This window comes from Nocardioides sp. CCNWLW239, from assembly GCF_037137035.1.
GTDB lineage: Bacteria > Actinomycetota > Actinomycetes > Propionibacteriales > Nocardioidaceae > Nocardioides.
In genome coordinates, this window is record NZ_JBBBNW010000006.1 from 10,673 (window position 1) to 66,897 (window position 56,225).

At 68.8% G+C, this 56,225-nt stretch carries 54 protein-coding genes (1 of these 54 cut by a window edge); 19 read left to right on the top strand and 35 right to left on the bottom strand.

The annotated features are described in order from the left end of the window. Positions 1–101: 101 nt before the first annotated feature. A complete protein-coding gene (locus WBG06_RS20820; RefSeq protein WP_336738883.1) occupies positions 102–1,862 on the bottom strand; it encodes a proline--tRNA ligase in 1,761 nt (586 codons plus the stop codon). Positions 1,863–1,952: 90 nt separating this feature from the next. On the opposite strand from WBG06_RS20820, the gene WBG06_RS20825 reads away from it, so the two are divergent. Together WBG06_RS20825 and WBG06_RS20830 are read left to right on the top strand one after the other, a co-directional pair. Then, a complete protein-coding gene (locus tag WBG06_RS20825) occupies positions 1,953–2,969 on the top strand; it encodes a hypothetical protein (protein ID WP_336738884.1) in 1,017 nt (338 codons plus the stop codon). 5 nt (positions 2,970–2,974) lie between these two features. Next, positions 2,975–3,970 carry a hypothetical protein gene (locus WBG06_RS20830; RefSeq protein WP_336738885.1) on the top strand — a complete coding sequence of 332 codons (996 nt, stop codon included), beginning with the start codon at positions 2,975–2,977 and terminating at the stop codon, positions 3,968–3,970. Between the two features lie 17 nt (positions 3,971–3,987). Here WBG06_RS20830 and WBG06_RS20835 read toward each other — a convergent pair whose 3' ends face one another. From WBG06_RS20835 to WBG06_RS20850, 4 genes are all read right to left on the bottom strand, one after another. Next, positions 3,988–4,833 (bottom strand): GNAT family N-acetyltransferase, encoded by an 846-nt coding sequence (locus tag WBG06_RS20835; RefSeq protein WP_336738886.1) that lies wholly within the window; start codon positions 4,831–4,833, stop codon positions 3,988–3,990. Positions 4,834–4,893: 60 nt separating this feature from the next. After that, positions 4,894–5,550, bottom strand: a complete 657-nt coding sequence (locus tag WBG06_RS20840; protein WP_336738887.1) for a hypothetical protein — start codon at positions 5,548–5,550, stop codon at positions 4,894–4,896. A gap of 139 nt (positions 5,551–5,689) precedes the next feature. Beyond that, a complete protein-coding gene (locus WBG06_RS20845; protein WP_336738888.1) occupies positions 5,690–6,472 on the bottom strand; it encodes an SDR family NAD(P)-dependent oxidoreductase in 783 nt (260 codons plus the stop codon). After that, positions 6,456–8,468 (bottom strand): hypothetical protein, encoded by a 2,013-nt coding sequence (locus tag WBG06_RS20850; RefSeq protein WP_336738889.1) that lies wholly within the window; start codon positions 8,466–8,468, stop codon positions 6,456–6,458. Before WBG06_RS20850 ends, WBG06_RS20845 begins: the two co-directional genes overlap by 17 nt. A gap of 220 nt (positions 8,469–8,688) precedes the next feature. On the opposite strand from WBG06_RS20850, the gene WBG06_RS20855 reads away from it, so the two are divergent. From WBG06_RS20855 to WBG06_RS20870, 4 genes are all read left to right on the top strand, one after another. Further along, positions 8,689–8,844 (top strand): hypothetical protein, encoded by a 156-nt coding sequence (locus WBG06_RS20855; RefSeq protein WP_336738890.1) that lies wholly within the window; start codon positions 8,689–8,691, stop codon positions 8,842–8,844. Next, the gene (locus WBG06_RS20860; RefSeq protein ID WP_336738891.1) at positions 8,841–9,251 is read left to right on the top strand and encodes a hypothetical protein; all 411 of its coding nucleotides are present in this window, start codon (positions 8,841–8,843) and stop codon (positions 9,249–9,251) included. The genes WBG06_RS20855 and WBG06_RS20860 overlap by 4 nt, the downstream gene beginning before the upstream one ends. 236 nt (positions 9,252–9,487) lie before the next feature. After that, positions 9,488–10,489 (top strand): hypothetical protein, encoded by a 1,002-nt coding sequence (locus WBG06_RS20865; protein ID WP_336738892.1) that lies wholly within the window; start codon positions 9,488–9,490, stop codon positions 10,487–10,489. Between the two features lie 129 nt (positions 10,490–10,618). Beyond that, on the top strand, positions 10,619–11,656 hold the full coding sequence (locus WBG06_RS20870; RefSeq protein WP_336738893.1) for a viperin family antiviral radical SAM protein: 1,038 nt from the start codon (positions 10,619–10,621) through the stop codon (positions 11,654–11,656). Between the two features lie 352 nt (positions 11,657–12,008). Here the strand turns inward: WBG06_RS20870 and ispG are convergent, their stop codons facing one another. The 6 genes from ispG to WBG06_RS20900 form a co-directional block, all read right to left on the bottom strand. Further along, positions 12,009–13,175: a flavodoxin-dependent (E)-4-hydroxy-3-methylbut-2-enyl-diphosphate synthase gene (gene ispG / locus WBG06_RS20875; RefSeq protein ID WP_336738894.1), complete on the bottom strand. Its 1,167-nt coding sequence runs from the start codon at positions 13,173–13,175 to the stop codon at positions 12,009–12,011. Positions 13,176–13,197: 22 nt separating this feature from the next. After that, positions 13,198–14,556, bottom strand: coding sequence for a M50 family metallopeptidase (locus tag WBG06_RS20880; protein WP_336738895.1), 1,359 nt, complete (start codon positions 14,554–14,556; stop codon positions 13,198–13,200). Next, positions 14,553–15,662, bottom strand: a complete 1,110-nt coding sequence (dxr, locus tag WBG06_RS20885; protein WP_336738896.1) for a 1-deoxy-D-xylulose-5-phosphate reductoisomerase — start codon at positions 15,660–15,662, stop codon at positions 14,553–14,555. The genes WBG06_RS20880 and dxr overlap by 4 nt, the downstream gene beginning before the upstream one ends. 51 nt (positions 15,663–15,713) lie before the next feature. Beyond that, complete coding sequence (locus WBG06_RS20890; protein WP_336738897.1) at positions 15,714–18,341, bottom strand: substrate-binding and vWA domain-containing protein; 2,628 nt, start codon at positions 18,339–18,341, stop codon at positions 15,714–15,716. Between the two features lie 248 nt (positions 18,342–18,589). Further along, positions 18,590–20,626 (bottom strand): acyltransferase family protein, encoded by a 2,037-nt coding sequence (locus tag WBG06_RS20895; protein WP_336738899.1) that lies wholly within the window; start codon positions 20,624–20,626, stop codon positions 18,590–18,592. Positions 20,627–20,769: 143 nt separating this feature from the next. Continuing rightward, positions 20,770–22,212 carry a gamma-aminobutyraldehyde dehydrogenase gene (locus WBG06_RS20900; RefSeq protein WP_336738901.1) on the bottom strand — a complete coding sequence of 481 codons (1,443 nt, stop codon included), beginning with the start codon at positions 22,210–22,212 and terminating at the stop codon, positions 20,770–20,772. A gap of 117 nt (positions 22,213–22,329) precedes the next feature. Between WBG06_RS20900 and WBG06_RS20905 the strand changes: the two genes are divergently transcribed. After that, positions 22,330–23,718, top strand: a complete 1,389-nt coding sequence (locus WBG06_RS20905; RefSeq protein WP_336738903.1) for an aspartate aminotransferase family protein — start codon at positions 22,330–22,332, stop codon at positions 23,716–23,718. Between the two features lie 17 nt (positions 23,719–23,735). Here the strand turns inward: WBG06_RS20905 and WBG06_RS20910 are convergent, their stop codons facing one another. Beyond that, the gene (locus WBG06_RS20910; RefSeq protein WP_336738905.1) at positions 23,736–25,148 is read right to left on the bottom strand and encodes an amidase; all 1,413 of its coding nucleotides are present in this window, start codon (positions 25,146–25,148) and stop codon (positions 23,736–23,738) included. An 83-nt stretch (positions 25,149–25,231) separates the two neighbouring features. Between WBG06_RS20910 and WBG06_RS20915 the strand changes: the two genes are divergently transcribed. Then, complete coding sequence (locus WBG06_RS20915; RefSeq protein ID WP_336738907.1) at positions 25,232–25,876, top strand: TetR/AcrR family transcriptional regulator; 645 nt, start codon at positions 25,232–25,234, stop codon at positions 25,874–25,876. Here WBG06_RS20915 and WBG06_RS20920 read toward each other — a convergent pair. Next, entirely contained in the window at positions 25,847–26,461 is a 615-nt protein-coding gene (locus tag WBG06_RS20920) for a hypothetical protein (RefSeq protein ID WP_336738908.1), read from the bottom strand. The two genes, WBG06_RS20915 and WBG06_RS20920, sit on opposite strands and share 30 nt — an antisense overlap. Before the next feature lie 18 nt (positions 26,462–26,479). Between WBG06_RS20920 and WBG06_RS20925 the strand changes: the two genes are divergently transcribed. Then, positions 26,480–26,659, top strand: a complete 180-nt coding sequence (locus WBG06_RS20925; RefSeq protein WP_336738910.1) for a hypothetical protein — start codon at positions 26,480–26,482, stop codon at positions 26,657–26,659. Between the two features lie 331 nt (positions 26,660–26,990). Continuing rightward, a complete protein-coding gene (locus WBG06_RS20930; RefSeq protein WP_336738911.1) occupies positions 26,991–28,253 on the top strand; it encodes an HNH endonuclease signature motif containing protein in 1,263 nt (420 codons plus the stop codon). A 299-nt stretch (positions 28,254–28,552) separates the two neighbouring features. Here the strand turns inward: WBG06_RS20930 and WBG06_RS20935 are convergent, their stop codons facing one another. Further along, a complete protein-coding gene (locus WBG06_RS20935; RefSeq protein ID WP_336738912.1) occupies positions 28,553–29,941 on the bottom strand; it encodes an NAD(P)/FAD-dependent oxidoreductase in 1,389 nt (462 codons plus the stop codon). A 123-nt stretch (positions 29,942–30,064) separates the two neighbouring features. Here WBG06_RS20935 and WBG06_RS20940 point away from each other — a divergent pair, with 123 nt between their 5' ends. From WBG06_RS20940 to WBG06_RS20955, 4 genes are all read left to right on the top strand, one after another. Beyond that, entirely contained in the window at positions 30,065–30,535 is a 471-nt protein-coding gene (locus tag WBG06_RS20940; RefSeq protein ID WP_336738914.1) for an Lrp/AsnC family transcriptional regulator, read from the top strand. After that, on the top strand, positions 30,532–31,911 hold the full coding sequence (locus WBG06_RS20945) for an NAD(P)/FAD-dependent oxidoreductase (protein ID WP_336738916.1): 1,380 nt from the start codon (positions 30,532–30,534) through the stop codon (positions 31,909–31,911). The genes WBG06_RS20940 and WBG06_RS20945 overlap by 4 nt, the downstream gene beginning before the upstream one ends. Before the next feature lie 7 nt (positions 31,912–31,918). Then, complete coding sequence (locus tag WBG06_RS20950) at positions 31,919–33,223, top strand: hypothetical protein (protein WP_336738917.1); 1,305 nt, start codon at positions 31,919–31,921, stop codon at positions 33,221–33,223. Between the two features lie 163 nt (positions 33,224–33,386). Continuing rightward, a complete protein-coding gene (locus WBG06_RS20955) occupies positions 33,387–34,277 on the top strand; it encodes a serine protein kinase RIO (protein ID WP_336738919.1) in 891 nt (296 codons plus the stop codon). A gap of 28 nt (positions 34,278–34,305) precedes the next feature. Here WBG06_RS20955 and WBG06_RS20960 read toward each other — a convergent pair whose 3' ends face one another. Both WBG06_RS20960 and WBG06_RS20965 read right to left on the bottom strand, forming a co-directional pair. After that, positions 34,306–34,926: a PulJ/GspJ family protein gene (locus WBG06_RS20960; protein WP_336738921.1), complete on the bottom strand. Its 621-nt coding sequence runs from the start codon at positions 34,924–34,926 to the stop codon at positions 34,306–34,308. After that, positions 34,927–35,520: a TetR/AcrR family transcriptional regulator gene (locus WBG06_RS20965; RefSeq protein WP_336738922.1), complete on the bottom strand. Its 594-nt coding sequence runs from the start codon at positions 35,518–35,520 to the stop codon at positions 34,927–34,929. It abuts the gene before it with no gap. A 71-nt stretch (positions 35,521–35,591) separates the two neighbouring features. Between WBG06_RS20965 and WBG06_RS20970 the strand changes: the two genes are divergently transcribed. Next, the gene (locus WBG06_RS20970; protein WP_336738923.1) at positions 35,592–36,470 is read left to right on the top strand and encodes an oxidoreductase; all 879 of its coding nucleotides are present in this window, start codon (positions 35,592–35,594) and stop codon (positions 36,468–36,470) included. A gap of 18 nt (positions 36,471–36,488) precedes the next feature. Beyond that, on the top strand, positions 36,489–37,601 hold the full coding sequence (locus tag WBG06_RS20975; RefSeq protein ID WP_336738925.1) for an LOG family protein: 1,113 nt from the start codon (positions 36,489–36,491) through the stop codon (positions 37,599–37,601). On the opposite strand, the gene WBG06_RS20980 is transcribed toward WBG06_RS20975, so the two are convergent. Then, positions 37,576–38,736, bottom strand: coding sequence for a glycosyltransferase family 4 protein (locus WBG06_RS20980; RefSeq protein WP_336738926.1), 1,161 nt, complete (start codon positions 38,734–38,736; stop codon positions 37,576–37,578). The two genes, WBG06_RS20975 and WBG06_RS20980, sit on opposite strands and share 26 nt — an antisense overlap. Positions 38,737–38,946: 210 nt before the next feature. Between WBG06_RS20980 and WBG06_RS20985 the strand changes: the two genes are divergently transcribed. Then, positions 38,947–39,381, top strand: coding sequence for a hypothetical protein (locus tag WBG06_RS20985; protein ID WP_336738928.1), 435 nt, complete (start codon positions 38,947–38,949; stop codon positions 39,379–39,381). A 23-nt stretch (positions 39,382–39,404) separates the two neighbouring features. Here WBG06_RS20985 and rlmN read toward each other — a convergent pair whose 3' ends face one another. The 8 genes from rlmN to rpsB all read right to left on the bottom strand — a co-directional run bounded on the left by rlmN (position 39,405) and on the right by rpsB (position 46,017). Then, complete coding sequence (rlmN, locus tag WBG06_RS20990) at positions 39,405–40,523, bottom strand: 23S rRNA (adenine(2503)-C(2))-methyltransferase RlmN (RefSeq protein WP_336739348.1); 1,119 nt, start codon at positions 40,521–40,523, stop codon at positions 39,405–39,407. Between the two features lie 118 nt (positions 40,524–40,641). Then, positions 40,642–41,040 (bottom strand): hypothetical protein, encoded by a 399-nt coding sequence (locus tag WBG06_RS20995; protein ID WP_336738930.1) that lies wholly within the window; start codon positions 41,038–41,040, stop codon positions 40,642–40,644. A 130-nt stretch (positions 41,041–41,170) separates the two neighbouring features. Next, positions 41,171–41,668 carry a histidine phosphatase family protein gene (locus WBG06_RS21000; RefSeq protein WP_336738932.1) on the bottom strand — a complete coding sequence of 166 codons (498 nt, stop codon included), beginning with the start codon at positions 41,666–41,668 and terminating at the stop codon, positions 41,171–41,173. Between the two features lie 14 nt (positions 41,669–41,682). Next, a complete protein-coding gene (locus tag WBG06_RS21005; protein WP_336738934.1) occupies positions 41,683–42,591 on the bottom strand; it encodes a phosphatidate cytidylyltransferase in 909 nt (302 codons plus the stop codon). Between the two features lie 158 nt (positions 42,592–42,749). Next, on the bottom strand, positions 42,750–43,304 hold the full coding sequence (gene frr / locus WBG06_RS21010) for a ribosome recycling factor (protein WP_201451342.1): 555 nt from the start codon (positions 43,302–43,304) through the stop codon (positions 42,750–42,752). 63 nt (positions 43,305–43,367) lie between these two features. Next, positions 43,368–44,081 (bottom strand): UMP kinase, encoded by a 714-nt coding sequence (gene pyrH / locus WBG06_RS21015; protein WP_336738936.1) that lies wholly within the window; start codon positions 44,079–44,081, stop codon positions 43,368–43,370. A gap of 168 nt (positions 44,082–44,249) precedes the next feature. Beyond that, positions 44,250–45,059, bottom strand: coding sequence for a translation elongation factor Ts (gene tsf / locus WBG06_RS21020; protein WP_336738938.1), 810 nt, complete (start codon positions 45,057–45,059; stop codon positions 44,250–44,252). Positions 45,060–45,108: 49 nt separating this feature from the next. Further along, positions 45,109–46,017, bottom strand: a complete 909-nt coding sequence (gene rpsB, locus WBG06_RS21025) for a 30S ribosomal protein S2 (protein WP_336738940.1) — start codon at positions 46,015–46,017, stop codon at positions 45,109–45,111. A gap of 421 nt (positions 46,018–46,438) precedes the next feature. On the opposite strand from rpsB, the gene WBG06_RS21030 reads away from it, so the two are divergent. Next, complete coding sequence (locus tag WBG06_RS21030; protein WP_336738942.1) at positions 46,439–47,062, top strand: peptidoglycan DD-metalloendopeptidase family protein; 624 nt, start codon at positions 46,439–46,441, stop codon at positions 47,060–47,062. Here WBG06_RS21030 and WBG06_RS21035 read toward each other — a convergent pair. The 9 genes from WBG06_RS21035 to rplS all read right to left on the bottom strand — a co-directional run bounded on the left by WBG06_RS21035 (position 46,981) and on the right by rplS (position 54,389). Beyond that, positions 46,981–47,586, bottom strand: coding sequence for a hypothetical protein (locus WBG06_RS21035; RefSeq protein ID WP_336738944.1), 606 nt, complete (start codon positions 47,584–47,586; stop codon positions 46,981–46,983). The genes WBG06_RS21030 and WBG06_RS21035 overlap by 82 nt on opposite strands. Positions 47,587–47,743: 157 nt before the next feature. Further along, positions 47,744–48,706: a tyrosine recombinase XerC gene (locus WBG06_RS21040; RefSeq protein WP_336738946.1), complete on the bottom strand. Its 963-nt coding sequence runs from the start codon at positions 48,704–48,706 to the stop codon at positions 47,744–47,746. A gap of 29 nt (positions 48,707–48,735) precedes the next feature. Next, positions 48,736–49,908: a DNA-processing protein DprA gene (gene dprA / locus WBG06_RS21045; RefSeq protein ID WP_336738948.1), complete on the bottom strand. Its 1,173-nt coding sequence runs from the start codon at positions 49,906–49,908 to the stop codon at positions 48,736–48,738. Beyond that, on the bottom strand, positions 49,905–51,488 hold the full coding sequence (locus tag WBG06_RS21050; protein ID WP_336738950.1) for a YifB family Mg chelatase-like AAA ATPase: 1,584 nt from the start codon (positions 51,486–51,488) through the stop codon (positions 49,905–49,907). Before WBG06_RS21050 ends, dprA begins: the two co-directional genes overlap by 4 nt. After that, positions 51,488–51,853 carry a YraN family protein gene (locus tag WBG06_RS21055; protein WP_336738952.1) on the bottom strand — a complete coding sequence of 122 codons (366 nt, stop codon included), beginning with the start codon at positions 51,851–51,853 and terminating at the stop codon, positions 51,488–51,490. The genes WBG06_RS21050 and WBG06_RS21055 overlap by 1 nt, the downstream gene beginning before the upstream one ends. Before the next feature lie 141 nt (positions 51,854–51,994). Further along, positions 51,995–52,303, bottom strand: coding sequence for a DUF2469 domain-containing protein (locus tag WBG06_RS21060; protein ID WP_045550889.1), 309 nt, complete (start codon positions 52,301–52,303; stop codon positions 51,995–51,997). Between the two features lie 81 nt (positions 52,304–52,384). Beyond that, positions 52,385–53,077 carry a ribonuclease HII gene (locus WBG06_RS21065; protein ID WP_336738957.1) on the bottom strand — a complete coding sequence of 231 codons (693 nt, stop codon included), beginning with the start codon at positions 53,075–53,077 and terminating at the stop codon, positions 52,385–52,387. Next, positions 53,074–53,976, bottom strand: coding sequence for a signal peptidase I (gene lepB, locus WBG06_RS21070; RefSeq protein ID WP_336738959.1), 903 nt, complete (start codon positions 53,974–53,976; stop codon positions 53,074–53,076). The genes WBG06_RS21065 and lepB overlap by 4 nt, the downstream gene beginning before the upstream one ends. A 62-nt stretch (positions 53,977–54,038) precedes the next feature. Next, positions 54,039–54,389 carry a 50S ribosomal protein L19 gene (gene rplS, locus WBG06_RS21075; RefSeq protein ID WP_336738960.1) on the bottom strand — a complete coding sequence of 117 codons (351 nt, stop codon included), beginning with the start codon at positions 54,387–54,389 and terminating at the stop codon, positions 54,039–54,041. Positions 54,390–54,642: 253 nt separating this feature from the next. On the opposite strand from rplS, the gene WBG06_RS21080 reads away from it, so the two are divergent. After that, positions 54,643–55,854, top strand: a complete 1,212-nt coding sequence (locus WBG06_RS21080; RefSeq protein WP_336738961.1) for a Fic family protein — start codon at positions 54,643–54,645, stop codon at positions 55,852–55,854. Between the two features lie 161 nt (positions 55,855–56,015). Here the strand turns inward: WBG06_RS21080 and WBG06_RS21085 are convergent, their stop codons facing one another. Beyond that, positions 56,016–56,225, bottom strand: the 3' end of a protein-coding gene (locus WBG06_RS21085; protein ID WP_336738963.1) for an ammonium transporter. It continues 1,047 nt past the right edge of the window; 210 of the gene's 1,257 nt are visible here — the last part of the coding sequence; its start codon lies beyond the right edge, outside the window; it ends in the stop codon at positions 56,016–56,018.

Sequence of the window (56,225 nt, forward strand, 5' to 3'; positions counted from 1 at the left end):
ACCCCCCCCCGTCCCCGGGGGGGCACCCGCGGGGGTGGTGGGCGGGGGGGGCGCCCAAACCTGGTTTGCCGCCCCCCCCGACCCGCAGCTCGGCGGGTGGGTCAGCCGCGGACGACCTCGGTCAGGTGGGCGACGGCGTCGGTCAGGGCGACCTCGGTCTTCTCGCCGCTCGTGCGGTCCTTGACCTCGATCTTGCCCTCGACCAGGCCCTTGCCGACGGTGACGATGGTCGGGACGCCGATGAGCTCGGCGTCCTTGAACTTCACGCCGGGCGAGACCTTGGGACGGTCGTCGTAGAGCACGTCGATGCCGGCAGCCTCGAGCTCTTCGGCGAGCTTCGCAGCCGCCTCGAAGACGGCGGCGTCCTTGCCGGTGGCGACGAGGTGGATGTCGTACGGAGCGACGTTGCGCGGCCAGGCGAGACCGATGTCGTCGAGGGTGCCCTCGGCGATGGCGGCCACGGCGCGGGTGACGCCGATGCCGTAGGAGCCCATGGTGACGGTGACGAGCTTGCCGTTCTCGTCGAGCACCTGCAGGCCGAGCGCGTCGGCGTACTTGCGACCGAGCTGGAAGACGTGACCCATCTCGATGCCACGGGCCAGCGTCAGCGGGCCGGAGCCGTCGGGAGCCGGGTCGCCCTCACGGACCTCGGCAGCCTCGATGGTGCCGTCGGGGGTGAAGTCGCGGCCGGCGACCAGGTCGATGACGTGCTTGCCGTCGACGTTGGCGCCGGTGACCCAGCGGGTGCCGGTGACCACGCGCGGGTCGACCAGGTAACGGATGCCCGAGGCGGACTCCTCCCCGAGCACCTCGGGGCCGATGTAGCCCTTGACCAGCTCGGGGTGCTTCTTGAGCTCCACGTCGTCCATGGGCTCGACCTCGATCGGCTCCAGCTGGCCCTCGAGGCGCTTGATGTCGACGTCGCGGTCGCCAGGCAGGCCGACCGCGAGCGGCTCGACGGTGCCGTCGGGGTGGCGCAGCGTCAGCAGCACGTTCTTCAGCGTGTCGCCGGCCTCCCAGGGGCGGTCGTCCCGCGGGAACGCCATGTTGAGGTGGTCGACGAGCGTCTGGATCGTCGGGGTCTCGGGGGTGTCTTCCGCGTGAGCAGCGGGGACCCCCTCGTAGGAGATCGGCTCGGGGGCCAGCGTCGTGACCGCCTCGACGTTGGCGGCGTAGCCGCCGGGCGAGCGTACGAAGGTGTCCTCGCCGGCCTCGGAGACGGCCAGGAACTCCTCGGAGGCCGAACCACCCATCGCACCGGAGGTCGCCTTGACGATGACGTACTCGAACCCGAGGCGGTCGAAGACCCGGACGTAGGCCTCGCGGTGGGCCTGGTAGGCGGCCTCGAGACCCTCATCGGTGTAGTCGAAGGAGTAGGAGTCCTTCATGATGAACTCGCGGCCGCGCAGCAGGCCCGCGCGGGGACGAGCCTCGTCGCGGTATTTCGTCTGGATCTGGTAGATCGACAGCGGCAGGTCCTTGTAGGAGCCGTAGAGATCCTTGACCAGGAGCGTGAACATCTCCTCGTGCGTGGGCCCGAGCAGGTAGTCGGCCTCCTTGCGGTCCTTGAGCCGGAAGATGCCGTCCCCGTATTCCGTCCAGCGGCCGGTCGCCTCGTAGGGCTCGCGCGGCAGCAGCGCCGGGAAGTGCACCTCCTGGGAGCCGATCGCGGCCATCTCCTCGCGGATGATCCCCTCCACCTTGCCGAGCACGCGCAGGCCCAACGGCAGCCAGGAGTAGATCCCCGGAGCGGCGCGGCGGATGTAGCCGGCACGGACAAGCAGCTTGTGGCTCGCGACCTCGGCGTCGGCGGGATCCTCACGCAGAGTCCGCACGAACAGGGTCGACATACGGGCGATCATGCGGGCAAGCGTACGGCTCGCAGGACCGCTGCCGCGAACCGGTTGGAATTGGCGTTGCAACCCTCATGAGGGCAGGCGCATCTTCCTTGCATGAGAGGTATCCGAATCCCGGCACTGGCCACGGCCATCCTTGCTGCTCTCATGCTCCCGGTGACGCTCCTGTCACCGGCTTCTGCGGCGGCACCCACCGTCGACGTACGCCCCCTTACCTTGCCGATCGGCGAGCCCCCGACCATCCCTTACCTCCACCGGCCCACGGACACGTCGGTCACGGTGGTCGACCCGAGGACTGGCAAGCAGACGCCGGTCGAGGTGGACCCGGCCGGCGACTACCTGGACTTCTTCGAGCTTCTGGGCCGCTCCGGGAGCGGGTTCGTGCTGCGGATCCGCAACGACGTCGACGACCGGATCGTCCGGGTTCAACCCGATGTCCCACAGCGGACCCTCACGAAGATGACCAATGCGGACGTGGCCAGGCTCTCGGCCGACGGCCGCTACCTGCTCAGGACGGCTGCCCTGAGCAGCGGCGGGATCCAGGTCCAGGTGCGCAACACCACCACGGGCGCAGTCGTCGCCCGACGCACCTTCAAGGCATCCACCAGACCCGATCCGATCGACGTCAGCGGCACCCGCGTGCTCGTCGGTGGCTACAGCACCCCGCGCACGATGATCTGGGACTGGAAGGCCGGCACGATCAAGACGATCGCGTCCCGGGCAGCGTACGCAGGCACCTTCGCCACCAACAGGCTGGCGACCTACACCAAGAACCCGTACGCTCCCGACGCCTGCTCCGTGGTCTCCACCATCACCGCCCCGGGCACCACGCTGTGGCGCGGTTGCCTCGAAGCAGTGGCGTCCTTCTCACCCGACGGTGCCCGCTTCGCGACCGATGCGATCGCCCACGAGAGCGCGGTCGTCGTCCGGCGCCGCAGCATCCGCGGAACGCTGCTGAGCACCTACCGGAACCCCAACAAGGTGTGGATGCACGCCTGGGAGACCAACACCCGGATCCTGATGGATTCCTACCCGGCTGACGGCAGCGACGCGTGGCTGGTGCGCTGCGAGGTGGCTGACTGCGAGCGCGCCACCAAGTTCAGGAACGGCTGATCCAGATGAAGACGACACTCATCCGCGTGCTGGCAGGGATGGCCCTGGCCGCCACCGCGCTCTCGCTCCCCGGGGCCCTCAGCCCGGCTTCCGCCGCCACCGACGTCGACGTACGTCCCGGGTCGCTGGCGAAGGGCAACCCGCCGGCGGTCCCCTATCTGCACCATCCTTCCGACGGCTCGTGGTCCGTCGTGGACCCGAAGACGGGCATGAAGACCCCGTTCGACATCGGCGAGGCCGACTCGGTCACGCTCGTGGGCAGGTCGGGCAGCGGGTTCCTGCTGCGGGTCCACTACCGGACCGACTGGCTCATCCGTGCCGAGCTGGGAAAGCCGCAGCGCACGATCATCGACGGGATCCACTACCAGTCGCTGACCACGATGTCGGCCGACAACCGGTATCTGCTCACGACGGCCTACGTCGCCAACGGCACACAGGTACGCATCCGCGACGCGGTCACCGGCGCGACCGTCGCCCGGCACACCTTCCGGAACGCGACCGAGCCGAACCCCATCGACGTCAGTGGCACCCGCGTGCTCATCGGCGGGTTCTCTCCTGCACGCACGATGGTCTGGAACTGGAGCACCGGCACGATCCGTACGGTCGCGTCCCGCGCGGCCTACACCGGTGCCTTCAGCACCGACCGGGTGGCGACCTACACCAAGAAGCCGTTCGAGAACGGGGCGTGCACCGTCGTGTCGACCATCTCGCAACCGGGCACCACACTGTGGCGATCGTGCGCGGAGGCGGTCGGAGCCTTCTCGCCCGATGGCGCCAGGGTCGTCACAGAGGCGATCGGATGGGTGGACGGCGCGACGGTGGTCCGCCGCCGCAGCGTCCGTGGCACCCTGCTGGCGAACTACCGCAACCCCCACGGCGTCTGGGTGCACGGCTGGGAGAACAACACCCGGGTGCTGCTCGAGTCGGCACCCTACGCGGGGTCCAGCTGGCTGGTCCGCTGCGAGGGCACCGCGTGTGAACGGGCCTGGCAGGCGTACTGATCCAGAACGTCGCCGGATCAGAACATGATGGTGGAGAAGCGGGCCGTCTCGAGGAAGCCGGCCCGCTCGTAGGCGCGACGCGCGGGAGCGTTCCATTCGTTGACGTAGAGGGAGATGCGCGGGGCGATCTCGCTGCGGACGATGTCGCAGACCGCGGCCATCCCGCGGGCGGCGAGACCCTCTCCGCGACGGTGCGCAGGCACCCAGACCCCCTGGATCTGGGCTGCACCGGGCGTCGCGCAGGCGACCTCGGCCTTGAAGACGACCTCGCCGTCCTCGATCCGGGCGAAGGACCATCCGCGCGAGATCAGTTGCAGCACCCGGGCCCGGTAGAGGTCGCGACCACCGCCGGTCTCGGGCGAGATACCGACCTCCTCGGTGTACATCGCCACGCAGGCCGGATAGAGGACGTCCATGTCGGCGCGGACGGTGCGGCGTACGAACGGGTCCGGCTCGACCAGGCTCTGCAGCTGCTGCTCGAGATGGGGCTGCTCCCAGCGCTGGTCGCGCGGTGTCCCCCACGCATCGCCGATCGATCCCCACAGCGAGCGGACGGCCGACTGCCGCCCGACGATCGTCGAGACGGTGCGTACGCGGTTGCGTGCCCGCTCACCGAACGCGTACGCATCCTCCTCGGAGGCCTGGATCGGGACCAGGTTGGCGCCGACATGACAGGCCGCGACCAGGTCGCCGCCGTCCCAGCGCCCCCAGATCTCACCGCCGAGCCAGCGTGGCTCGAGGTTGGTGGTGCGGGCCCGGTATTCGGCGAACACGTTCACCACCGGATCCTGACCGGTGAGCTCCAGGAACGCACCGAGATCCCCCGCATGCAGCGGGCGGATCCCCTGGCGCGTCGTCAGCATGTCTCCGAGCCTAGGGGCAATCCGGTCGTACGTCGCCCCACGGCTCGCTGATCGGATCGGTCAGAATGCACGCTCGATCGTGTGCATCCGCTCGCGGATGGTCTTGAGACGGACGTCCTGGCCGGCCTCGCCGGTGTCTCCCCAGACCGCGCGACCCACCATCACGCCGCGGGCCCCGAGCGCACGCACCTGCGGCAGGCGTGCGCTGAAGTCGTCCCAGCTCATCCCGTCCGACCGCGCGACCCACGGCGCACCGCCGAGGTCGGCGCACTCGATGGCCGCGAGACCCTCCTCGTTGACCTTGAGCTTGAGCACGATCCGGTCCGACCGGGCATCGACCGCGAGAGCGGCCAGATCGTCGAGGCAGCCCGGCGTCACGCAGTAGGGCTCGAGGAAGAACCGGTCGTATCCCGGGAGGCGCTCGAGGATGCCTCGCGCCATCGTCGCGCAGCCCACCCGATGGTCGTCGAAACCGACCTTCACCGCGTCCGTCGACCTCTCTGGGACGACGAGATCGTCGATGGCATCGATGTCCGGGAGCCCGGCACAGGCGAGCTCTCGGCGTACGTCGCCGTGTCCCTGCGCGGGACGCACGACGATGCCCCAGCGGGGGGTGCGGGCCACCAGATCGAGGAGCTCGGACCTGATGTCGGAGGAGTCCGGAGTGCGGAACAGCGCATCGTTCGCGTGGTCGATGGCAAGCCAGAAATTGGTCACGGTTGTCGCCAGTCTGAGAAAGGGAGGAGATGACGTGTGGAGGCGCTAGCCGAAGCCTAAGCAGCGCGACCTCGCATCAGCGGCATCTCCGGTTACATCCGGATCTCGGGTCGCGCGCGAGCTGGCGGTTCGCGAGCCGTCAGTATTCGCCACCGTCGGCGACGAGGCACTGCCCGTTGATCGCGTCGGCGCCGTCGGAGGTCAGGAACACGCACACCTTCGCGACCGCATCGGCGGTGACGAACCGGTGTCCGGGGATGCGCGCCGCGCGGTAGGAGATGTATTGGTCGACCGTGACCCCCTCCTTGCGGGCGTGCTTGACGAAGACCTGCCGGGAGGACTCGCTCCACATCGGACCGGGGGCGACGACGTTGGCGCGGACGATGCCCTCCTCCTCCTGCGCGATCGCCTGCGCGAGACCGGTCAGCGCGTGCTTGGACACGCCGTAGGCGGCCCGTCGCGACGGCGTACGGATCCCGAAGACGGAGCTGACCAGGACGATCGCCCCCGACCGGGCCGCCCGGAGCTTGGGGAGCGCGAGCGAGGCCGTCTTCCAGACCGAGGTCAGGTTGAGATCGAGGGTCAGCTGCCACTCGGACTGGTCGATCTCGGCGACCGTGTCCGGGCTGGGGTTGATGCCGGAGCAGTTGATGAGCCCCGAGAGCTTGTCGAACCCGGAGAGCGTCTCGGCCAGGGCCTCCACGCCGTGGTCGGTGGTCAGGTCGGCCTCGACGCGGGCGACGGCGCCGGTCTCGTCGGCCAGATAGGCCAGCTCGGTGGTGCGGCTGTAACCGTGCACGATCACGGGCGTGCCGTCGGCGCTGAGCCGGCGGGCGACCGCGCTGCCGAGGTCGCCGGTGGCTCCGAGGACGAGCACTGGTGGCCGAGGTGGTGCGCCCGGCGACTCAGGCGGTGTGCTCATGGCGCTCCTTGATCCGTTGGATCGCCGTCCTCACCACTACCTCGTGGGCGGACGGCAGACCAGTGAGAGCTTCAAGATGGCTCAGGCAAGTGATATCACCCATTTGACCGAGCCGATATGCGGTTATCGGAATCGCTGGGGCGAGCACCGGGTGGTGCAGTCGACGGATGAGTGCCTGAGTGATGTCGGTGTCCGTGCGAAGAGCGTCGCGCTCGCGGCCGATCGACCGTGGATCCTCCTCATGGTTCAGGATCTGGAGATAGTCCTCGACCGGAACCCGACCGCGCAGGATCAGCTGATACATAGCGGCCTTCCGCAGGAACAGCGACTCGAAGGCCTCCAGCACGAACTCGAGCTCGTCCCAGTAGCGCTGCGGTGCCCGGTCGAGAAGCTCGCCGTAGTCCTCCCGCTCCTCGGTCAGGTAGAGACAGATCAGCCGGTCCATCCAGGACAGGCTCTCGCGCACGCTCAGCCGGGCCACCGCATCGAGGTCTCCGGGCTGGAACCCGGCCTTGAGGAAGGTCATCACCATCCCGCCCAGGTGCATGTGGACGAAGCGGGCACCGTCGAGCGCCATCGCGCGCCCGTCGCGCAGCCGGTCGCGGATGCTCTCGGCCACGAAGTAGCGGTAGAAGGTCTCGTGGGCGAACTCGGCCGACTCCACCGAGTCCCTGGTCCGCCCGCTGACCCCGAAGACCTCGGGGTGGTCGAGCAGGTCGGCGATCCATTCGTACGTCAGGAAGTCCCGCTGACGGGTGATGTCGAGGTCACGCTGCAGGTTGGCGAAGAGCCATTCCGAGACGCGCGGGACCGGGATCAGGTCCTGCTCCTGCGAGCCCGGCTCGTCCATCCCGGTGAACAGGTCCCAGGCGATGTCGCGGTAGGTCTGGAACCGCACCCGGCTGGGGATGCGCGAGCTCTTCCGGTCCCAGGGCTGACCGCAGATGTGCTTGAGGTGGACCGTGTAGCCGTCCCACAGGGTCCGGGGAGCCGGGGTGCCCTCCTCGATGGAGGCGTAGAGCTGCTTGAGGACCATCGGCGTCGCAGGGAAGAAGCCGCCGCCCCGTTCCATCTCGGCGGCCAGGCTGCTCAGCTTGTCGTCACCACCGCGTTCCTCGGCGAGCGCGCGCACCTCGACCGGAGAGATCGGCTCGACGCGTACGACCGTGGCGGCCACGACCCCGAGATCCTCGAGGCGAGCGGGGCTGCGCAGCTGCTCGGCGAGCTCGTCGCGCTCGGTCTTCACGTTGCGCTTGCTGATCACGACGAACCGGCCACCGCGGCCGAACGCGGAGCGCAGCTCGCTCAGGTCGGGGCGGGTGACGCCGTGCTCCTCGGCGCTGGAGGAGATCAGGTCGAAGTCGTCGATGACGATCGGCGCGTGGTCCTCGTCGACCAGGTCGCTGTAGTCGACCGCCCCGTCGCGCAGGCTGATGTAGCGCACCTGCTCCTGCGAGGCGGTCCACTCCCTGGCCTCGATCGTCTTTCCCGAGCCCGACGGGCCGGTGAGGAAGAAGAGGTTGGACTCGGTGTCGCCCAGCCACCGGCCGAGCGCCTCGACGAGCGGGATCGTGGGCTGCTCCGTCGTGGGGCCACTGAGCACCGTCACCCGGGCCCGCGGGAAGATCAGCCGGGAGCTGGCGGCGGGCACCGGCGCGTCGGGGGCATCGGGTGGCGCGAGGTCGATGACGGAGCCCGGCACCTCGGCGAGCTCCTCACGCCAGGAGTAGGCCTTCCACCACTTCGACTGCCAGATCCCGGTGTTCCTCCGGATCCAGTCGCCTCGGTGCGCCGGGTCGAGCGTGCGGGGCACCGCGCCGCCCACGACGCGGATGAGCTCGTCGAGAGGCATCAGATTCGACCCGGACGTACGCCGGTAGAAGGTGCTCCTGGCCATGGCGACGCCGGAGCCGCCGTCAGCTTTTCCGGTCACGTTCCGGACCCAGTCGCGCAAATCGCTGTTGAACTGCTCGGGGGAGAGAGATTCTTCGGTCATATCTCCTCGCCGAGTCGTCGCGTACGCGGCTGAGAGTATCTCGCAGGCGTCCCAATTCTGTCCCAGAAACGTCCCAACTTCCCTGGGACTGTCTTTACTTCGTCTCCACTCCCACCCGGCTACTGGCGAGTTGGATGTGGCGTCCGCCACCTTGGAGATGTCCCCAACAGGGACAGCGCCGGCCCCCTTCCGGGCCCCACCGCTGAAGGAGATGATGACCATGAGGAACCACAAGTTCAGCATCGCCACCTTCGCCGTCACGCTTCTTGTCGTGTTCGGCTTCAACCAGCTGCTCAGCGCCGAGCCGCCTACGTGCCAGGCCTCCGCCAGCACCTCGTCCGTGTCCGTCCTGCTCACGGAAGGAGCGCTGTCATGAACAACTTCCTGCGTCCCGGCGACACCGTCCGGGCACACGGAGGCACCCGCTCCGGAAAGCGCGGTGTTGTCGTCGCCACCGCCACGGGCCGCGCCAAGGTCCGCTTCAACGGCGGCAGCGGCACCCGCTGGGTGCGCAGCGGCAACCTGAGCTCCACCGGCAGCGGCTCGCTGCCCTGGATCCTTCCGGTCAAGGCCGCACTCGTCCTCTTCCTGGTCGTGCCGGGTCTCCGGTTCGTCGTCGTCCACCTGTGGACCCACGGCGGGCTGGACGGTCTCGCCACCGCCATCGGCAACCAGATGGGCCAGGCGGCGCTCGCCTGGGGCCATCTGATCACCACCGACCCGGTCGGAGCGCTTCTCCATCTCGGGTTCCTCGGCGTGGTCAGCAGGCTGATGCACTGGTGATACCGCCCACGATCTTCGAGACGTACACAGGGGGACGCCTCGGAGCAGAAGAAGACGGGAGCCCGGTCCGGCATCGACGGACCGGGCTCTCTGCGCCAGTGGGCCGGCTCGACGACTTCTGCGGAAACGGATGCTCCGCCGATGTCGTTGACGATAGATTTGCTGGACTCCGACGGGACTGGATCAGGACTGATCCAGGACGCGAACGTGAAGAGGCGACTTCAGGGGAGGACGAGATGGCCCTCGAACCTGACGACAGTCCCGCCGCTCTCAACCGCGACCTCCGTGCATGGGTCAAGAACTGGACCGGCAAGGGGATCGGCCAGGTGGCCCTCGGCGCGAACATCAGCAACAGCCGTGCGTACGCAGCGACCGCCAACACCAACCTCGTCCCCCGTGACCTCCTGCTCGCGATCGTGCGCGCGGCGGTGCCTCCGACCTACGACATCGAGGAGCGCACCCGGTGGATCCTGCGGTGGTCCCGTGAGTGGGAGCGGCGCTGGGAGATCGCCGAGGCCACCAGTCGCGGCGTACGCCTGAAGCCGCCGCCTCCGCCCGAGCCCGCCCTCGAGCGCTCGTCGCAACCGCCGCAGCAGCCCAACGCCGTGGTAAGGCTCGACCCGGACCTCGTGCTGCCCGTGCTCGAGATGATCACCGACAAGGCCGTGCGCCGCATCACCTCGAAGCACGTCTACGTCGCCAAGCAGCCGCTCCCGGTCGGCTACCACAAACGCGACCCGATCACCGTCTACATCGATCTGCACTCCGCGTCGTGCTCCCCTCGCTACCGCGAGGACCTCGCCCAGTTCCTGGCGGGCCGGGTGCGCCGCGCGCTCGGCGGTCTCGACCCCGACCGGACGGTCATCGCGACGGCGCGCGAAGGGAACATCCTGGTCGGCAGCCGGGTCGCCGAGCTCTGCGGCGTCCCGTTCCTGATGGTGCGTACGACCGCCCGCCCGCCCCGCTTCGGCTATCCCATCGAGCGCAACGCCGGTGACGAGGTCGAGGCGGTCATCGTCGACGACATCGTGATGAGCACCCTCGTCCCGAGGATGGCCGAGCTCCTACGTATCCATGAGGGCATCACGACCACCCGCTGCTTCAGCATCTTCGACCGTGCCGACATCGGCACCGCGCGGCGTTGGGAAGGCACGGACATCGCGCTCGACGCCGCCTTCTCGATCGACAGCGAGCTGGTGGCAGAGCTGAAGGATCTCGCCGAGCGCCACGGCGCCTAACTTTTTCTGACGGAGGCCGTTAATCCCCAGCGAACCAGTCTTCCGCGGGCTATCTTCTCTCCTGAAAATACCCTGCCCCCCATTGAAATCGGCTGGCCTATCCGACCTGTCCCACTTAGAAAGCCGCCGATGACCGACGTCGAGATGGTGGTCAATCTCCATGTGACCGAACGGTGCAACTACCGATGCACCTACTGCTTCGGCCAGTGGGGCCTGCTCGCGGAGTCGAAGGCGGAGACGAGCGTATGGGCCGACACCGCCGAGGCGTTTCGCATCATGCGAGACCTGGCGGACACGTTCCGCAGGGAGCGCGGTGAGGACAGCTCCATCCGGTTCAACTTCGTGGGCGGCGAGCCCGCTCTGCTCCCGAACATCGCCGACCTCGTCGGTCATGCCCGGACGACCTTGAAGACACGGGTCTCCTACGTCACCAACGGGCTCATGCTGAGAAGGTTCGACGCAGCATGGACGGCGGAGAACATCGACATCGTCGGGATCAGCGTGGACTCCCCGCTGCGCGACACCAACCGGCAGATAGGTCGGGTGACACGGAGCGGCACGGTCTTCGATCTCACCGAGGCCGGCATTCGGGTTGATGCCATTCGCGAGGCGGCCGGCCGTCTGGGAGTCAGTCGACCCGAGATCAAGGTGAACACCGTCGTCAGCGACCTGAACTGTCGCGAGAACTTCGACGCCGTCCTCGCCGCGGTCAGACCGGACCGTTGGAAGCTGCTCAAGATGCTCCCGGTCTACTCCGCGAAGACAGCGATCAGCGACGAGGAGTTCCGCGGTTTCGCGAAGCGGCACAGGAAGTTCGTGCGCAAGCACGCCGGCTTCAAAGGCGTGCTCATCACGACCGAGGACAACGACGAGATGACCGGTTCGTACGCGATGGTCGACCCCCTCGCTCGGTTCTTCTGGTACGACGAGGTGCCCGAGAGCGGCTATCGCTACTCCAAGCCGATGACGGTCGTGTCAGCGGGCGAGGCATGGGCGGTCGCGGGCCTCTACTGGGACGAGCAGAAGTTCGGCGCTCGCTACACCGAGCTGATGGGCAGCATGGACCCGGCAGAGACCGAGCCCGGCCCCGCCCCCGTCGCTCCGCCCGTCCCGCGGCCTCGAGTCGTCGCGGAGCCGTCGAGGTCGCTGACACCCGTCGGTGGCTGAGGGCTTCGGCCGCACGCGGCCGGCCTGTTGACCGAGTTACCTCGGTGAGCGCGCACCCACCTCGCGGAACTCCACGAAGGAAGCGACCATTCACCGAGTTACCTCGGTATGTGCGCACCCACCTCGCGGACACCCAAGATGGAGTCGCTGAAACCCGTCAGCGGCTGACGGCTTCGGCGTGGCCGCGCAGGGCCCGCCTGTTGACCGAGTTACCTCGGTGAGTGCGCACCCACCTCGCCGAACCCACCACGGCGAACGCTCACCGAGTTACCTCGGTAGGTCCGCACTCACCTCGCGGGGTTCCACGAAGGAAGCGACCGTTCACCGAGTTACCTCGGTGAACATCCACACCTCAGCCGCCGACCGAGACCGACGCGCCCGCGCCCTCGACGGGCTCCATGCCCTCGGCGATCTTCATCGCCTCCTCGATCAGCGTCTCGACGATGGCGGCCTCGGGGACGGTCTTGATGACCTCGCCCTTGACGAAGATCTGGCCCTTGCCGTTGCCGGAGGCGACACCGAGGTCGGCCTCGCGGGCCTCGCCGGGGCCGTTGACGACGCAGCCCATGACCGCCACCCGGAGCGGGACCTCGAGGCCGTCGAGGCCCGCGGTGACCGCGTCGGCGAGCTTGTAGACGTCGACCTGCGCGCGCCCGCAGCTCGGGCAGGAGACGATCTCGAGGCGGCGCGGGCGGAGGTTGAGCGACTCCAGGATCTGCAGACCGACCTTGACCTCCTCCACCGGAGGCGCGGAGAGCGAGACCCGGATGGTGTCGCCGATGCCCTTGGACAGCAGCGACCCGAAGGCGACCGAGGACTTGATGGTGCCCTGGAAGGCCGGGCCGGCCTCGGTGACGCCGAGGTGGAGCGGCCAGTCGCCGGCCTCCGCGAGGAGCTCGTAGGCGCGCACCATCACGACCGGGTCGTTGTGCTTGACCGAGATCTTGAAGTCGGTGAAGCCGTGCTCCTCGAAGAGCGAGGCCTCCCAGATCGCCGACTCGACCAGCGCCTCGGGGGTCGCCTTGCCGTATTTCTCCAGCAGCCGCTTGTCGAGCGAGCCGGCGTTGACACCGATCCGGATCGAGGTGCCGTGGTCCTTCGCGGCCGCGGCGATCTCCTTGACCTGATCGTCGAACTTGCGGATGTTGCCCGGGTTGACCCGGACGGCCGCGCAGCCGGCCTCGATGGCGGCGAAGACGTACTTCGGCTGGAAGTGGATGTCCGCGATCACCGGGATCTGCGACTTCTGCGCGATCGCCGGCAGCGCGTCGGCGTCGTCCTGGCTCGGGCACGCGACCCGGACGATGTCGCAGCCCGAAGCGGTGAGCTCGGCGATCTGCTGCAGCGTGGAGTTGACGTCGGAGGTGAGCGTGGTCGTCATCGACTGCACGGAGATGGGGCTCTCGCTGCCCACACCCACCGACCCTACCTTGATCTGGCGGGTCTTACGGCGCGGGGCGAGCACCGGGGCGGGTGCCTCCGGCATACCGAGGCTGATCGGCGTGGGGATCGACGTCATGTCTACCAATCTTACGGGCGGGTCAGGCTTGGAGATGAAGCGGGACGACGAGGTCGGCGACGATCAGGACGACACCCATCACCAACAGCGCCGAGGCCACGACGTACGCCACCGGGAGCAGCTTCGCCGGGTCGGCATGTCCCGGGTCGGGCCGCCGGAAGACCTTGGCGAAGGCACGGCGGATGCCCTCCCACAGCGCCGTCGCGATGTGACCCCCGTCGAGCGGCAGCAGCGGGACGAAGTTGAAGATGCCGATGAAGAGGTTGAAGCCACCGATCAGGAGCGCGAAGCCGGCGACCTTCTCGCCGACGTCGTACCCCTCGTGGGCGGCGATCTCGCCGGCGATGCGGCCGCCGCCGACGATGCTCACGGGGCTGTCGGCCGAGCGCTCCTCGACCCCGACGATCGCGAGCGCGACGTGCCAGACCTTGACCGGGAGCCGCAGCAGCGAGTGGACGGCGTTCTCGGCCATCACACCCATCTCCTTCAGCGCGTAGACCGGCCCCTCCTTGGTCGTCACCTGGTGGGTGGTCGGGGTCATCCCGAAGAAGCCCACCTTCGCCGTCTCCGGGTCGGCACTGGTGTCGTCGAGGTCCTTGACCCGCTCCTGCACGACGGTCTGCGTGTGCAGCGTCATCCGCTCCCCGTCGCGCACGATGACGATCGTGGCCTCGCCGTCCATGTTGTCGCGGATCAGCTTCTGGGCGACCGCCCACGAGGTGAGCTCCGTGCCGTTGAACGAGATCAGCTCGTCGCCCGGCTTCAGACCGGCGTCGGCGGCCGGGGTCGGCTCGTCGCTGGCGCGGCACTCGCGGTCCTGGTCCTCCCAGGTCAGCAAGCACTCCTGCAGGCTCGAGACCACCGGATGTCCGTCGTCGACGACCTGCTCGCGGACACCGTAGATGCCGAAGACACCCCACAGCACGAAGAACGCGATCACGATGTTCACCGTCGGGCCGCCGGCCATCACGATGACCTTCTTCCACCAGGTCATCTTGTAGAAGAGCCGCGGCTCGTCCTCGGGACGGATCAGCTCCCACTCGGCGGAGCGGGCGTCGCTGATCAGCTGGGTGAACATCCCGGTGTTGGACTTGCGCACCTTCAGCGCGCCGTCCTCGGTGCGCTCCCCCAGCTGGTCGGCGCCGGGCGGCAGCATGCCGAGGATCTTGACGTAGCCGCCGAGCGGAATCGCCTTGAGGCCGTATTCGGTCTCACCGACCTGCTTGGACCACACCGTCGGGCCGAAGCCGATGAAGTATTGCGTCACCTTCCCGCCGAACGCCTTCGCCGGGATCATGTGGCCGAGCTCGTGGAGGCCGATCGAGACCAGGATCGCGAGGACGAAGCCGATCACGGCGAGCGTGTAGAGCAGATAGCTCATCTGGTGGTCTCCAGGATGCGGGTGGTCTCCTCGCGCGCCCAAGCGTCGGCGGCGAGCACGTCGTCGATGGTGAGCGTGCCTTCCGAGCGTACGCCCTCATGGTTGCCAAGGACCTGCGTAATCGTGTCCACGATGCCGGGGAACGGGATCCGGCCCTCGTGGAAGGCGTCCACGCAGACCTCGTTGGCGGCGTTGTAGACGGCCGGGTGGGTGCCGCCGCGGGTGCCGGCCTCACGGGCCAGGGCCACCGCGGGGAAGGCGACGTCGTCAAGCGGCTCGAAGCGCCAGTCGGCGGCCTTGGTCCAGTCGATCGGGGTCTCGGCGTCGGGCACCCGCTCGGGCCAGGCCATCCCCATCGAGATCGGCACCAGCATCGTCGGCAGCCCGAGCTGGGCCACCACGGCGCCGTCGGTGAACTCGACCATCGAGTGGATGTACTGCTGCGGGTGGACGACGACCTCGATCCGGTCGAAGGGTACGTCGAAGAGCAGGTGTGCCTCGATGACCTCGAGGCCCTTGTTGACCAGGGTGGCGGAGTTGGTCGTGATCACCCGGCCCATCGCGAAGTTGGGGTGCTTGAGCGCCTGCGCCGGGGTGACCTGGGCGAGGTCCTCGCGGGAGCGGCCGCGGAACGGACCACCGGACGCGGTGAGCACCAGCTTGCGTACTTCGTTCGCGGAGCCCGCACGCAGCGACTGCGCGATCGCGGAGTGCTCGGAGTCGACCGGGATGATCTGCCCCTCGCGCGCGACCCGCTTCACCAGCGGCCCGCCGATGATCAGCGACTCTTTGTTCGCCAGGGCGAGCGTGTTGCCAGTCTCCAGCGCGGCCAGCGTCGGGCGGAGTCCGACGGCGCCGGTGATCCCGTTGAGCACCACGTCGGCAGGCTGGGCGGCGGCCTCGACCGAGGCCTCCTCCCCCAGCCCGGAGAACGTGGGCGCGAACTCGGCCACCTGGGCCTCGAACAGCTCCTTGTTGGCCCCGCCCGCGGTCAGTCCGACGACCCGGAACCGGTCCGGGTTGGCTCGCACCAGGTCGAGAGCCTGGGTGCCGATGGACCCGGTGGAGCCGAGGATCACCACATCGCGTGGTCGCTCATGATTCACCCCGCCATCCTCCCAGCAGAGGCTGAGAACGCGCCAAGCGGCCGGGCAGGCTCAGGAGAACTTCCCGGCGAGGCCTCGGAACACATCGACGAGCACGTGATCGAGGTCGGCGACGTCCTCGGGCTCGCTCAGATTGCGCAGCGCTCCCCCGGTGTCCTCGGTGAGCCTGCCCAGCACGTCGATCGGTGCCTGGTCGCCGATGCCGACGGCGATCACCGGGATTGCTCCCTCGCCACCGACCTCGTCCATCAGCGCTCCGAAGTCCTGCGGCGGATTCTGGCCTCCGTCGGAGAGCAGGACGATCACCGTCCGGTCCGAGACCTCCGTCTCGGCCGAGCTGATCGAGGCGTTCGCGTCGCGGATCGCGTCGTACAGCGGGGTCTCGCCGAACGCCTTCAGCGCACAGATCTCGCGCTTGAGCTGCGCCCGCTTCGGACCGCTCAGCGGACTGATCTCGCTGGCGGTGTCCTTCCCTGCCGGCGGGAACGAGTCGAGGCCCACCGAGTCCCGGCCGTCCTCGAGCTCGCCGATGGCGTTGATCGCAGCGCTCTTGGCGACCTGGAGGTACGTCGGGTTGTCGCTCGTCCTGCTGGTGCAGGCATCGGTGAACCCGTCGAGCTCCACCCGGCGGTCCTGGCCGCCGATGCGCTCCATCGAGCCGGAGGTGTCGATCGAGAGCAGCACCCGGACCGGGAGGCGTACGTTCTCCCACTGGTGGCGCCACTGGTTGACCTTCGCCGGCTCGGGCCAGGGCGTGACCTTGTCCACGTCCGCGCCCTCCACGAGGTCGGCGAGCTCGTCGGTGACCTGCTCGGGCGCCCCGGCCTCACGGAAGCCCCACGCCCGGAACCTCTCCTGAGCGTCTTCCTCGGTCAGGTAGTCGACGAAGTCCTCCGCCACCGCCCGCTTCGCCTCGTCGGAGTCCAACGACGCCATCGGGACCGCAGGGTGGTCGAACCCGTAGACCGTGTCGTCCGGGTTCACCGCGACCATCCGGAGCTCCTCCTCCAGCGGGTCGTCGCAGGAGAAGTCGTCCGACCCGAGCGGGTCCTGGCAGTTGTAGAGATAGGCGGTCTGCTCCTGGGCGACCACCGCGTCCATCTGCTCGAAGACCTCGGTGTCTCGCTGCACCCGGTGCATCAAGCGGGTGATGTCCTCGCCGGCGAGTTCGTCCGGCACCGAGGCGATGGCGTCTCGCAGCAGCCCCACGGCCTCGTCCCGGCCGTGCTCGGAGACCAGCGCCTCGTTGAGCGCGACCGACGACGCCATGCCGGACGTGGAGCGGATCGGGTCGTCGATCGCGATCGCGAGCTCCTCGCGAGCGGCCTTGGTGACCAGCTCCTCCCAGGTCGGCGAGGCGGAGAGCTTGTCGCGCTTCGACTCGGGCATCAGGATCGTCAGCACGGAGGAGGCCACGGAGGTCCACTCTCCGGCGGGCTCGGCGAGCTCGTCGGCTCCGCCGTCGCCGAGCTCGCCGGCGGCGAGGAGCTCGGGCCAGACCGATTCGGTCGGCAGCCACAGGTCGGGCTTGCGCGCCTCGACGACCTCGCACTGCGCGGGATCCTCGGCCCCACACTCCCGCCGGTCCTCGGGCGGCGTGACCCATCCGTCGGCGAGCGCCTCGGCCGCCTCACCGGAGTTGACGCCGAAGACCTCGAGATCCGCGCAGGCGCCGTCCTCGCCGACGTACTCGTCCTCGAAGTCGGACGCGAGCTCCTCGATGAGGCCGTCCTTCTCGGTGCTGACCACGACGGTCAGAGCCGTGGCCTCTCCCTCGCAGGCCGCCGAACCGGGTCCGCCGCCGGGATCGCTGCTCCACACGATCGGCAGCAGCACGGCGACCAGTGCGACGGTTGCGGTGATGGCAGCCGGGACCAGCCACCCGGTGCTCGTCCACCAGGACGCGCCCCCCATCAACGTACGTGCCTTGTCCCGGGTCAACGGCAGATAGCGGGGACCCAGCCGGTCCTTGCCGTCGAGCAGACCGACGACTCGCCGGTTCCCCTCCTGGACCAGCGGCGCACCGGCCAGCTCGTCCCCGGTCGCCGACTCGGCCTCGACCGCGACCACGCGGCCACGTTCGTCGACATGGTGAGCCCTGCCGCCGATCTTCCGGTTCCCGTTCTGGTGCCACCCCTCGGCGACCAGCAGCGCGTTCTCGGAGTGGGCACGGGCCAACGAGGCGGCCTTCACCTTGCGCGGCAGCTTGTCCTCGGGCATCAGGGTGAGCAGCACGTAGCCGCCGGTCAGCGACGTCACCGAGACCGTGCGGGAGGTCTCCTCGGGAAACTTCCAGGTGACCTCGAGGAACTGCCCGTCCGGGACCGACTTGGAGCCGCTCGCGGCGTGCACGACAGCTCTCGAGGTCATCAGGTGACGCTTCGTCACCGGGAAGGCGTAGCCCGCGACGGTCGTGCCGTTCTTGCCGTGCACCACGGCGGTCATCTTGATGGCGGTCGAGGTGGCCGGCATCGAGTGCTCGATCATCCGCCGCCGGGCCAGCACCGCGTAGAGGGTCACCGACAGGACGACACACACCGAGCCTGCGGCGATGGTCAGCGGCTCGGCACGCCCCAGCAGGGCGGACTGGACGAAGGCCGACAGGCCCAGACCGATACCACCGACCAGCGAGGTCCGCGCCCAGGGTTTGACACCCATGAGGTCCCGCCACTGGTCCATTGACTCTCCTCGCAGGCATCGATTCGACCGGGCCGGGAGTCTAGTGAAGGTCCTTCGCATCGGGTGGCGAATGGACAGCGTTTCGTCGGGCCACCTGAGCGAAGTACCTCAGAAATAGCAACAGCCCCGGACTCCCCCACGGGTCCAGGGCTGTGCATGAAACGTTTTGCAACGTCTGGTCACAATTAAGCCACAAACGTGCACGTAATGGCAAATCTCACAACCGAAGTTCCCGTTAAATTCAGGCATCAGATGAGTGGACGCAAGATGACGTCCAGGCGCGGGGTGACGTGGCGGACCCAGGTCTGGGTCAGGTGCGAGGAGTCGTAGTACGTGACCTTGTCCCCCACGATCAGAGGGCAGCGGTCCGCTACGCAGACGAAGCGCTGCGTGTCCACGTACGCCGCCGCGGTGCCCTTCAGGGCCGCTCCGGTGAGCTCGTTGCTGCTGGTCTCGCGAGAGCCGGCATCGCTGAGGCAGGAGCGCTGGTCGGACTCCGGCGCACTGATGCAGTCGGCCGGGTCCTGGTCGATCGCGGGGACGTCGCCGAGGACGACCACCTTGCGCGCGATCTCTCGATAGGTCGTCACCGCGTCGCGTACGGCCTTCGACCACTGCTCGTCACGGTTCATCCCGTCGTGGTTCTCGGGCATGAACAGCTGACCGCGAGCCGTGGAGACGATCGTGTCGGGTTCGAGCCGCTCGAGGCGGTCCACCGACCAGTCACGGAAGTCGTCGCACTCGGCCTGGGTCATCTTCTTGCCACGGTGCTGGACCGGGTAGGGGGCACAGCCGACCTTGACCAGCGACACGACCCGGAAGCCGTTCTTCTTGCCGAGGTCGTCGAAGGCGCTCAGCCACATGCCGGCATGGGAGTCGCCCACGACGGCGACAGTCTTCTTCGCCTCGGTGTCACCGAGGGTGCAGTCGCCGCCCCGGGTGTCCCCGTAGTTGGCGTAACAGTCGCCGTAGGTCTTCTGCCACCGGTCCTCGGTGATCTCCTCGCCGAGCACGGCGGGCGGGATCGGGCCACCGCGGTCGGCGATGTCGAGCGCGGCACGGAGCTCACGCTGCACCTGCGGCGGGCCGCCGGTCTCGGCAGCGGTGTCGGGGACCTCGTTGGCCGCGAACCAGGCCTGCGCCTGGTCGGCGCGTTCCCTCTCGGCGAACGCCGCATAGCTGGTCGTCAGCCAGCCGCTGCCGACCGCCAGCACGAGCGCGACCGGCCACAGGACCAGCGAGCGCAGCCCATGGGAGAGCACCGGCACCTGCTTGCGCTGGAACGGGAGCTCGACGAAGCGGTGGCTCAGCGCAGAAAGGAGGACGGCAGCGGCGACCGCCACCGTCATCTCGAGTGCGGCGTTGCCGAGATGGAGGGCCTCGGGTGCGAGCACGATCAGCGGCCAGTGCCACAGGTAGAGCGAGTAGGAGATGTCGCCGACGTAGCGCAGCGGCTTGACCGCGAGCAGCTTCGCGGTCGGGGCGTTGGCGCCGGAGGCCAGCAGCGCGACCGTGCCGAGGGTGGGCACCAGCGCCTGCCAGCCGGGGAACGGGGTCGCCTCGCTGAACACGACGGTGGAGACCAGGATCGCGGCCGCTCCACCGATCCCCGCCGCAACGCTGGCGGCGCCCTTGAGCCGACCACCCCAGCAGGCCAGCAGCGCGCCGGCGGCGAGCTCGTAGGCGCGGGCGGGCGTGGAGAAGTAGGCCGCGGTCGGGTTCTCGCCGGTCGCGTGGATCGACCAGGCCAGGCTCGCGACCGCGATCACCGCGGCGACGATCGTGAAGCCCTTGCGGCCGAGCCTGGGGATCAGCAGGAGCGCCAGCACCGGCCAGACCAGATAGAACTGCTCCTCCACCGACAGCGACCAGTAGTGCTGGAAGGGCGAGGGCTCACTGGGCTGGAAGTACTGCACCCCCTCGGCGGCGAAGTGCACGTTGGCCAGGAAGAACGCCGCCCAGGTGCCGTCGGCGGCGGCGTCGGTGAGGCGCGTGGTGGGCAACTGCCAGGCCGCGTACGCCAGGACGACGAGGATCACGAGGGTGGCGGCCGGCAGGATGCGGCGAGCGCGGCGGGCATAGAACTGCGGGATGCTGACGGTGCCCGACGTGTCCGCCTCGCGCAGCAGCAGCGTGGTGATCAGGAACCCGGAGAGAACGAAGAAGACGTCGACACCGACGAAGCCGCCCTCGGTGTGCGGGATGCCCGCGTGGGCAGCGACGACCAGACCTACGGCAACGGCCCGGAGACCTTGGACATCTGTCCGCCATTGCTTGGCTGACATGTGGGGTGCACCTCGTGTGGGGGTTCGACTGCTTCCATTGCTGGCGCCGTGTCGCGGAGGTGCGCGAAACGGCCCTCGATGCTTTCACGGACCTTCCCGGCCCGCACATCGAGGGTCGCACGCTCACATGTTTGTCTAGCGGATTACTCGCCGATGAAGGACATCACGTGCTTGATCCGGGTGTAGTCCTCGAACCCGTAGACGGAGAGGTCCTTGCCGTAGCCCGAGTGCTTGAAACCGCCGTGGGGCATCTCGGAGATGTAGGGGATGTGGGTGTTGATCCACACGACGCCGAAGTCGAGGCGCTTGCTGACCCGCAGCGCGGTGGCGTGGTCCGTGGTCCACACGCTCGACCCGAGGCCGTAGTCGACGTCGTTGGCACATCTGAGCGCCTCGGCCTCGTCGGCGAACCGCTGCACCGTGATCACCGGACCGAAGATCTCCTGCTGGATCTGCTCGTCGTCCTGACGCAGGCCGGCAAGGACCGTGGGCTGGTAGAAGTAGCCGTTCTCGCCGCCCTCCACCCGGGCCGGCGCTCCGCCGGCAGCGATGGTGGCGTGGTCGGGGAGCCGGTCGACCATGCCCGTGACGCGGGCGAGCTGGCCGGGGTTGTTGAGCGCGCCGACGTCGGTGTTGTCCGCGGGGAGGCCCACGGTGGTGCTGCGGGCCGCCTCGGCCAGGGCGGCGACGAACTCGTCGTGGATGCCGGCCTGCACCAGCACCCGCGTCGCCGCGGTGCAGTCCTGGCCGGCGTTGAAGTAGCCCGCTGCGGCGATGCCCGCGACCGCCTTCTCGATGTCGGCGTCGTCGAAGACGATCACCGGCGCCTTGCCGCCGAGCTCGAGGTGGACGCGCTTGACGTCGGCCGCCGCGGTCGCGGCGACCTCCATGCCGGCACGCACCGAGCCGGTGATGGCGACCATCTGGGGCGTCTTGTGCCGGATCAGCGCGCGGCCGGTGTCGCGGTCGCCGGTGACGACGTTGAGCACACCGGGCGGGAGGAACTCCTGCGCGAGCTCGGCCAGCAGCGTGGAGCTGGCCGGGGTGGTGTCGGAGGGTTTGAGCACGACCGTGTTGCCCGCGGCCAGCGCCGGAGCGATCTTCCACGACATCATCGCGAGCGGATAGTTCCACGGCGTGACCTGCCCGATCACGCCGATCGGCTCGCGGCGGATCCAGGAGGTGTGGTCCTGCAGGTACTCCCCTGCGCTCTTCCCCTCCAGTGTCCGCGCGGCGCCCGCGAAGAACCGGAAGTGGTCGATCGTCGGCGGCAGCTCCTCCTCCAGGGTGAGCTGGAACGGCTTGCCGGTGTCCTTGACCTCCACCGCGGTCAGCTCCTCGACCCGAGCCTCCATCGCGTCGGCGATCCGGAGCAGAGCCAGGCTGCGCTCCTGGGGCGTGGTCTCGCCCCACGTCTCGAAGGCCGCCGCTGCGGCGGCGTACGCCTGATCGACGTCGGCCTCGGTGGACATCGGGGCCTGGGCGTAGACCTCGCCGGTGGCGGGGTCGACGACGTCGTAGGTCGCGGCGTCGGCTGCCTCGCGCAGCTCGCCGCCGATCACGTTCCTGAAGGTCTGGTCGGCCATGGAGAAGAGACTAACTCCTTTCCGAAACAGAGATGTGACAACCGAATCCGAAGTGATAATGACGGTTTGCTACTGATTCGCTTGCGAAAGCGAGATGCATTGGGTGACCATTGAGCCATGACCGGGGACTACGAGCAGCTGCAGCGCAACGCCAAGGACCACCTCTGGATGCACTTCACACGGCATTCGAGCTATGCCGAGGCCGACGTGCCGATCATCGCCAAGGGCGAGGGCGCCTACATCTACGACATCGAGGGCAACCGCTACCTCGACGGGCTCGCCGGGCTGTTCGTCACCCAGGTCGGCCACGGGCGCGCTGAGCTCGCCGACGCGGGTGCCGAGCAGGCGAAGCAGCTGGCGTTCCACCCGTTGTGGTCCTATGCGCACGAGCCGGCGGTCGAGCTGGCCGCGCGCCTGGCCGCACTCGCACCCGGCGACCTGAACCGGGTCTTCTTCACCAACTCCGGCTCCGAGGCCGTCGAGACCGCGTGGAAGCTCGCCAAGAACTACTTCAAGCTGCGCGGAAAGCCCGGCAAGCACAAGGTGATCGGGCGCAACATCGCCTACCACGGCACGACGCACGGCGCGTTGTCGATCACCGGACTGGCCGACATCAAGGCACCGTTCGAGCCGCTCGTCCCCTCCACCTTCCGGGTGCCGAACACCAACATCTACCGGGCCTCGGAGATCACCGGCGGCCTTCTCGACGGCTCCGATCCGGAGGCGTTCGGCCGGTGGTGCGCCGACCAGATCGAGTTCGTGATCCAGGCCGAGGGCCCCGACACCGTCGCTGCGGTCTTCCTCGAGCCGGTGCAGAACTCCGGCGGCTGCTTCCCGCCTCCCCCGGGCTACTTCCAGCGGGTGCGTGAGATCTGCGATGCGTACGACGTCCTGCTGGTCTCCGACGAGGTCATCTGCGCCTACGGGCGGCTGGGCACCATGTTCGGGGCGGACCGGTTCGGCTATGTGCCCGACATCATCACCTCGGCGAAGGGGCTGACCTCGGGGTACGCCCCGCTGGGCGCAGCGATCATCTCCGACCGGCTGATGGAACCGTTCCTGACCGGGGACGACACGTTCTACCACGGCTACACGTTCGGCGGTCACCCCGTCTCCACCGCGGTGGCGCTGGCCAACCTCGACCTCTTCGAGGCCGAGGACCTGCTCGGCAACGTACGTCGCAACGAGGACGCGTTCCTGGCCACGCTCTCGAAGCTGAAGGACCTGCCGGTCGTCGGCGACGTACGCGGCACCGGCTACTTCTACGGGATCGAGCTGGTCAAGGACCGCGAGACCCGCGAGACGTTCACTGCAGAGGAGTGCGAGCGGATCCTCTACGGGTACGTCTCCAAGGCACTGTGGTCCGAGGGGCTCTACTGCCGCGCCGACGACCGTGGTGAGCCCGTGATCCAGCTCTCGCCGCCGCTCACCGTGGGCCAGGCGGAGTTCGACGAGATGGAGCAGATCCTGCGTCGGGTGCTGGAGAAGGCCTCGACGATGCTCTGACGCGGGTCAGAGCTGGCTCAGCTGTCCTGGATGGTCGGCCACGGCGACTGCTCCTCGAGGGCGAAGGCGAGCTCGAGGAGCGTCCGCTCGTCTCCGTACGCCGCCGAGAGCTGCACCCCGATCGGCAATCCCTCCTCGCTGAGCGCCATCGGCAGCGAGATCGCCGGGGCACCGGTGATGTTCTGCAGGGGCGTGAACGCGACGTGCCGACGGAGCTTGTCGACGAGCTCCTCGAACGGCACGTTCGGCGACAGGTGGCCCAGCGGCGGGGTGACGCCGGCGACGACCGGGCACAGGACCACGTCGTGCTGGTCGAAGACGGCAGCGTAGGCCGCCGCGGCCTTCCGCAGGCGGTGCAGCGCGGCCGGCGTGCGGCGCCAGCCGCCGGAGGTGAACTCGCGGCGCAGGCCGTCGGTGAGGCCGTCGAGGAGTCTGGTGTCGAGGGTCCGGTCGATGGTGAGCCGACCCAGGTTGCCGGCGAGGAAGGCGAGCAGGCCCCAGTAGCTGAGGAAGTCGTCGCCGAAGCGCGCGTCGACGGGGATCGGGACCGGCTCGACGCTGTGCCCCTGCTCCTCCAGCAGCGTCGCGGTCCGCTCGACGGCCGCCTTGGTCGGGGTGTCCACGACGGCGTCGGTCACCGACTCCATGATCATCGCGACCCGAAGCCTTCGTCGGGCCGGGCCTTCGACCAGGCCGAGGGGCGGCAGCGCCGGGTTGCGCCTGTGCCGCTCGAGGGCAGCGTGGAAGGTCGCGGTGTCGCGTACGGTCCGCGTCACCACCCCCTCGCTGACCATGTTGATCGGCAGCGTGCGGGCCATCTCCCCGTCGATGTGCCGGCCGCGGCTGGGCTTGAGCCCGACCAGTCCCGCGGCCGCGGCCGGGATCCGGATGGACCCGCCGCCGTCGTTGGCGTGCGCGATCGGCACGGCCCCGGCGGCCACCATGGCGGCCGCGCCACCCGACGACGCCCCGACAGAGTGCTGCGTGTTCCAGGGGTTGGGCGTCGGCGGTCCGGTGCGGAACTCCGTGGTCGCGTTGAGCCCGAACTCCGGCATCCGGCTCTTGCCCAGCACGGTCATCCCGGAGCTGAGGAACTGCGTGGTATAGCGCCCGTCGCGAGTGGCGGGACGCGCGCGGATCGCCTCCGAACCATGGTTGGTCGGCACGCCGAGCAGGTCGGTGTTGTCCTTGAGCAGGGTCGGGACACCGTGCAGCAGGCCGCGGTCGTCCGGTGCCCGGCGGGGCGAGTCGTAGGCCTCGTACGCCATCGCGTGCAGCTCCCGGCCGACCTGGCGCAACCTGGCGACCGCGGCCGCCTCGACCTCGTCCGCGGTCAGCTCGCCGGTCCGGACGAGTCGGGCGAGCTCGACGGCGTCGTGGTCGCCGAGGGCGTCGTCGGTGAAGGCGTGTACGCGGGCCGGTGCGGTCATGTCGGACAGCGTGCTGGATCGGGAGGCAAAAGTCTAGAAGATCTTCCAGACTTTGCGACGGCCCGCGTGAAACACTTCCGTCCATGAAGCGACGGCACGGGGACAGCGCCAGGCAGCGACGCGATGCCCTCGTGCGCGCCACCATCGAGGTGGCCGCCGAGAAGGGCATGGCCGGCGTCACGCATCGCGCCGTGACCGAGCGCGCCGGACTGCCGCTGGCCACCGTCGGCTACTTCTTCGACTCGATCACGGACCTGGCTGCCGAGGCACTGCGCACCGGTGTGGCCGAGGACGTCGCCCGGCTGCGTACGCTCGCCGACGAGCTCGCCTCGACGGACTCCGGCACCGATGCGATGGCCGAGGCGTTCGCGGCCGCGCTGATGTCACCGCCGGCCGACTCGCTCGCCTTCCTCGAGGGACTGCTCCACGCCGCCCGCGACCCGGAGTTCCGTCCCGTGGTGGCCGAGGTGCTCACCGCCGGCCGCGACGTCGCCGACCGCGCGGCGACAGTCGCCGGCGCGACCCGGACCGACCCGTCCTCCGTGCTCGCCCTCGTGCACGGCTATCTGCTGCACGCCCTCGCGGCCCCCGACCTGGTCGACACCGAGGCTCTTCTCCGCGGGCTCCGTGCGCTCGTCATCGGCACCCTGGTCGAGAGCGGCGAGGTCGACCTCGCCCTACGGCTCGCGGGACAGGAGTCAGCCGACGACGCGGACCTCGCGCCCTAGGACCGCGCCGTCCCGCAACGTCAGATGGTCGCCGGACCAGAACCGACCCGGGTCGTAGTAGTTGGTGGGACGCTCGTCGTCGAGCAGCCCCATCTCCTGGTAGGTCGCCGCGACCACCTCGGCACAGAACACCTGCTCGAGACCGGCCTTCGAACGGAACCGCCCTCGCGCCCAGCGGCTGGCCAACGCGGCGGTCGACGGGAAGGGCGTGCCGTCGAGGCGCGCGATCGTCCTCAGCAGAGCATCCTCGCGGCTGCGGTCGATGTCGGCAGTGAGCTGGCGCAGCCAGACCTGCTGCTCGTAGCGCCCCGCCCACTGCTCGACCGCGGCCCGCAGATCATGGAGCTGTACGCCACGGTGATGGGTGCCCGTGTAGAGGTCGAGCAGCCCCTTGCCCAGCTCGGCATGCCACATCATCGGCGGCAGATCGTCGAGCACGACCGCCATCCCGACATGGTTGACCGGCGCGTTGCTGAGCATCCGGATCGCACGGTCCGCGACCGAGCGGCCGCGGAACAGCCACAGATCACCGGTGCGGGTCTGGTCTACGGCGTCTTCGAGGGAGATAGTGGTGTCGTCAGACATCTCGAGCAGGGGGTCCTCATGGGTTTCGGCAGTGCACGCATCTGGAAGGTCGTCGGCCTCGCCGGCCTGGCCGGGGTCGCGGCGACCGGTGCCATCATCGCGCGCAACCACCGCCAGCGTACGCAGCGCACGCCGGAAGAGATCCACGCCAAGCTCCGTGAGCGGGTCGCTGCGGCTCACGAGGGCTCGGCTGCGTAAGGCGTCCGGTTCTTCGGGGTTGGGGTGGGCCGTCTTCTTCGGGTTGAGCTGGGCCGCCGACCCTTCTTTGAGGGTCCTCTCGATCTGGACCGGCGTCAAGGACGCCCTTCGGGCGCCGGCTTCGCCGGCCGCCTTCGGCGGTCCTGGACTCCGGACCAGATCGAGAAAAGATTTGGCTGGCTATCGGGGCGGCGGCCCGGGTGTGTCAACGAAAGGAGAGGTTGTTCGCTCACCGCGAAAGTCAGGGATGACCTGCGAAAACAGGTGACTTCCAGGAGTGTCTTCGCGTATAATATCGAGCATCAGCCGGGCACTCCTGGAAGGAACTGCGATGAGTCTCGGGCGCGACATCGACCACTGGGGAACCAACCCCGGTGACGCGATCGACGCCGCCCTGACCGTCATCGAGAACGCCGTCCAAGAGCTGTTGTCGACCGACCCGATCTACTGGCGCACCGGACAGAAGAAGAACCTGCTGGCGAGGTTGGAGAAACTCCAAGCCCAGCAGGCCGCCCTGAAGCTGCGGGTGCTGGCCACGTCCGGTGATATCGCTGAGGAGACCGGGGCGAAAGACCCCTCCGGGTGGATGCTGACCGAGTTGCTCGTCGATAAGACCGAAGCCCGCTCGCAAATCAGGTTGGCTGCCGGTGTCGCGAAGTACGAACTCGTCGCCGCCGGCCTCGCCGAAGGCGTGGTCTCACAGACCAAGGCCCATGTGATCACCAAAGCACTCGATGCCGTCGAGGCCGACCCTGTTGCGAGCGTCGAAGATCTGGTGCTGGCTGAGAAGCTGCTGGTGGAGTACGCCACCCAGCACACCGCGAACGTACTGAAGAGCATCGGGAAGCGAATCCTGGCCGAGGTCGACCCGGAACGCTTCGAGGCCGACGAGGCCAAGGCCCTGCAGCGGGAGGAGGAACGTGCCGCGCGGCGGACGTTCTTCTCTACGCGTGACAACGGCGACGGGACCATCGACATCCACGCCCGGGTCTCCTGCGCGGTCGGGCTCCGGTTGCGCACGATGGTCGACTCCCTGGCCCAACCTCGGAAGTGGTCGGCCCACGACAAGGGCCGCCACATCCCCTACGACCGGCTCCTCGGACAAGCGTTCACCCGGATCGTGGAGACCTACGACGTCGACCAGCTCCCCCGACACGGCGGGCACGCGACCACGATGTTCATCACGATGAGCATCGACGACCTCCGCGCTGATCTCGGCACCGCAGCGTTGGGGTTCGACGGAGACAAGATCACCGCAGCCGAGGCCCGCAAGATGGCGTGCAACGCAAACTTGGTCCCCGTCGTTCTCGGCACCGACTCCGAGATCCTCGACCTCGGCAGAACCGCACGCCTCGCCCACCCAGTCCAACACCGCGCACTACGACTCAGAGACAAGTGCTGCCAAGCAGAAGACTGCGACGCACCAGCCGCCTGGACCGAAGCCCACCACCTGAAACCCTGGGCCGAAGGCGGCAGAACAGACCTCGCGAACATGGTCCTGCTGTGCCCCAGGGATCACCGCCGGATCCACGACCCGAACTACGGGTATGAGCGCTTGCCGAATGGGCGGATCCGGTTCACCCGCCGCACCTGACCCGGTCCACCCAGTCCACCCGGGACCGCCCCCTGCAGCCTGCTGACCCTGCGACCTGCCCGGCTCAGCCGGAGCGGCACCTTGTGAAGGCGTTCACGACCTCGGACCCTCTGTTGTAGCCGACGCAGACGCGGTCCTGCCCAGGAGACTCCAACCCCAGATCCCAAGCCCGCACGCAACCAAGGAATCCGCGCCAAACCCCGCCGCCGACCCGATATACGGCCAGATCTCTCGGCGTCCACAACGGGTCGGCGGCCCAGCCCCAGCGACACGGCCAACACCGAGCTACCAAGTCCGCCTCAGGAGTCGAACCCCAACCCCAGCCGGTCCATCGTCCGCAGGAACAGATCCCTGCGGCCACCGTTGGCGTCAGCCTTGCCGAGCGAGCGGACCATCATCTGGATCCCGGCGTAGCGAGCCGGCTCGGGCGGGAACGGCAGCGGCTTGGAGCGGACCATCTCCAGCGACGTACGCTCCGTCTCCTCGCCGCTGAGGAGATCGAGCATCACCTGGGCCCCGAAGCGGGTGGCGCCGACGCCGAGGCCGGTGTAGCCGAGCGCGTAGGCGACGCGGCCGGAGTAGGCCTTGCCGAAGAAGGCCGAGAAGCGGGTGCAGGTGTCGATGACTCCGGCCCAGCGGTGGGTGAAGCGGAGCCCTTCCAGCTGCGGAAAGGTCTCGAAGAAGTGGCTTGCGAGGCGGTCGTGGGTCGCGCCGGTCTCCAGCTCCGGCGAGATCTTCGAGCCGAAGTGGTAGATCGCGTCGTAACCGCCCCACAGGATCCGGTTGTCCCTGGTCAGGCGGTAGTAGTGGAAGTGGTTGGCCGAGTCGCTGACACCCTGTCGGTTCGCCCAGCCGATGGCAGACATCTGCGCGGCGGAGAGTGGCTCGGTCATGAGTACGTAGTCGTAGACCGGCACCGTCATCATCCGCAGCCGACGCAGCAACGGCCGGAAGGCGTTGGTGGCCAGCGCGACCCGGCCCGCCCGAACCGAGCCCGTGAGAGTCGACACCCGCATCCCGGCTCCGTCACGGTCGAGACCGGTGGCCGCAGACCCCTCGTGGATCACCACACCCGCGTCCAGGCAGGCCTGGCGCAGCCCCCAGGCGAGCCTCGCCGGCTCGACCGTGGCCGTGTCACCGAGCACCTCCAGGCCGCCGAGATAAGTCGGCGAGCTGAGCTCGCCACGCACGCCCGTCTCGTCCAGCAGCCGGTGCTTGATGCCGTGCTCGGTCAGGGCGGCCGAGCACTCGGCGAGATCGTCGACCTCGTGCGGACGAGTGGCGACGTTCAACGCCCCGGTGAGGCGCCAGTCGCAGTCGATGCCGTGCTCTTCGATCGTCGCGGCCATCTCGTCGAGGTTCTGCTGGCCGAGCCGGTCGAGGGACGCGAGCTCATCGGGCCAGCGCTCCAGGCCGTTCCAGAATCCGTGCGTCAGGGACGCCTCGGCGAAGCCGCCGTTACGGCCCGACGCCTGGTCGCCGCACTGCCCGGCCTCGAGGACCAGGACAGACCACGACGGGAACCGGGATCGCGCGAGCAACGCGGTCCACAGTCCCGAGTAGCCGCCGCCGACGACCACCAGATCGGCCTCCGCCACCCCGACCAACGGGGGTAGCGGCGCAGGCTTCGCCGGGTCGTCGAGCCAATAGACGGCTGGTGCGGCATCGGACAGCGAAACGTGGCTCACGTCGCCCACTATGGCAAGTCTGAGGGTCTCCAGCCACCCTTTGGATACGGAATCATGGAAATAGTTCGTTACACACGACGGATTTCGTTGAAACAGGCCACCGATGCGGGGTTGACTTGCTCCATGACTCGCAAGCACAACGGTGGCGCTCACCTCGATGAGGTCAACAAGCTGATCATCGAGCAGCTCCAGCAGGACGGCCGACGCAGCTATGCCGCGATCGGCAAGGAGGTCGGCCTGAGCGAGGCCGCGGTGCGACAGCGCGTGCAGCGACTCGTCGACAGCGGCGTCATGCAGGTCGTCGCGGTCACCGACCCGCTCGAGCTCGGCTTCGCCCGGCAGGCGATGATCGGCGTACGCACCTCCGGGCCGGTCGAGTGGATCGCCGACGAGCTCGGCAAGCTCGACGAGGTCGACTACATCGTCATCACCGCCGGCTCCTACGACCTGCTCGTGGAGGTCGTCGCCGAGAGCGACGAGGCCCTCCTCAATCTGGTCTCCAGCAAGATCCGCGCCATCGAGGGCGTGGTGAGCACCGAGACGTTCATGTACCTCCATCTGCACAAGCAGACCTACGCCTGGGGCGTGAGGTGAACAACTTTTCCGGCATCAGCCTGTGGCACGAGACCGCGGGCGACGCCTGGGAACCGCGTCCGGCGCTGATGGGCGACCTCGAGGTCGATGTCGCAATCGTCGGCGCCGGCTACACCGGCCTGTGGACGGCCTACTATCTGGCCGAGGCCAGGCCCGACCTGAAGATCGCGATCCTCGAGGCCGAGGTCGCCGGCTTCGGCGCCTCCGGCCGCAACGGCGGATGGTGCTCCGCCCTCTTCCCCGCCTCGCTCGACAAGGTGGCCGCGGGCTCGAGCCGGGAGGACGCGCTCGCCCAGGACCGGGCCATGCGGGAGACCGTCGACGAGGTGATCCGGGTCGCCGCGGCCGAGGGCATCGAGGCCGACATCGCCAAGGGCGGCACCGTCGTCGTCGCTCGCACGCCCGCACAGCTCGAGCGCGCCCGGCACGAGGTCGAGCACGCCCGTTCCTGGGGCCTCGGCGACGCCGAGATCTCCCTGCTCGACCGGGCCGCGGCCGAGAGGCGGCTGGCCGCGACCGGCACCCTGGGCGCGACCTTCACCCCCGACTGTGCCGCCCTCCATCCCGCCAAGCTCGTCCGCGGCCTGGCCCGCGCGGTCGAGGCCCGTGGGGTCACCATCTACGAGCAGACCCCGGCGATCACCGTCGAGCCGCACCTGGTGAGAACGAAGCGAGACGTGGTCAGCGCCGACGTCGTCGTACGCGCCACCGAGGGCTACACCCCGACGCTGGCTGGTCTCGAGCGTGAGGTCATCCCGGTGCGCTCCCTGATCATCGCCACCGAGCCGCTCTCCGACCTGGTCTGGTCGAGCATCGGCCTGGAGGAGCGCGAGACCTTCTCGGACGGCCGCCACCTGCTGATCTACGGGCAGCGCACCGCGGACGACCGCCTGGTCTTCGGCGGCCGGGGCGCTCCGTACTCCTTCGGATCGAAGATCACCCACGCCGACGTCTCCGACCTGCGCACCCACCGCCGCCTGTGGTCGACCCTGATCGAGATGTTCCCAGCGGTCCGCGGGCACCGGGTCACCCATCGCTGGGGCGGCGTGCTCGGCATCCCGCGCGACTGGCACGCCTCGGTCGGCCACGACCCGGCCACCGGGCTCGCGCACGCCGGCGGTTACGTCGGGGACGGCGTGGCGACGACCAACCTCGCCGGACGTACGCTGCGGGACCTGATCCTCGGTATCGATTCCGACCTCACCGCGCTCCCCTGGGTCGGGCACGTCTCACCACGCTGGGAGCCCGAGCCGCTGCGCTGGCTCGGCGTCAACGCCGGGCTGCGTGCGATGACCGTGGCCGACGCGGAGGAGAGTGCCACCGGCAAGGGATCGCTGATCGCCCGGGCCGTCGCGCCGCTCGTCGGCGGTCACTGAGGGAACCATGTCCCTCTCCCCTCCCGCCCGGAAAGCGCTCGTCGCTGCTGGTTCGCTGGCCTGTGTCGCGGCGCTGCTCGTCGGGGTCGGGCATTGGCGTGCCTCCGACCTGATGACCGGCGACGTCGCGTGGCACACGGCGGTCGACGGTAACGAGGGCGAGGCGATCGTCGTACGCGACCGGATCTACACCTACGACGACGACCGGCTCACGATCCGTGACCTGAGGACCGGGAAGGTTCTCGCCGAGGAACGCCAGGAGGGGCACCGTGCCTATGTCGGCGACGGCGGTCACGTGGCGACCGTCGGCCTCCGGCAGATCGCGATGACCGATCGCAACGGCACGCTGGTCTGGCAGGAGGCTGTCGACGACCTCTACGACCCGATCGCCATCAGTCTCGACGGCGAGCTCGACGCCATCGACTGCTCCGACGACGGCTGCGTCACCGTTCACCTCGACGCCACTGGACGCGAGACCTCTCGCACCCCGCGGCTCTCGCCGGACCATGCGACTCCTGCCACGATCGGCTACGCCACCTTCGACGACACTCGTATGCAGCGGGTCCCGACGATCCCGACAGACATCGACCAGCGGACACACTCGATCCAGCAGCTTCGCGACGGAAAGCCCCTGGGCGCGCCGATCGGGCTCCTCGACGACCACACCGCCGCCCAGGTCGGCGACCTCCTCGTGGGTCTCTCGCGCGAGAACGACACCTGCACCTTCACCGCCACCCGAGCCGGCGTGCCGGCTTGGACGACCACGACGCCGTGCCCGGACCTCGGATTCCCCGAGGTCGAGGTGTTCGCCGACCGCATCTACGTCACCAACCCCACCGACACGGCCTACGACATCGTCACCTCAGATCTCGACGGCAGGCGAGCCAGCAGCTTCCGGATCGACGTCGGACCCACCGCGGAGTCCGACAGGAGGCAGCTGTCGGCGACTCCGGAGGCCGTCGTGCTCGTCTCGACCGATCGGGTCTCGGGCTACTCCCCCACGACCGGCAAGCGACGGTGGACCGAGAAGCTTCGGCGTACCTCGCATGACGTGCTGGAGAAGTCGACGAAGATCTATCCCGGCATCGACGTCACCGGGCCGGTCGTCGACCGCTACGGCAACGCCGCGCAACCGTTCACGAACCTCGCGTTCGGACGGGAGGTGCCGAGCTGGACGCACACCTTCCTCGACGCCGGGTCCGGCGAGGAGTCGGCACGGCTGGCCGCACCGTACGGATCGGTCGCCCATGGGCTCGAGGACGGCAGCGTCCTGGTCGTCGGGAGCGACGACATGTGGCTCGTCTCTCCGTAGTTCACGAAATAACGAGTTGCGTACGCCGGTCGCCGTCCCTCACCATGGACCGCGACCGGCGTTTCTCGTCCTTGAGGCGCCCCTGATCGAGAGGAGCAGACCATGACTGTCGTTGTCCTGTGCCTGCCCACAGACCACATCTCTCGCATCAGGAGCACCCGAAGTGACTCAGGAGAATCTCTCCGCTGATTCCGCCGTATCCGACTCTCTGGCAGGAATCGACCCCAATTTCATCTTCGACTTCCAGGCCTACGACGACGACCTGGACGACGGACAACGCTGGTCCACCTGGCTCTCGGTAGAGCCACTCTCCCGTGGACCGGAGCCGCGCCCGGACTGGGTGGTGACCTCTCAGGGCGCCATCGACACCGAGCTCGGCGTCCTCAAGACCGGCAAGGAGGCCGACGCCTTCTTGATCGTACGTGCCGACCCGCTGTTCCCGGAGCAGGAGGCGCTGATGGTCGCCAAGCGCTACCGCGACAGCGACCACCGCACCTTCCACCGCGCCGCGAGCTACACCGAGGGCCGTTCGGTCAAGCGCTCTCGTGACGAGCGCGCACTGAAGAAGAACTCGACCTTCGGCCGCGAGGTCGCCAAGGCCGAGTGGGCCAACGCCGAGTGGAACGCGCTCGTACGCTGCTGGAACCTCGGCCTCCCAGTCCCCTACCCCGTGCAGATCGACGGGACCGAGATCCTGATGGAGTGGATCGCGGTGGACGACGGCAACGGCGAGCTCGAGACGGCACCCCGTCTCGCACAGACCCGACCGGAGCGCCATGTCCTCGAGATGTGGTGGGACGGGCTGGTCGACTCCCTGGCGACGATGGTGCAGGCGGGGATGGTCCACGGCGACCTCTCCCCCTACAACATCCTTGCCCAGCAGGACCGGCTCGTGATCATCGACCTCCCCCAGATCATCGACCTGGTCGGCAACCCGCTGGGCTTCGACTTCCTGCTCCGTGACATCGCCAACGTCGCGAAGTGGTTCCAGGCCAGGGGCCTGGAGGTCGACGAGCAGGAGGTCTACGCCGACCTGATGGCGCACGCCTTCTGAACCCCGCTCGCGCGCTGCCGGGGGTGCGCTATGGCGCACTCCTGGCAGCACCGCGCGACGGTTCAGCGACGGAGCAGACCTTGGGCGCTCCCTCGAAGTCGAGATCACCCATGATCAGGTCGCCGAGGAACTGCGTCTGCATCGTGACGCCCGATGGGTGCTCGAGGTCGGCAGAGTCGAAGTCACGGTTGGCTTCGGACACCATGTCGTTCAGGTTCTCCCGCTTGCTGATCCGCCAACCTCGGTCGACCAGGTAGTCGAGGATCTCGACATATCCGGCAGCTGCCGGCGTGCTCACTTCACCGAAGGCAACCTCCTCGGTCGCCTCCCACGCGAACCAGGCACCAGCCTGAACCAGCTGGTTGTCCGACTCGTCGATGCCACAACCGTCCACCGCGACATCCTCCGGCCAGCGGAGCCCGTCAGGCGTCGGGATGGAGTTGACCTGCTCGAGGTGGGGTTCGAGCTTGTCACGCCAGATCTCGAGTGCCTTCTGGTCCGTGACGACCGCGCGCTCCGCTCGTCTGCTCTCGTCCACGCTCGTCCGGATGACAAGCCCGGCAAGCAGCAGGAGGGTGCAGAAGATCGCGACGCCGACCATCACTTCCACGAGTACGCTGCGCGCCGCCACCGCGCGAAGAAGGCGCATCTAACGGGCCAAGCCGCGCATCAGCGTGGCGACGACGTCTTCCACCATCCCGTGCGACTGCTCGGGCGTCACGAACCCTGAGCCGACGAAGGTGGCCAGTCCCTGCAGCGCCGCGAGGACGGTGATCCCGATGACCTCGGGGTCGCCGTCGACGACCTCCCCGCGGGCCTGGGCGTCGGTGAGCAGGGCGGTGGGGTGGGCGAAGGCGGCGGCGACGGCCTCGGCGATCTCGGCGCCGGCGGTCTCGCTGTGCTTGCGCGCGAACATCACCGAGAGCAGCGCCGGGTTGTCGGTGGCGAAGTCGAGGTAGGCCGCGGCGAAGGCGACCAGGTCATCGGTCAGCGAGCCGCGAGTGGCCAACGCGGCGTCCATCACCTCGCCCAGCCGCCGGAACCCGGCGACCGCGAGCGCGTCGAAGAGCGCGTTCTTGTCGCGGAAGTGGGCGCTCGGCGCGGCATGGCTCACGCCCAGGTCGCGGGCGATGCCGCGCAGCGAGAGCGCGTCGGTGCCCGACTCGCGCAGCACCTCTTCGGCACGGCGCAGCACCGCGGCGCGCAGGTCGCCGTGGTGGTATCGGCTCATCGTCTCGGTCATCAGGCACACCTTATCGAGAATTCACCGATATAGTCATTGTCAAGATTCTTGTCATCGCCTAGATTTGACGCATGACCGAACAGAAGTGGACATCCCAGCGGCTGCCGTCCTTCGAGGGCCGCACCGTGATCGTCACCGGCGCAACCAGCGGCCTGGGCCGCATCGTCGCCACCGAGCTGGGCGCGAAGGGGGCCCGCGTCGTCCTGGCCGTGCGCAACGTCGCCGCCGGCGAGGAGGTGGCCGCCACGATCAGCGGTGGTGCCGAGGTGCGGGCACTCGACCTGGCCGACCTCAGCTCGGTGCGGAGCTTCGCCGCTGCCTGGGAGGGCGGGATCGACGTACTCATCAACAACGCCGGGATCATGATGGTGCCCAAGCGCCTCACGATCGACGGCTACGAGAGCCAGTTCGCCACCAACCACCTGGGGCACTTCGCGCTCACCAACCTGCTGCTCCCCCACATCACCGACCGCGTCGTGACGGTCGCCTCCTCGGCCCACCGCTGGGGCGGCTTCGACCTCGATGACCTCAACTGGGAGCGGCGCGCCTACCAGCCGGAGAAGGCCTACGGACAGTCGAAGATCTCCAACCTGCTCTTCACCCTCGAGCTCCAGAGGCGCCTCGAGGGCACCGGGCTGAAGGCGTACGCCGCGCACCCGGGCTATGCCGCGACCAACCTGCAGGGCCACACCGGCAACGCCCTCAAGCACGCCCTCATGGCGGTCGGCAACCGGGTCGTCGCACAGTCGGCGGAGGCGGGTGCCCTCCCGACCCTGTACGCAGCCAGCCAGGACCTTCCCCCGGCCAGCTACGTCGGACCGGACGGGCTCGGCGAGTACCGCGGCAGCCCGACGCTCGTCGGCAGGACCGCGGTGGCCTCCGACCCCGACCTCGCGCGCAAGCTGTGGACCGAGTCCGAGGCCCTGACCGGAGTCTCCTGGCCACTGTGAGTCGGTAGGTTTCTCGGTATGAAGCATCACCGGGGACGGCATGTCGACATCGAGTCGGTGGAGGAGCTCGACGGGCACCTGGCTGCCGGGGCGGAGAGCCTCCGAGGGTGGCGGCTGCGGTCGCTGGATCTGAGCTCCCGTTCCACCACCCTGCGGGAGACCGAGCTCGCCGGGGCGACGTTCCTCGGGTGCACCTTCGCACCCGGCGACGGCGACTACGCCGAGGACGAGGGCGCGCTGGTGATGCCGGTGATCCCGGAGGCGCCGGTCGACGTCTACCGCTCCCGGCTCTACACCGCCGGGGAGCTCTACGACGACCCGGTCTATGCGCGGAGCCTGGACGCACGGGCGTACGCCTGGCTGCAGCAGCCGCTCGACGCCGACGACGAGCTCGCGATCACTCTTCACGACCACGCGATCGACTCCGCTCTCGAGGCGTGGGTGCGGGCACGACGCGAGGAGGGCACCCGGATCGTCGGGGTGATGGGCGGGCACAAGCTGCGCCGGGGCGAGGACGACTACGCCGACGCTGCCCGCCTGGGCCAGCATCTGGCGAGCCACCACGTCGTCGCCACGGGCGGCGGACCGGGAGCGATGGAGGCCGCCAACCTGGGCGCGTTCCTGGCCGGAGCGTCGAAGTCGACGCTCGACGACGCGCTCGCGTCGCTGGCCACGGTGCCCACATTTCGGCCCTCCATCCGGGCGTGGGCGCAGGTGGCCCTCGACGTACGCGACCAGGTCGAGGGCAGGCCCGGAAGATCACTGGGGATCCCGACCTGGCACTACGGGCACGAACCGCCCAACGTGTTCGCCGGGGCGATCGCGAAATACTTCCGCAACGCCACCCGCGAGGCGGTCCTGCTGGAGGTCTGTGACGGCGGGATCGTCTACCTGCCCGGAGCCGGCGGCACCGTGCAGGAGGTCTTCCAGGACGCCTGCGAGAACTACTACGCCGACTCCAGCGCGATCGCGCCGATGGTGCTGGTCGGCCGGCGCTACTGGACCGAGACCCTGCCGGTCTGGCCGCTGCTACAGGCGCTCGCACGCGGCCGGGCGATGGAGCCGCACATCCACCTCGTCGACACCGCCGAGGAGGTAGTCGACGTCATCGGGACCGGCGTGCCCCGATGACGTCGCGGTAGTGGTCGACCAGGGCCGCGTTCACCGCGCCCCAGGACTTGTGCGCGACGCTCTTGCGGGCCTCGCGACCCATCCGCAGCCGTAGCTGCGGGTCGTTGTGGAGCAGCGCGACGTGGGAGCCGAGGTCGTCGCGGCTTCCCGGCTCGTAGAAGAACCCGGTGACGCCGTCGGCGACCAGGTCCAGGGGCCCGCCGGAACGTGGCGCGACCACCGGGATCCCGGAGGCGAGCGCTTCCTGGACCGCCTGACAGAAGGTCTCGTGGGAGCCGGTGTGCACGAAGATGTCGAGCGAGGCGTACGCAGCCCCCAGCTCCTCCCCCTGCAGCACACCCATGAAGGTCGCGTTCGGGAGCAACGAGCGCAGCTCGCGCTCCTGCGGCCCGCCGCCGGCGAGCACGACCTTGTACGCCGGGTTGCGGGCGAGCGCGGCGAGCAGATGCAGCTCCTTCTCCTGGGCCAGGCGACCGACGTACCCCACGATGGTCTCCCCGTTCGGCGCGAGCTGGGCGCGGAGGTCATGGTCGACACGGCTCGGGTGGAACAGCTCGACATCCACGCCGCGCGGCCACAACCCGGTGCGCTGGACACCGAGGCCCTCGAGCTGGGTGAGCGCCGAGGAGCTCGGCGCCAGGGTGCGGTCGGCGGCCGAGTGGGCCTGGCGGGTGAGCATCGCGGCGGCCTGCGGGCCACCGACCGCCTTGTACTTGTCCCAGAAGCCCACCAGGTCGGTCTGGTAGATCGCGACGCTGGGGATGCCGAGCTCCTTGGCGACCAGCACCGCCTGCCGACCGAGCAGCGCCGGCGAGGCCACGTGGACGACGTCGGGGCTGAACCGGCGCATCACGGCACGCAGCTTGCGCCGCGTCTCGATACCGACGCGGAAGTCCTTGTAGACCCAGAACGTCGCTCCCCGGGTCCGGGTCACCGGGAACCCGGCGTACTCGGCGGGCCCGGTGGGAGCCACGACCTCGACCGTATGGCCGTCGACCGCTAGATGCTCCAGCACGCGGCGTACAGAGTTCGTCACGCCGTTGACCTGGGGCAGGAACGACTCCGTGACGATGAGGACACGGAGCGGCTCTGAGTTGGCGGCGACCAGCGGGACCCGATCGAGGCTGATGCTCATGTTTCTGATCGTGAGCGCCCTCTGGCAACGTGAACCCCGACTTGGTTGACAGGTCGGTGAACCTCCCGTGGCCAGACCTGTGTGCCGGGCGACAGGTAGTCCAGCCGGTTTCACCAGCGGAAACGTCGCGTGACCTCAGAACTCCCCCACGGCCGAGCGGGTGGTCACGAAAGGGTTGCCGCCCGCCTGCTCATTTGCCACGATCGCCGCATGACCACCGATGAGGAGCACATCCGGCCCGATGGCGTCGACGATCTCACCGTCGAGGCGCTCGGCGCCATCAGCGAGGCACTCGAAGCGATCGAGATCGCCCGGGGTCATCTGTACGCGCTGCATCGCATCACCGGCACGGCCGACCTCACCTTGGGCAAAGGGGTCGAGCAGCTGCGCGAGGCCGGCCACACCGAGCTCGCGGACAGGTTCGAACGCGAGCTCGTCGGACGCAACGTGCTCTACGGCAGGTGGACGTTCCAGATCGTCGAGGAGTACGACGACGGCTACTACGCCACGTTCAAGCAGCTCGAGAAGGAGGCCCGCGACGCTCTCGTCGGAGGCAAGCGGCACCTCTACGAGTCGGAGATGAAGGACGACCGCCGCACCCGAGGCCGACAGGGCCACGAGCGCCGGCCGGCGCCGGAGGCCTGAGCCTGCCGCCGAGGGCTCTCGGGCTACTCGGCAGCGGCGAGCTGGCCGCAGGCGCCGTCGATCTCGCGGCCGCGGGTGTCGCGGACGGTGGTGGAGATGCCCTTGGCCTCGAGGCGGCGTACGAACTCGCGCTCGTCGGCCGGGTCGGAGGCGGTCCACTTCGAGCCGGGCGTGGGGTTCAACGGGATCAGGTTGACGTGGACCCAGCCCCAGTCGCCGTAGGAGTTGAGTACGTCGGCGAGGAGGTCGGCGCGCCAGGCCTGGTCGTTGATGCCGCGCATCATCGCGTATTCGATGCTCACCCGTCGCTTCGTGACGCGGGCGTAGTTCCAGGCGGCCTCGACGGTCTCGGCGACCGAGAAGCGGGTGTTGATCGGGACCAGCTCGTTGCGCAGCTCGTCGTCGGGAGCGTGCAGCGAGAGGGCGAGAGTGACCGGGATGCCCTCCTCGGTGAGCTGCTTGATCCGGGGCACGAGACCGACGGTCGAGACGGTCACGTGGCGGGCGGAGAGGCCCAGACCCTCGGGGGCCGGCGAGGTGAGTCGTCGGACGGCACCCATGAGCGCCTTGTAGTTGGCCATTGGCTCCCCCATGCCCATGAAGACCACGTTGGAGAGGCGGCCGGGGCCGCCGGGGATCTCGCCGCTGGCCATCTGCCGGGCCGCGACGACAACCTGGTGCACGATCTCGGCGGTCGACATGTTGCGCTCGAGGCCGCCCTGGCCGGTGGCGCAGAACGGGCAGGCCATGCCGCAGCCGGCCTGGGAGGAGATGCAGACCGTGGCACGGTCGGTGTAGCGCATCAGCACCGACTCGACCAGGGCACCGTCGAAGAGCTTCCACAGCGTCTTGACGGTGGTGCCCTTGTCGGCCTCCTGCTGACGGATCGGCGTCATCAGGTCGGGCAGGAAGGTGCTGACGAGCTCTTCTCGCTGGTTGGCCGGAAGGTCGGTCATCTTCGCGGGGTCGTCGACCAGGCGCTCGAAGTAGTGCACCGAGAGCTGCTTGGCCCGGAACCCCGGAAGGCCCGCTTCCTTCGCCGCGTCCTGACGCCCGGCCAGGTCGAGGTCAGCCAGGTGGCGGGGCGGCTTGCCGCGGCCCTTGGGCGGCGCCATCACCAGCGGCAGGCGACGCCCCTCCATCGCGGCGGCCTCAGCCTCGGGGCTGTGCGGGGCTACGGATGCGGGGTCGGGCTCGGTCACTGCTCCAGTGTCCCACCGGGGTGCTGCGTACGGCTAAACCTGGATCCGGGCAGCTCGGTCAGCCGGTCTTCAGCAGGATCCAGAACACGAGGGCACCGACCCCGACGACCACCAGCACGGTCAGGATGATCCCCAACCAGACGAACTGAGCCAGCCGCCGGGTCTTGCGCGGGATGAGCAGGGCGAGCGGCACCAGCAGGGTCAGCGCCACCCAGGGGAACAGCTGCTCGGCGCGCTCTTGCCCGGTCAGCCATGTCAGCAGAGCGCCCCAGGTGCCGGGCACGAGGATGGCGTACGCCAGGCCGATGTAGAACCCGACCAGGGCCGCCACGGTGGGGTGGGAATCGTGCAGCCACGCCCACAGCCCACCCTGCCCCGAGGACTCCTCCTCCGGGGCGTGCTCTTCCTCGACGTCTGGATCGGAGTCCACGTCGAGGTCCGCGGGCTGCTGGGTCACGCTTCAACCGTAACGCCGAACTCGAATCAGTCACGGCAAAGAATCGCGGGTCGGGCATCTGGCCCGCGATACGACGGGACGTTCCTGTCCGCTACTGAGCAGTAGCCCGACAAGAACGTTCTGTCGTATCTCAGATCTCGATGACGTCCGGCATCCCGAGCGCCCGCCAGCGTGTCAGGTCCGGCGGCAGGCCGGTGAGCTCGCTGGCCAGGACGGTCCATGCGGTGCCGTGACCGACGAGCACGACGTCCTCATCGGCGTGGGCCGCCAGGATCCCGGTGACCGCCTTGGTCACGCGGTCCCGGCATGCCTCGAGGGGTTCCCACCCCTCGTACGCAGGAACCGACGGCTCTGCGAACGCTTGCTCGACCGTGGCGTCGAAGTCCTCTACCCACGCCTCGCCCCGGCGGTGCTCACGAAGAGCATCCACCACGCCGACGTCACCGTCGGTGAGCGGCTGGGCGGTCTGCTGTGCCTTGGTCTCGGGTGAGGAATACCACGTGGCACCGGCCGGGAGCCGGTCGCGCAGCGCCCAGACGTCGTCGAACCCGTCAGGGTCGAGCTCCCAGTGCTCCGCCGCGACCCCGCGGACCTGAACGGGTCTGCCGTGGCGTACGAGGAAGAGCATCAGAAGACGCGCCCTCAGAAGACCGCGTAGTGGAGGATCAGCCAGACCGGGGCGACGGTGGCCAGCAGCGAGTCGAGGCGGTCCATCAGGCCGCCGTGGCCGGGGACGATCTGGCTCATGTCCTTGACGCCGAGGTCGCGCTTGATGACGGACTCGACCAGATCACCGAGGACAGCCATCACGCACGCGACGACGCCGAGCGCGACTCCGACCCACCAGGCGCCGTCGAGCAGCCATACGACCAGGCCGACCCCGGTGGCGACGGTGAACACCATCGAACCGACGAAGCCCTCCCAGGACTTCTTCGGCGAGATCACCGGCGCCATCGGGTGCTTGCCGAAGAGGACGCCGGCGACGTAGCCACCGATGTCGGACATGATCGTCAGCAGGACCCAGACGATGATGCCGCGGACACCGTCGTCGGAGAGACCGCCCGAGGTCCAGTCGCCGCCCTCGCCGAGCATGAGCGCGACGAACGAGCCCAGGAAGGGCAGATAGAACAGCGTGAGGACGGCGGCAGCCGAGGTGCGGACGTAGCCTTCGACGCCGCGTCGCAGCACCCAGAGCATGATCACCAGGGCGGTCACCGCCGTGGCCGTCACCAGCGCGTCGGAGCCCCAGAAGTAGGCGACCAGGACCATCACCGTGCCACCGATCATCAGCGGCTGCTCCGGGACGTCCATGTCCTTGGCCATCAGGCCCCGGTGGAGCTCCCAGACCGCGGCGACGACACACCCGACGACGATCAGCATGAACGCCGTCTTCACGAACATCAGGCTCAGCGCGATGGCGACCAGGAGGACGACCGCGGACCCGATCGCCGCGGGCAGGTTGCGGCCGGCGCGGCCGTAGTCCTTCTTCGGCGGCTCGGAAGCTGACGGAGAGGGCGACGGCGGCGTCTGGCTCACAAGGGATTCCTTCATGCTCAGGTCCTTATCTGGGTCTCGATCCCGCCTCGCTGGCTGGAGCCAGGTGGTGCTCACTGGATCTCGACACGCGGTCGCCGCTTCGCAGGCTCAGCGGCGCGCTCGCTCGATCTCTTCGCGTTGTGACCCTGCGACTCCGTCGCAGGGTCACAGGCTCAGACCTCGAGCAGCTCGGCTTCCTTGGACTTGAGGAGCTCGTCGATGGCGTCGGTGTGCTTCTTGGTGAGGCTGTCGAGACGCTTCTCGGCACCGGTCACGTCGTCCTTGCTCGCCTCGCCGTCCTTCTCGAGCTTCTCGAGGCCCTGCTTGGCCTTCTGACGCACCTGGCGAACCGAGACCCGACCCTGCTCCGCCTTCTCCTTGGCGAGCTTGATGTATTCCTTGCGGCGCTCCTCGGTGAGCTCGGGGAAGACCGCACGCAGGATCTTGCCGTCGTTGGACGGGTTGACACCGAGGTCGGAGTCACGGATGGCCTTCTCGACGTTGGCCATCGCGCCGATGTCGAACGGGGCGATGTTGATGATCCGCGGCTCGGGGCTGGTGAACGAGGCAAGCTGCTGGATCGGCGTCGGGGTGCCGTAGTAGTCGACCAGGATCTTGCTGAACATCTGCGGGGTGGCCCGGCCGGCACGGATGGTCGCGAAGTCCTCACGCGTGGAGTCCACCGACTTCACCATCTTGCTGTCGGCCTCGTTGAGGATGTCGTTGATCACCGGTTGCTCCTGTGCGCTCGTAAGTGTTGTGGGTGTGGGTGGCGTCTGGGCTCGTGCCGCTCAGCCAGCGGTGACGAGCGTACCGATCTTCTCACCCTGGACGATCCGGAAGATCGCCCCCTCGTCCTCCGCGCCGTAGACCACGATCGGCATCTTGTTCTCCATGCAGAGGGCGAACGCGGTGGCGTCGGCGATCTTGAGCTGTCGCTGCAGCGCTTCGCCAAAGGTGATCTCATCGTACTTCGTCGCCGTCGGGTCCTTCTTCGGGTCGGCGGTGTAGATGCCGTCGACACCGTTCTTCGCCATCAGGACGACCTCGGAGTGGACCTCGAGAGCGCGCTGGGCCGCGACGGTGTCGGTGGAGAAGAACGGCATCCCCGAGCCGGCGCCGAAGATCACGACTCGGCCCTTCTCGAGGTGACGCATGGCTTTGCGCGGGATGTAGGGCTCGGCGACCTGACCCATCGTGATCGCGGTCTGCACGCGGGTGTCGACGCCCTCCTTCTCGAGGAAGTCCTGCAGCGCGAGGCAGTTCATGACGGTGCCGAGCATGCCCATGTAGTCGGCGCGGGACCGGTCCATGCCGGCCTGCTGGAGCTCGGCGCCACGGAAGAAGTTCCCACCTCCGACCACGATCGCGACCTGAACTCCGGAGGCGGCGACAGCGGCGATCTCCTTGGCGATCGAGGCGACCACGACAGGGTCGACACCAACCTCGCCACCGCCGAAGTTCTCTCCGGACAGCTTGATCAGGATGCGCTGGTAGCGGGTCATGCCGTGGCCTTTCCTCTGGCGATGTCCTGCGGGGTGGTGCAGGTGTTCTCTGTGTACGAAAGAGCCGGTCCGATGATGACCATTCGGTTCATCGGACCGGCTCCTTTCGTCGTACGTTGCTGCTCAACCTAGCTGATCGCGCGCTGTGCGCGCGGAGTCAGGCTCTGGTCAGGCGCCGACGTCGAAGCGGGCGAACTGCTTCACCTGCGTGTTGGCGGCGTCGAGGACCTGCTTGACGGACTTCTTCGACTCGAAGACCGACTCCTGGTCGAGCAGGACGATCTCCTTGAAGAACGCCTTGATGCGACCCTCGACGATCTTGGCGACGGCAGCCTCGGGCTTGCCCTCCTCAAGCGTCTTCTTGGTGAGGACGTCCTTCTCGGCGTCGACCACGTCGGCCGGGACCTCGTCGGAGGTGAGGTACTGCGCCTTCAGCGCGGCAGCCTGCTGAGCGGCCTGCTTCGCGGCCGCCTCGTCACCCTCGTAGGCGACCAGGACGCCGAGGCTCGGCGGCAGGTCGGAGGCCTTCTTGTGCAGGTAGACCGTGGTCTGACCCTCGAAGTAGGCGACCTGGCCGAGCTCGATCTTCTCGCCGATGGTGCGGGCGAGCTCCTCGACGGTCTCGCCGACGGTCTTGTCGCCGAGCGAGACGGCCTTGAGGGCCTCGAGGTCGTTGATCTTGTTGGCGTCGGCGGCCTCGGCGATCTGCTGAGCAGCGGCGACGAAGCCCTCGTTCTTGGCGACGAAGTCGGTCTCCGAGAGGAGGCTGACCAGGGCGTTGCCGGACGCGGCGACGAGGCCGGCCGAGGTGGTGCGCTCCGCAGCGCGGGCGGCAGCCTTGGCCGTGCCCTTGACGCGAAGGATCTCGACAGCCTTGTCGAAGTTGCCGTCAGCCTCGTCGAGCGCCTTCTTGCAGTCCATCATGCCGGCCTGGGTCAGCTCGCGGAGCTTCTTGACGTCGGCAGCGGTGTAAGCCATGTGTGTCTTCCTCTGACTTGTTATGTGGCTCTGGGGTGGACGATGAGGCTCAGGCCTCGGCCGGGGCCTCAGGGGTCTCGGCGGGGGTCTCCTCGGCCGGAGCCTCGGTCGCCTCGGCAGCCGGGGCCTCCTCGGCCTTGGTCTCCTCGGCGGCGGGGGTCTCCTCGGCCTTGGCCTCCTCGGCAGCCGGGGTCGCCAGGAGCTCGCGCTCCCACTCGGCCAGCGGCTCCTCGGCGGTGGCGCCCTCGGTGCCCTCGGTCTTGCCACCGGAGCGGGCGATGAGGCCCTCGGCGACGGCGTCGGCGACCACGCGGGTCAGCAGGCCGACCGCGCGGATGGCGTCGTCGTTGCCCGGGATCGGGAAGTCGACCTCGTCGGGGTCGCAGTTGGTGTCCAGGATGCCGACGATCGGGATCCTGAGCTTGCGAGCCTCCTCGACAGCGAGGTGCTCCTTCTTGGTGTCGACGATCCAGACGGCGGACGGGGTGCGGCCCATCTCGCGGATGCCGCCCAGGGTCTTCTCGAGCTTGTCACGCTCCCGCTTCATCTGCAGGAGCTCCTTCTTCGTGCGGCCCGAGCCGGCGACGTCGTCGAAGTTGACCTCGTCGAGCTCCTTGAGGCGGTTGATCCGCTGGTGCACGGTCTGGAAGTTGGTGAGCATGCCGCCCAGCCAGCGCTGGTTGACGTAGGGCATCCCGACGCGGGTCGCCTGCTCCGCGATGGCCTCCTGGGCCTGCTTCTTGGTGCCCACGAACATGATCGTGCCGCCCTTGGCCACGGTCTCCTTGATGAAGGCGTAGCTGCGGTCGATGTAGGCCAGCGACTGCTGCAGGTCGATGATGTAGATGCCGTTGCGGTCGGTGAGGATGAACCGCTTCATCTTCGGGTTCCAGCGACGGGTCTGGTGTCCGAAGTGGACGCCGCTCTCGAGGAGCTGGCGCATGGTCACGACTGCCATGATGTTTTTTCTCCTAGGTGGTGGCCCGCGTGTGCACCGCTGGTGGCTCGACCTTGCGTTTCTCGAGGTCGGGCGGGTGTTGACGCGAGCCGGTCGGTTTTCAGTTTCGCGCCCGTCAATGGCGACGGGCCCTGACGCCTGCACGCGGTCCGACCTGAGCGTGGTGCTCGGGACTGAGGGCCGCGCCCGCGGGCGACCGGCGTCTCGGAGCGAGGCACCGTCGCGGTCTGCTGGCGTGCGAAGTCAGCCCACAGGGGGCTGCCGGTCCAAGACTAGCCGTCGGCAGGGTCTCGGGCCAATCCTCCGCGAACGGCCCCAGGATGGGCCGATCGGTGTCCACAGGGGTATCTCGGAACAGAGTTATCCACAGGACGCACGACACCCGTTGTGCGGGTCCCCGATCCGGGGTTGTCTCCTCGCCATGACCTCGTACCGATTCTCCGACCGGGCCCGCGCCCTCGTCGCGGCCCTGTTTCTCGTCGTCCTCATCGCCCCGGCAGACCCAGCTCTCGGAATGCCACGTGCCGAGGTGGCGCCCTCCGGCGCCTCGCTGGGTGGGGCTGTGGGTCACGACGAGGGTCCGGATCCGATCGGCGGGACGGACGAGGTCCCCCAGGGTGTCTGGCCGCTGGCCCCGCGGCCGGAGGTCGCGCGCAGGTTCGACCCTCCAGACGATCCGTGGGGCGCAGGTCATCGCGGTGTCGACCTGGCCGCGTCACCAGGCGCGGTGGTTCGTGCCGCGATGGCCGGAACCGTCGCGTTCGTGGGAGTGATCGCCGGAAAGCCTGTGGTCAGTGTCGACCACGGACCGACCCGGACGACGTACGAGCCCGTCGTCGCCACCGTCGTCGAGGGCGACGCGATCGCGGCCGGTGCTCCACTCGGGCGGCTGGGGCTCGTCGGTTCCCACTGCTTCCCCGCCGCCTGCCTGCACTGGGGTTGGATCCGTGACGCAGACGACGTCTACCTCGATCCGCTGTTGCTGGTCGACGCGCCCCGACCGGTCCGGCTCCTCCCCCTCTGGCGGGGCGATCCGGTCCGGTAGGACCGTCCACCGAACCGGGTCCGCCCCCAGGGTTTGTAGACGGACAGCACGACCGCGACCGTCAACGCGGTCAGCGAGACCGCCGGCGGGAACCGCAGGTCGCTCACATCTCCGGTCAGTTCGCCGGACGCTGCCAGGATCTCTCCGATGGTTCGCACCTCGTCCATCCCCGGCATCAGCACGAAGACGATCAGCACGACCAGCACCACATTGACGACCAGCTTCACCGCGACCCACCAGAAGCGCACCAGGCCCCACTTGGTCCCCCAGCCGAGCACCAGGCCGGTCGCCAGCACGATCAGACCTGCAGCGAGCATGGGGCCGGCGAGATAGGTGCCGATCACCTGCAACGCCAGGCCCCGGTCGGCGGCGTCGCCTGATCCCGCCCCGACGGCGGCCAGGATGCCAACCACCACATCGATCCCGAGCCACGCCCCCACTCCGAGGAGATGGAGCACGAGCACGGCCTTGCGTACGCCGGGCCGCAGTCGCATCGGCCGGCTGGACGTCGATTTCCTGGTCATGCCGCCAGCGTGGCGTGCCGAGGGCCGCGCTGCGTCCGCGTTACGGCGTGGCCTGCGTACGCGATGTGGCGTATGACCCCGCCGAGACCTGCGGTTCGGCGACCGAGACGGTAGTCGAGAGTGACGCCTCGGCCGACGCGGGCGACGTCTCGGCAGGTCAGGCGCGGGGGTGGGCCTGACGGTAGGCCTTGCGGAGCCGGTCGCTGCTGACGTGGGTGTAGATCTGGGTGGTGGCGAGGCTGGCGTGGCCGAGGAGCTCCTGGACCGAGCGGAGGTCGGCACCCCCCTCGAGGAGGTGGGTGGCGGTGCTGTGGCGCAGACCGTGGGGGCCGAGGTCGGGCGCGCCGGGGACGTCGGTGAGACGACGGTGGACAAGGGTGCGGACCGCGCGCTGGTCGAGGCGGCCGCCCCGGGCGCCGAGGAACAAGGCCGGGCCGGAGGACTCGGTGATCAGCTGGGGCCGGCCGCGCACGACCCAGCGGTCCAACGCCCGCGCTGCTGGACCTCCGAAGGGCACCATTCGCTCCTTGCGCCCCTTACCGAGCACGCGTACCACCCGGCGTTCGTAGTCGACATCATCCAGATCGAGGCCGACGAGCTCGCCGACGCGGGCGCCGGTCGCGTAGAGCAGCTCGAGCACGGCGATGTCGCGCATCCCGACCGCTGTGCCGTCCTCTGCGGCGGCGATGGCCGCGGCGATGAGGGACTCGACCTCGTCGGGGCGGAGTACGGGCGGAAGCGTCCGATGTGCCTTGGGCGAGCCGAGTGCAGAACCGGCGTCGACCTGTGCCCGGCCGGTCCGCACCAGCCAGGAGCAGAAGACCCGCGCCGCGGTGGCCCGTCGGGCCAGCGTGGTCCGAGAGTGACCGGTGGTCTGCTGCTTGGCCAGCCAGCTGCGCAGCGTACGCAGGTCGATCCCCTCCGGGTCGGTGCGGCCCATCCGGCCGGCGTGGTCGAGCAGGCTGCGGATGTCGCCCAGATAGGCCCGGACCGTGTGGTCGGAGAGGCCGCGTTCGGCGCTGAGGTGTCGCTCGTAGTCGCCGAGGAGCGCAGCGTAGACCTCGAGAGGCTCCGCATCCGCGGACCCGCCGTCCTGGCCTGCCTCGGGTTCACCGCTCACCCGAGCCAGGATAGGCGTTGCCCTGCGCCTCAGGTGCGAGCCGCGCCTGGAGCCAGCTGCCACCCCTCCGGGAACCGTTCGGCGAGGCCGAGCGCCTCGAGGCGGGACAGCGCCGTGCCTGCTGTCTTCGGGTGCAGACACGCCGACCTCGCGACATCGAGCTGAGACCTGGGACTGCTCACCGGGACGGCGTCGAGGACCTGCTTCTCGATGGAGGTGAGTGAGTCACGGCGGCGTACGGGACCACGGCGCTCCACCGGGAGGGCCTCCCCCGCGTCACCGACGAGCTCGCGGACCTCGAGACCGTCGGTCACCAGGATGCCGTTGCCGCTGCGGAGGAGCTCATGGGTGCCGACCGAGGTCATCGCACCCACCTGGCCCGGCACTGCCATCACGGGAGTGTTGATGCTGTAAGCCCAGTTCGATGTGTTGAGGGATCCGCTGCGCGCCGCCGCCTCGACGACGACGGTCCCACGAGCGAGGGCGGCGATGATCCGGTTGCGGGAGAGGAATCGGTAGCGGGTGACGGGGAAGCCCGGTGCGATCTCCGAGATCACGGCGCCGCTCTCGGCGATCGCGTCGATCAGGCGCCGGTTGCGCAGTGGATAGGGCACGTCGACGCCTCCCGCGAGGACGGCGACGGTGCTCCCCGGCGGGCCGGTGAGCGCGCCTCGATGCGCGGCCGCATCGATGCCGACCGCTGCACCGGAGACGGTCACGAAGTCGTTGACCGCGAGATCCGCGGCGATCCTGGCGGCGGCGTCGGCGCCGTAGGCCGTCGCCTCGCGAGACCCGACGACCGCGACCGAACGGTCGAGGTCGCTGAGGAGGAGCGGTCCCCGCACCCAGAGGCCGAGCGGTGTGCCGGTGCGGTTCTGAAGGGGTTCCTGGCCGGCGAGCCGCTCGATCTGAACAGGCCACTCCTCGTCGCCGGGGATGACGAAGCGGAACCCGGCGTTGGTCGCTCGCTCCAGGTCGCGGTCGGGATGGATCTGGGCAAGGCGCGCCCTCGCTTCGAGTCCGTCCGCACCGAGAGCAGGATCCTCCTCGGCGAATCGTCGATACACCTCCGCCGCCGTGGATCCCACCATGCAGGTGTCGAGCAACGGGGTGCCCGGTTCGACCAGCTGGGTCAGCGCGATCCGGGCCAGGCGCTCGCGCTCGAGGTCGGTGAAGGCGGGCGCGACGGACTCCGCGGTCATGCCGACCTCCCCTCGAAGACCGAGACTCCGAGGGAGCCACCGCTGCGCAGAGCGAGCGCCGTCTCGGTCTCGGCGACACCCGGCCAGTCGACCCCGGCCAGGTCGGCCACCGTCCAGGCGAGGCGATGCACCCGCACCGCACCGCGCCGGGTCAGCGCACCGGAGAAGATGCGTGAGTCGATCAACGCCTCGGCCGACGGCGGCAGCGGCCAATTGTCGCGCAGGGCGATCCCGCTGGCCTGGCCGTTGAGCCGCCATCCGAAGTCGGCGTAGCGCTCGCGCTGCCTGCGTCTGGCCGCACTGACCCGCTCGCGGATATCCGCGCTGGCTTCCGAACCCCACGGGTCGTGGTTCTGCTCGGACATCGGCCGCAGAGTGCGACTGATGTCGATGCGGTCGGTGATCGGCCCGGAGACCTTCCGCGCGTAGGCCTGGCGCTCGTTGGACCGGCAGATGCAGCCGTCCTTGGTGACCGAGGCGTCGTAGTTGCCGCACGGGCACGGGTTGGCGGCGAGGACGACCAGCGCACGCGCGGGCAGCGTCACCGACTCCTCCCCGCGGGACACGGTGATGTCACCGCTCTCCAGCGGTTCACGCAGGCACTCGATCACGTCGCTCTTGAACAGCGGGAACTCGTCGAGGAAGAGGATCCCGGCGTGGGACAGCGAGACCTGACCCGGACGGACCCGACCGCTGCCGCCACCGACGATGCCGGGCTTGGAGGCGTCGTGGTGCGGTGCGGCGAAGGGTGGCCGGGTGAGCAGCCCGCGGTCGACGTCGAGCACACCGGCCAGCGACTGCACCGCCATCACCTCCAGCGACTCCTCGCGGGACAGATCAGGCAAGATCGTCGGGATCCGCTCGGCGATCGAGGTCTTCCCGCAGCCTTTCGGGCCCTTGAGCAGGAGGTGGTGTCCCCCGGCAGCCGCGACCTCCACCGCGTAGCGGGTCTCGGGCATGCCCCGAAGATCGGACATGTCCATGTCGTCGAGCCGGCGATCACCTCGCCAGCCGAGCAGACTCCCGCCGGTGCCGGTCGCGACCGGTGGGGCGTCGGGCACCGGCTCGCCACGCAGCTCTGCGACCACCTGGCCGAGCGACCGGAAACCCAGGATCTCCATCCCGGGAACCATCCGCGCCTCGGCCACCTGCGGCTCCGGCACCACCACCCGGACGATCCCGGCGTGGGAGGCGGCGAGCACCATCGGGAGCACGCCGGAGGTCGGTCGCAGCCCACCGTCCAGGGCCAGCTCGCCGATGAAGACCGTACGCTCCAGCCCGACCTTCTCGATCTCACCACCGGCAGCGAGGATCGCCAAGGCCATCGCGAGATCGTAGTGCGAGCCGCCCTTGGGCAGGTCCGCCGGTGAGAGCAGCACCGTGATCCGCTTGGTCGCGGGCCACTCGAGCTCGGAGTTGATGATCGCCATCCGGACCCGATCGCGTCCTTCGGCCAGCACGCTGTCAGCGCGACCTACCAGCGTTACCCCTACCAGCCCGGGTGAGACATCGGCCTGCACATCGATCAGATGGCCGACCGCGCCGCGAAGCGCGACACCGTGAGCCCGCGCGTATCCCATCACAGCCCCCTGACGTGCTCGACCAGCGCCGAGCCACGGGGCGCGTGCATCACGGCCACGAGATCGATCCGGATCCCCGGGGCCTGCACGTCGTGCTCCTGCAGCCAGGCCATCCCCAGCCGCTTCAGCCGGTCGAGCTTGGTCTTGTCGACCGCCTCGTGCGGTGTGCCGCATCCGTCATGGCTGCGGGTCTTCACCTCGCAGACGACCAGCGTGTCGTCCTCGCGGAGAACCAGGTCGATCTCTCCGTCGGCACACCGCCAGTTGCGATCGAGCACGATCATGCCCGCTTCGACCAGATGCCTCTCGGCGACCGATTCGCCGTAGTTTCCCAGCGCGATCCGCGCTGGCGCCGTTGAACTCATCGTGGACCTCCTGCCCTTCGGCTTCGAGGTCCACATTCATTGCGAGCACCGACAATCCGATCCGGTTTCAGGGCGCCTGGGGATAACCCCGGATCGAGATCGCCCTGTGGATGGCAACTGGCCACCCAGAGCGGTGCACGGTCAGTCGAGCGGCTGGTCGATGTCGGTCGGGTTGAGCGTCTCCACGTTGACGTCCTTGAAGGTGAGCACCTTGACGGCCTTCGCGAACCGGGCCGGCCGATACATGTCCCACACCCAGACGTCGTTCATCGACACCTCGAAGTAGACATCGCCCGAGTCCGTACGCGCCCGCACGTCGACCTGGTTGCACAGATAGAACCGGCGGTCGGTCTCGACGACGTACTTGAAGATGCCGACCACGTCGCGATACTCGCGGTAGAGGGTCAGCTCCATCTCGGTCTCGTACTTCTCGAGATCCTCCGCGCTCACGCCGCCACCTCCGTAGAGGACAGCGAAGAATACGGACGCGGCGGCCTGAGATCGTTGGTCGCTCGCTGACGCTCGCTCATGTCACGACTCTAGAGCCAACTCCCGCGAAGAGCCGGGAAGACTCCACGAGCGCCGGTGATATGCCGACGGACCCAGCCGCTCGAGCGCGGCGATGTGGGCGGGTGCGGAGTAGCCCTTGTTGTCGGCCCACGCGTAGTCGGGGTATTCCTCGTGGAGTGCGACCATCAGCGCGTCACGCGAGGTCTTCGCCAGGATCGAGGCGGCCGCGACCGCGGCACACTTCATGTCGGCCTTGATCATCGTCGTCACCGGCGGCACCTCGACCTCCTCCACCATCGCGGAGACCTCGCCGAAGAGCCCCTCCTGCACGGGCGGGGTCAGGTAGTTGTGGTTGCCGTCGAGCAGCAACGCGTCGGGACGTACGTCCAGAGCGCCCAGCGCCCGCTGGCCGGCAAGCCGCATCGCGGCCATGATCCCGACCTCGTCGATCTCAGAGGCCAGCGCGTGCCCGACGGCCGAGTCGACCGCCCAGCGGCGCACCTTCGGTGCGAGCTTCTCGCGGGCCTCGGGAGTGAGCAGTTTGGAGTCACGTACGCCCTGGGGTGCCGTCCGCGTCGCCACGGAGATCACCACGATCCCGATCGAGACCGGCCCGCAGAGCGCACCGCGCCCCACCTCGTCGACGGCACCGAGATAGGTGATGCCGTCGCGCAGCATCGATCGCTCGACACGCAGGTTAGGGGCACTGCTCACTGTGACGGCACGTCCTCGAAGCTCTCGGGTCGGTGGATCCATTTTGCCCGATCCAGCGGCCAGCCGAGTGCGACGACCTTGCCGACGACGTTCTCCTCCGGCACCCACGGCACCAGCGCGCAGTCGGTCTCGTTGGCCGTGCACATGTGCACCGTCGAGTCGGCCGAGTTGGCCCGGTTGTCGCCCATCACGAACAGCGACCCTTCCGGCACCGGACCGATCTCCCAGTGGCGAGTGCCGGGCATCGGGCCGAAGCACTCACCGTCCTTGTTGGGACGGCCGCACTTGGTCTCGGAGGGGCGCGCGTACGGCTCGTCGATCGGTACGCCGTTGACCATCAGCCGGCCCTGCTTGTCGCAGCACTCGATGACGTCGCCGGGAACCCCGATGACACGCTTCACCAGGTGACCGCCCTCGGGGTAGAGACCGATGACCGCGAGCGTCTTGCCGACGATGTTGCTGGGACCCGCCGACTCGTCGACACCGAGCCACGAACCCGGGTCGGAGAAGACCACCACGTCGCCGCGCTGCGGCGTGCCGGCCAGCCAGTAGGACGGCTTCTCGACCAACACCCGGTCGTCGGTCGCCACCGACGGGCCGCCCTGCAGGCCTGGCTCCATGGACTCCGAGGGGATGTAGAAGGCCTGCACGAACAGGGCCTTCACGACGACCGCGACCAGCACGGCCAGCACGACCAGGACGATGCCCTCCTGCCAGGCCGACAACCGCGGCTTCGACTCCTCTTCGCGGCGTGGACCGTTGCCCGGTCCGGACTGCTCGGCGCCCCAGCGCGGAGCCTGGGGCGGAGACGAGAACGACCGCGATCCCCCTGTGTCGGGCCCGTCCCAACGGGCCTGGGGCCCGACGCCGACGGAAGGATCGCGGTCGTTCGAAGTCACGCGGTGAGTCTAGAGAGTTCCTCCACAACGAGCCTCATCGACTCGCAATGCTCAGGAGCCTCTCAGGCCTCGCGGCGCTCCTTGATCTTGGCCTTCTTGCCACGCAGGTTGCGCAGGTAGTAGAGCTTCGCGCGACGGACGTCACCGCGGGTGACGACCTCGATCTGCTCGAAGATCGGGGAGTGCAGCGGGAAGGTGCGCTCGACGCCCACACCGAAGGAGACCTTGCGGACGGTGAAGGTGCGGCCGATGCCGGAACCGTGGACGCGGATCACGACGCCCTGGAAGATCTGGACGCGGGACCGGTTGCCCTCGACGACCTTCACGTGGACCTTGACGGTGTCGCCGGCGCGGAACTCCGGCAGGTCGTCGCGCTTGGAGGCGTTGCCGACCTCAGCGAGTACGTTGCTCATCTTTTCTCCTCACGCTCGCCACAGGCCGATCGCGGTCATCCATGCCCTGGTCAGGGCGATCTTTGGCGGTGGCCCAGCCGCGCTGGCCGGCGGCGCACGGTTCCCCCTGTGGCAGGAGCCCGTCGCGACACCTCCGGGTGTCTTCTTCGGAGCGTGCTTCGGCCGACTGGACCGGTCCACAAGTCTGCCACAGCGCCGCGGACCGCCGAGAATCGCGGCGTACGCAGTGACCGGCCCGTGCAAGGATGCCCCCGTGACCGACACCGACTGGCCGCCACACACCTACGTGACGCGCCCCTATCGGCAGCGGATCCCGCGCGGGCCGCGTGCCGACCGGCTGCTCCGCGAGGTCACGGTGGCGTTGCCGCCGCACATCGCCGATCTCGATCTGGCGCTGGAGCGACCGGTGGCGGCGATGACGACCGCCAGCGCCGGCGCGCTGCGTCACCTCGATCTGGTCCACGGACGGACGATGGCCGGTCTCAACCACCTGCAGCTGCGCACCGAGGCGATCGACTCCTCCAAGATCGAGCACGTCGAGGCCAGTCTGGCCGACTACGGACGGGCGCTGCTGGGGATCGGGGCCAACGCCTCGGCCGTCTCGATGGCCTCGGCGACGCAGGCCATGGACCGGCTGATCCGGGAGGCAGACACCACCCGCAAGATCACCTCCGACGCGATCCTGCGCGCCCACCGCGACCTGTTCGCGCGCCACCCGGACGAGGCGGCCACCGCCGGCAGGTTCCGCACCGTGCAGAACTGGGTCGGCGGCTCCGACTACGCACCTCGCGACTCGCTCCACGTGCCACCGCCGCCGGAGACGGTCCTCGACTACATCGAGGACCTGGTCGCGTTCGCGAACCGCGATGATCTCGCCCCCATCGCGCAGGCGGCGATCGTGCACGCGCAGTTCGAGTCGATCCATCCGTTCATCGACGGCAACGGACGCATCGGCCGCGCACTCATCCACGCGGTGCTCCGGCGACGCCGCGCGTCGCGCCACCTGGCCGTCCCGATCGCCTCGGCGCTCGTCGCCCACCGTGACCGCTACTTCGGCGCGCTCAACGACTACCGAGCCGGCACCGCAGCCACCATCATCGCGATGCTCGCCGCCTCGACGACCATCGCCACGACGGAGTCCTGGAAGACGGCCGAGGCCTTGGACAGGATCCGGCGCGACTGGGGGCAGGCGGCCGGTGACCCACGGCCGGGGTCTGCTGCGTACCGCCTTCTCGACCTCCTCACCGAGGAGCCCATCCTCAACGCCGAGCTCGTCACCACGTCGCTCAAGGTCGAGGACGCCATCGGGACGATCGAGGGGCTGGAGCGTGCCGGTGTTCTCACCCGCATCAAGCGCACCCGCCGCTCCCCCGTATGGGTCGCCCCGGCGGTGCTGGCCGAGGTCGAGGACCTCAGCGCTCGCATCCAGCATCAGGCCAGGCAGCTTCCCTACGGGCCGCGCTGAGGCCTGTCCGTTCGTCTAGGTATGCAGGCGAACCGCCACATCCCGTGCGGAACTCCGCCAGGGAAGTGATCACTCACCTGCATACCTTGCCGAACATCCCCGTACGCCGCGAGGCCCGCCCCGGTGAAACCAGGGCGGGCCTCGCGGAGGATCCGATCAGGTCAGCCGAGCTCGGAGTAGCCGGGCTCGTGGAGAACGGTGTCGATACCGGCGACCTCGTCCTCCTCCTTGGCGCGGAAGCCGATGGTCTTCTCGATCGCGAAGCCGATGACGAAGGCCACCACGAACGAGAAGGCGATCACGGTGAGCGAGGAGAGGATCTGGGCTCCGAGCAGCTTGGCGCTGCCACCGAAGATCAGGCTGCCGCCGGT

Bases quoted from the DNA above. Each gene is read 5' to 3' on its own strand.
- WBG06_RS20820 (WP_336738883.1), bottom strand. From the start codon at position 1,862: ATGATCGCCCGTATGTCGACCCTGTTCGTGCGGACTCTGCGTGAGGAT.
- WBG06_RS20825 (WP_336738884.1), top strand. From the start codon at position 1,953: ATGAGAGGTATCCGAATCCCGGCACTGGCCACGGCCATCCTTGCTGCT.
- WBG06_RS20830 (WP_336738885.1), top strand. From the start codon at position 2,975: ATGAAGACGACACTCATCCGCGTGCTGGCAGGGATGGCCCTGGCCGCC.
- WBG06_RS20835 (WP_336738886.1), bottom strand. From the start codon at position 4,833: ATGCTGACGACGCGCCAGGGGATCCGCCCGCTGCATGCGGGGGATCTC.
- WBG06_RS20845 (WP_336738888.1), bottom strand. From the start codon at position 6,472: ATGAGCACACCGCCTGAGTCGCCGGGCGCACCACCTCGGCCACCAGTG.
- WBG06_RS20850 (WP_336738889.1), bottom strand. From the start codon at position 8,468: ATGACCGAAGAATCTCTCTCCCCCGAGCAGTTCAACAGCGATTTGCGC.
- WBG06_RS20855 (WP_336738890.1), top strand. From the start codon at position 8,689: ATGAGGAACCACAAGTTCAGCATCGCCACCTTCGCCGTCACGCTTCTT.
- WBG06_RS20860 (WP_336738891.1), top strand. From the start codon at position 8,841: ATGAACAACTTCCTGCGTCCCGGCGACACCGTCCGGGCACACGGAGGC.
- WBG06_RS20865 (WP_336738892.1), top strand. From the start codon at position 9,488: ATGGCCCTCGAACCTGACGACAGTCCCGCCGCTCTCAACCGCGACCTC.
- WBG06_RS20870 (WP_336738893.1), top strand. From the start codon at position 10,619: ATGACCGACGTCGAGATGGTGGTCAATCTCCATGTGACCGAACGGTGC.
- ispG (WP_336738894.1), bottom strand. From the start codon at position 13,175: ATGACGTCGATCCCCACGCCGATCAGCCTCGGTATGCCGGAGGCACCC.
- WBG06_RS20880 (WP_336738895.1), bottom strand. From the start codon at position 14,556: ATGAGCTATCTGCTCTACACGCTCGCCGTGATCGGCTTCGTCCTCGCG.
- WBG06_RS20890 (WP_336738897.1), bottom strand. From the start codon at position 18,341: ATGGACCAGTGGCGGGACCTCATGGGTGTCAAACCCTGGGCGCGGACC.
- WBG06_RS20895 (WP_336738899.1), bottom strand. From the start codon at position 20,626: ATGTCAGCCAAGCAATGGCGGACAGATGTCCAAGGTCTCCGGGCCGTT.
- WBG06_RS20900 (WP_336738901.1), bottom strand. From the start codon at position 22,212: ATGGCCGACCAGACCTTCAGGAACGTGATCGGCGGCGAGCTGCGCGAG.
- WBG06_RS20905 (WP_336738903.1), top strand. From the start codon at position 22,330: ATGACCGGGGACTACGAGCAGCTGCAGCGCAACGCCAAGGACCACCTC.
- WBG06_RS20910 (WP_336738905.1), bottom strand. From the start codon at position 25,148: ATGACCGCACCGGCCCGCGTACACGCCTTCACCGACGACGCCCTCGGC.
- WBG06_RS20915 (WP_336738907.1), top strand. From the start codon at position 25,232: ATGAAGCGACGGCACGGGGACAGCGCCAGGCAGCGACGCGATGCCCTC.
- WBG06_RS20920 (WP_336738908.1), bottom strand. From the start codon at position 26,461: ATGTCTGACGACACCACTATCTCCCTCGAAGACGCCGTAGACCAGACC.
- WBG06_RS20925 (WP_336738910.1), top strand. From the start codon at position 26,480: ATGGGTTTCGGCAGTGCACGCATCTGGAAGGTCGTCGGCCTCGCCGGC.
- WBG06_RS20930 (WP_336738911.1), top strand. From the start codon at position 26,991: ATGAGTCTCGGGCGCGACATCGACCACTGGGGAACCAACCCCGGTGAC.
- WBG06_RS20940 (WP_336738914.1), top strand. From the start codon at position 30,065: ATGACTCGCAAGCACAACGGTGGCGCTCACCTCGATGAGGTCAACAAG.
- WBG06_RS20950 (WP_336738917.1), top strand. From the start codon at position 31,919: ATGTCCCTCTCCCCTCCCGCCCGGAAAGCGCTCGTCGCTGCTGGTTCG.
- WBG06_RS20960 (WP_336738921.1), bottom strand. From the start codon at position 34,926: ATGCGCCTTCTTCGCGCGGTGGCGGCGCGCAGCGTACTCGTGGAAGTG.
- WBG06_RS20965 (WP_336738922.1), bottom strand. From the start codon at position 35,520: ATGACCGAGACGATGAGCCGATACCACCACGGCGACCTGCGCGCCGCG.
- WBG06_RS20970 (WP_336738923.1), top strand. From the start codon at position 35,592: ATGACCGAACAGAAGTGGACATCCCAGCGGCTGCCGTCCTTCGAGGGC.
- WBG06_RS20975 (WP_336738925.1), top strand. From the start codon at position 36,489: ATGAAGCATCACCGGGGACGGCATGTCGACATCGAGTCGGTGGAGGAG.
- WBG06_RS20980 (WP_336738926.1), bottom strand. From the start codon at position 38,736: ATGAGCATCAGCCTCGATCGGGTCCCGCTGGTCGCCGCCAACTCAGAG.
- WBG06_RS20985 (WP_336738928.1), top strand. From the start codon at position 38,947: ATGACCACCGATGAGGAGCACATCCGGCCCGATGGCGTCGACGATCTC.
- rlmN (WP_336739348.1), bottom strand. From the start codon at position 40,523: ATGGAGGGGCGTCGCCTGCCGCTGGTGATGGCGCCGCCCAAGGGCCGC.
- WBG06_RS21000 (WP_336738932.1), bottom strand. From the start codon at position 41,668: ATGCTCTTCCTCGTACGCCACGGCAGACCCGTTCAGGTCCGCGGGGTC.
- WBG06_RS21005 (WP_336738934.1), bottom strand. From the start codon at position 42,591: ATGAAGGAATCCCTTGTGAGCCAGACGCCGCCGTCGCCCTCTCCGTCA.
- pyrH (WP_336738936.1), bottom strand. From the start codon at position 44,081: ATGACCCGCTACCAGCGCATCCTGATCAAGCTGTCCGGAGAGAACTTC.
- tsf (WP_336738938.1), bottom strand. From the start codon at position 45,059: ATGGCTTACACCGCTGCCGACGTCAAGAAGCTCCGCGAGCTGACCCAG.
- rpsB (WP_336738940.1), bottom strand. From the start codon at position 46,017: ATGGCAGTCGTGACCATGCGCCAGCTCCTCGAGAGCGGCGTCCACTTC.
- WBG06_RS21030 (WP_336738942.1), top strand. From the start codon at position 46,439: ATGACCTCGTACCGATTCTCCGACCGGGCCCGCGCCCTCGTCGCGGCC.
- WBG06_RS21035 (WP_336738944.1), bottom strand. From the start codon at position 47,586: ATGACCAGGAAATCGACGTCCAGCCGGCCGATGCGACTGCGGCCCGGC.
- dprA (WP_336738948.1), bottom strand. From the start codon at position 49,908: ATGACCGCGGAGTCCGTCGCGCCCGCCTTCACCGACCTCGAGCGCGAG.
- WBG06_RS21050 (WP_336738950.1), bottom strand. From the start codon at position 51,488: ATGGGATACGCGCGGGCTCACGGTGTCGCGCTTCGCGGCGCGGTCGGC.
- WBG06_RS21055 (WP_336738952.1), bottom strand. From the start codon at position 51,853: ATGAGTTCAACGGCGCCAGCGCGGATCGCGCTGGGAAACTACGGCGAA.
- rplS (WP_336738960.1), bottom strand. From the start codon at position 54,389: ATGAGCAACGTACTCGCTGAGGTCGGCAACGCCTCCAAGCGCGACGAC.